32 protein-coding genes and 1 pseudogene are annotated in these 48690 nt (G+C 47.6%); 14 read left to right on the top strand and 19 right to left on the bottom strand.

Annotation, left to right across the window (positions count from 1 at the left end):
• The 3 genes and pseudogenes from ACTHMC_RS02405 to xyl3A all read right to left on the bottom strand — a co-directional run.
• Positions 1 to 314: pseudogene (locus tag ACTHMC_RS02405) on the bottom strand (hypothetical protein); the annotation flags it as partial.
• A gap of 3 nt (positions 315 to 317) precedes the next feature.
• Positions 318 to 2678 (bottom strand): TIM-barrel domain-containing protein, encoded by a 2361-nt coding sequence (locus ACTHMC_RS02400; RefSeq protein WP_440410486.1) that lies wholly within the window; start codon positions 2676 to 2678, stop codon positions 318 to 320.
• A 25-nt stretch (positions 2679 to 2703) separates the two neighbouring features.
• The gene (gene xyl3A, locus ACTHMC_RS02395; protein WP_440410484.1) at positions 2704 to 5316 is read right to left on the bottom strand and encodes a xylan 1,4-beta-xylosidase; all 2613 of its coding nucleotides are present in this window, start codon (positions 5314 to 5316) and stop codon (positions 2704 to 2706) included.
• Positions 5317 to 5623: 307 nt separating this feature from the next.
• Here xyl3A and ACTHMC_RS02390 point away from each other — a divergent pair, with 307 nt between their 5' ends.
• Positions 5624 to 9706: a hybrid sensor histidine kinase/response regulator transcription factor gene (locus ACTHMC_RS02390; RefSeq protein WP_440410482.1), complete on the top strand. Its 4083-nt coding sequence runs from the start codon at positions 5624 to 5626 to the stop codon at positions 9704 to 9706.
• Positions 9707 to 9737: 31 nt separating this feature from the next.
• On the top strand, positions 9738 to 10850 hold the full coding sequence (locus tag ACTHMC_RS02385; protein WP_440410480.1) for an alpha/beta hydrolase-fold protein: 1113 nt from the start codon (positions 9738 to 9740) through the stop codon (positions 10848 to 10850).
• A gap of 38 nt (positions 10851 to 10888) precedes the next feature.
• On the opposite strand, the gene ACTHMC_RS02380 is transcribed toward ACTHMC_RS02385, so the two are convergent.
• From ACTHMC_RS02380 to ACTHMC_RS02355, 6 genes are all read right to left on the bottom strand, one after another.
• Positions 10889 to 11884, bottom strand: a complete 996-nt coding sequence (locus ACTHMC_RS02380; protein WP_440410479.1) for an SMP-30/gluconolactonase/LRE family protein — start codon at positions 11882 to 11884, stop codon at positions 10889 to 10891.
• 49 nt (positions 11885 to 11933) lie between these two features.
• On the bottom strand, positions 11934 to 13208 hold the full coding sequence (locus tag ACTHMC_RS02375; protein ID WP_440410478.1) for a mandelate racemase/muconate lactonizing enzyme family protein: 1275 nt from the start codon (positions 13206 to 13208) through the stop codon (positions 11934 to 11936).
• Between the two features lie 61 nt (positions 13209 to 13269).
• Positions 13270 to 14220, bottom strand: coding sequence for an RraA family protein (locus ACTHMC_RS02370; protein ID WP_440410476.1), 951 nt, complete (start codon positions 14218 to 14220; stop codon positions 13270 to 13272).
• Positions 14221 to 14256: 36 nt separating this feature from the next.
• Positions 14257 to 15363, bottom strand: a complete 1107-nt coding sequence (locus ACTHMC_RS02365; protein WP_440410474.1) for a bile acid:sodium symporter family protein — start codon at positions 15361 to 15363, stop codon at positions 14257 to 14259.
• Between the two features lie 24 nt (positions 15364 to 15387).
• The gene (locus ACTHMC_RS02360) at positions 15388 to 16911 is read right to left on the bottom strand and encodes a gluconokinase (protein WP_440410473.1); all 1524 of its coding nucleotides are present in this window, start codon (positions 16909 to 16911) and stop codon (positions 15388 to 15390) included.
• Positions 16912 to 16921: 10 nt separating this feature from the next.
• Positions 16922 to 17803, bottom strand: a complete 882-nt coding sequence (locus ACTHMC_RS02355; RefSeq protein WP_440410472.1) for an AraC family transcriptional regulator — start codon at positions 17801 to 17803, stop codon at positions 16922 to 16924.
• A 181-nt stretch (positions 17804 to 17984) separates the two neighbouring features.
• On the opposite strand from ACTHMC_RS02355, the gene ACTHMC_RS02350 reads away from it, so the two are divergent.
• The 6 genes from ACTHMC_RS02350 to ACTHMC_RS02325 are packed head-to-tail and all read left to right on the top strand — an operon-like array spanning position 17985 to position 28429.
• Positions 17985 to 21224, top strand: coding sequence for a SusC/RagA family TonB-linked outer membrane protein (locus ACTHMC_RS02350; protein ID WP_440410470.1), 3240 nt, complete (start codon positions 17985 to 17987; stop codon positions 21222 to 21224).
• Positions 21225 to 21228: 4 nt separating this feature from the next.
• Positions 21229 to 22836, top strand: a complete 1608-nt coding sequence (locus tag ACTHMC_RS02345; RefSeq protein ID WP_440410469.1) for a SusD/RagB family nutrient-binding outer membrane lipoprotein — start codon at positions 21229 to 21231, stop codon at positions 22834 to 22836.
• A 53-nt stretch (positions 22837 to 22889) separates the two neighbouring features.
• Positions 22890 to 24476, top strand: a complete 1587-nt coding sequence (locus ACTHMC_RS02340; protein WP_440410468.1) for an aldehyde dehydrogenase (NADP(+)) — start codon at positions 22890 to 22892, stop codon at positions 24474 to 24476.
• Between the two features lie 32 nt (positions 24477 to 24508).
• Positions 24509 to 26224: an IlvD/Edd family dehydratase gene (locus ACTHMC_RS02335; protein ID WP_440410466.1), complete on the top strand. Its 1716-nt coding sequence runs from the start codon at positions 24509 to 24511 to the stop codon at positions 26222 to 26224.
• Between the two features lie 15 nt (positions 26225 to 26239).
• A complete protein-coding gene (locus ACTHMC_RS02330; protein ID WP_440410465.1) occupies positions 26240 to 27073 on the top strand; it encodes a fumarylacetoacetate hydrolase family protein in 834 nt (277 codons plus the stop codon).
• A gap of 42 nt (positions 27074 to 27115) precedes the next feature.
• Positions 27116 to 28429, top strand: coding sequence for a gluconate:H+ symporter (locus ACTHMC_RS02325; protein ID WP_440410464.1), 1314 nt, complete (start codon positions 27116 to 27118; stop codon positions 28427 to 28429).
• Between the two features lie 19 nt (positions 28430 to 28448).
• Here ACTHMC_RS02325 and ACTHMC_RS02320 read toward each other — a convergent pair whose 3' ends face one another.
• The gene (locus ACTHMC_RS02320) at positions 28449 to 30839 is read right to left on the bottom strand and encodes a beta-L-arabinofuranosidase domain-containing protein (protein ID WP_440410463.1); all 2391 of its coding nucleotides are present in this window, start codon (positions 30837 to 30839) and stop codon (positions 28449 to 28451) included.
• Between the two features lie 155 nt (positions 30840 to 30994).
• On the opposite strand from ACTHMC_RS02320, the gene ACTHMC_RS02315 reads away from it, so the two are divergent.
• Positions 30995 to 32944 carry a glycoside hydrolase family 97 catalytic domain-containing protein gene (locus tag ACTHMC_RS02315; protein ID WP_440410490.1) on the top strand — a complete coding sequence of 650 codons (1950 nt, stop codon included), beginning with the start codon at positions 30995 to 30997 and terminating at the stop codon, positions 32942 to 32944.
• Here the strand turns inward: ACTHMC_RS02315 and ACTHMC_RS02310 are convergent.
• The gene (locus ACTHMC_RS02310; protein WP_440410462.1) at positions 32928 to 33422 is read right to left on the bottom strand and encodes a helix-turn-helix domain-containing protein; all 495 of its coding nucleotides are present in this window, start codon (positions 33420 to 33422) and stop codon (positions 32928 to 32930) included. The two genes, ACTHMC_RS02315 and ACTHMC_RS02310, sit on opposite strands and share 17 nt — an antisense overlap.
• Positions 33423 to 33726: 304 nt before the next feature.
• Here ACTHMC_RS02310 and ACTHMC_RS02305 point away from each other — a divergent pair, with 304 nt between their 5' ends.
• A complete protein-coding gene (locus ACTHMC_RS02305) occupies positions 33727 to 35337 on the top strand; it encodes an FMN-binding glutamate synthase family protein (protein ID WP_440410461.1) in 1611 nt (536 codons plus the stop codon).
• Between the two features lie 51 nt (positions 35338 to 35388).
• On the opposite strand, the gene ACTHMC_RS02300 is transcribed toward ACTHMC_RS02305, so the two are convergent.
• Both ACTHMC_RS02300 and ACTHMC_RS02295 read right to left on the bottom strand, forming a co-directional pair.
• Positions 35389 to 36411, bottom strand: coding sequence for an LLM class flavin-dependent oxidoreductase (locus ACTHMC_RS02300; RefSeq protein ID WP_440410460.1), 1023 nt, complete (start codon positions 36409 to 36411; stop codon positions 35389 to 35391).
• 188 nt (positions 36412 to 36599) lie between these two features.
• Complete coding sequence (locus tag ACTHMC_RS02295; RefSeq protein ID WP_440410459.1) at positions 36600 to 37307, bottom strand: Crp/Fnr family transcriptional regulator; 708 nt, start codon at positions 37305 to 37307, stop codon at positions 36600 to 36602.
• A 102-nt stretch (positions 37308 to 37409) separates the two neighbouring features.
• On the opposite strand from ACTHMC_RS02295, the gene ACTHMC_RS02290 reads away from it, so the two are divergent.
• The 4 genes from ACTHMC_RS02290 (at position 37410) to ACTHMC_RS02275 (ending at position 41200) form a co-directional block, all read left to right on the top strand.
• Positions 37410 to 38021, top strand: coding sequence for a class I SAM-dependent methyltransferase (locus tag ACTHMC_RS02290; RefSeq protein ID WP_440410458.1), 612 nt, complete (start codon positions 37410 to 37412; stop codon positions 38019 to 38021).
• Between the two features lie 57 nt (positions 38022 to 38078).
• Complete coding sequence (locus ACTHMC_RS02285; protein WP_440410457.1) at positions 38079 to 38699, top strand: methyltransferase domain-containing protein; 621 nt, start codon at positions 38079 to 38081, stop codon at positions 38697 to 38699.
• A 1-nt stretch (position 38700) separates the two neighbouring features.
• Positions 38701 to 38979 carry a hypothetical protein gene (locus ACTHMC_RS02280; protein ID WP_440410456.1) on the top strand — a complete coding sequence of 93 codons (279 nt, stop codon included), beginning with the start codon at positions 38701 to 38703 and terminating at the stop codon, positions 38977 to 38979.
• 157 nt (positions 38980 to 39136) lie between these two features.
• Positions 39137 to 41200, top strand: a complete 2064-nt coding sequence (locus ACTHMC_RS02275) for an FG-GAP-like repeat-containing protein (RefSeq protein ID WP_440410454.1) — start codon at positions 39137 to 39139, stop codon at positions 41198 to 41200.
• 113 nt (positions 41201 to 41313) lie between these two features.
• On the opposite strand, the gene ACTHMC_RS02270 is transcribed toward ACTHMC_RS02275, so the two are convergent.
• The 6 genes from ACTHMC_RS02270 to ACTHMC_RS02245 form a co-directional block, all read right to left on the bottom strand.
• On the bottom strand, positions 41314 to 42132 hold the full coding sequence (locus ACTHMC_RS02270) for a TlpA family protein disulfide reductase (protein WP_440410453.1): 819 nt from the start codon (positions 42130 to 42132) through the stop codon (positions 41314 to 41316).
• 25 nt (positions 42133 to 42157) lie between these two features.
• A complete protein-coding gene (locus ACTHMC_RS02265; protein WP_440410452.1) occupies positions 42158 to 43534 on the bottom strand; it encodes a RagB/SusD family nutrient uptake outer membrane protein in 1377 nt (458 codons plus the stop codon).
• Positions 43535 to 43551: 17 nt separating this feature from the next.
• Positions 43552 to 45567 (bottom strand): TonB-dependent receptor domain-containing protein, encoded by a 2016-nt coding sequence (locus ACTHMC_RS02260; protein WP_440410451.1) that lies wholly within the window; start codon positions 45565 to 45567, stop codon positions 43552 to 43554.
• 35 nt (positions 45568 to 45602) lie between these two features.
• Positions 45603 to 47039: a carboxypeptidase-like regulatory domain-containing protein gene (locus ACTHMC_RS02255; protein ID WP_440410449.1), complete on the bottom strand. Its 1437-nt coding sequence runs from the start codon at positions 47037 to 47039 to the stop codon at positions 45603 to 45605.
• Positions 47040 to 47295: 256 nt separating this feature from the next.
• Entirely contained in the window at positions 47296 to 48447 is a 1152-nt protein-coding gene (locus tag ACTHMC_RS02250) for a FecR family protein (protein WP_440410448.1), read from the bottom strand.
• Between the two features lie 79 nt (positions 48448 to 48526).
• The gene (locus tag ACTHMC_RS02245) at positions 48527 to 48679 is read right to left on the bottom strand and encodes an RNA polymerase sigma factor (RefSeq protein WP_440410488.1); all 153 of its coding nucleotides are present in this window, start codon (positions 48677 to 48679) and stop codon (positions 48527 to 48529) included.
• Between the last annotated feature and the right edge of the window lie 11 nt (positions 48680 to 48690).

Below are 48690 nucleotides of genomic sequence, written 5' to 3'. Positions count from 1 at the left end.
CCATGTACTGCCTGGTATTGCTCAGTAATGAGAACAGGCTTACCGATCCTGAGTAATTGTAATTCTTTTGCAAATGCCTGGTCATTGCGCACCAGCCCGAGACCGATGGACGGGATCAGCTCCGTGGTTTTTCCCTGCTGCTTTGAGGATACGCTCAGATACCATCCCTCATCCCCATGGTACAGTGAAAGTTCCACTTTACCATTCGGTGACTGTACTTTTACCGTCTGGGCGATAGCAGACAGCAAACTGATGATCATCAGCAATACCACCAGGATCATTTTCTGGCTGTTGCCGTTCTTGTGAGTATTCACCTCTTATAATTTTATGGATAGTTTCTTACCTGTATAATCCACTGTGCTGGTTACTCCCGTGGTTATTCCATTTGCGATGATTGAAGTTCCGTTCATCAGCACCAGCCTGAACTTTCTCTCCAGGAGCATTCCCGGGAAATCCCCGGTCCTGTCACCGATCGTGAGGATCTTTTTCTTATCATTCCACTCAAAACTGATGGAGGAATGGATGCCTTTCTCATAATTGTAATTATCGTTCTCATCTTCATATAGCACAAACTTTCCATCGGCCCCAGGATAAACCCGTATCTCCAGGTCATCCCATTTCTTTTCTTCCGCATACTGAACGGGGGGCCCGATAGGCAGGATACTGCCGGCTTTCACATAAACAGGGATGATATCGATGGGAGTTGTTTTGCTGACCTTTCTGCCGCCTTCAGATCTTTCATTGGTCCAGAGATCATACCAGGAACTACCTGCGGGCAGATAGGTTTCTTTGGATTTTACGGAAGCAGTAACGGGGCTCACCAGTAATGACCTGCCGAACATGAACTGATCATTGATGTCCAACGCATTTTTATCGGATGCAAAATCCATCATCAGTGCACGCATCATACTCGAATGCTGAGCGGTCACTTCCCGGGAGGCGGAATAGATATAGGGCAATAAACTGTAACGAAGCCTGATGAATTTTTCAATGGCATCATATTCATTCCCTCCCTTCTTTCCAAACTGGTAAATTTCACGGGGTGCATCAGCACCGTGTGAACGCATCATCGGACAGAAAGTGCCGAATTCCAGCCATCGCACATATAATTCCCGGTATTCAGGGTCCTGCAGTTTAGCAGGGAATGCATTCAGGAAGAAGCCACCGATATCACTGTTCCAGTACGGAATACCACAGAGTGAAAAATTAAGTCCGGCTGAGATCTGGTTCCTCAGGGCATTCCAGGAGGCGAATACATCGCCTGACCAGGTATTGGCGCCATACCGTTGCTGGCCCGCAAAGGCGGAACGGGTGAGGATGAATACACGCTTGCCGGAAGATACTTCCCGTTGATGCTGGTACACCCCTCCCACCGTCATCAGTGGAAAGGCATTGCGGACTTTCCGGAAAGAACCAAGGTAGGTCTTGTTGTTGAAATCCGAAGGTTTGGATTGCAGGTGATCCGGTTCAGAAGAATCCATCCACCAGCCATCGATGCCAATGGAAAAAAGTCCTGCATTGAGATATTTCCAGAAGATATCTCGTGCTGCCGGATTGTAGGGATCATATACTCTTACACCGGAAGGATATGCCGGATTTGGCGGCCATTTTTCAGAACCGGATTCAGGCCATGTCTTGAAATCCATCAGTGCATGAATCTTTTCCAGTTCCCTGTATTGTTTTGTATGAGGGCCGAAAGAGTTCCAGATGGAAATAATCGCATGTGCATTCAGGTTATGAATGTCTTTTACCATTTTTTCAGGATCATAGAACTCAGGATTCAGGAATTCCATGGCATTCCACAGGTAATTGTTTCCCCAGTACTGCCAGTCCTGGATGATGCCATCCAATGGTACACCCAGTTCCCGGTACTTTTTAACAACACCCACCAGTTCATCCTGGCTTTTATACCGCTCCTTACTCTGCCAGTAACCGAAGGTCCACAAAGGGAACATGGGTGCCTGGCCTGTCAGTTCACGCATGCAGGCGATCACCCCGTCAGCGTTGCCTCCGTACATGAAATAATAGTCGATGCCATCTCCCACAACAGAATTGAAAGAAGTGCTGTCTGCATTATCAATGAACTGAGTGGGTGAATAGTTATCCCAGAACACACCGTATCCTTTTACCGACTGGAAAAAGGGGATATAATCATCTGTGTTGCCCTGCACCATCTGAAGCTGAAGATTGCGCTGGATCATTTTGCCACGCTGCTGTTGTCCCAATCCATAGATGGCTTCATCCCGGTCCAGTACAAAAGCCTGGCGGACACTGAATGTGCTGTTACCGGCATCATCGAATGGCATGAACGCGGAACTGTTTTCTTTTTCTTTCAGCAGCGGCCTTCCTTCTTTGGTAAAGCAGGAGATCGCCCCGCTTGCCAGGTTCAGCTGTAGTTTTATGGTTGCGTTCCTGATGGTCAACAGGTTTTTATCCTGCTTTATGGTCATTGCGATCTGCTGCGGCTTTGCGATCACCGGCAGGCTTTCTTTTATAAACTCTTTTCCCGTGGGGAACTTTATAACCCTTACCACAGACGGATTGTAAAACTGAACTTCAATATTGAGACCAGCAACCACGGTTTTGATCCCATAGTCAGTCTGCTCCCATTTTTGCGCCCTGATGCCTGTGAAAGCCAGGAGCAATATGATCGATGCCAGGAAAGGTTTCTGTGTCATTTCGGGATATTTTATTATCGTTTTTTTACCGGATCAGAATAGTCAGCTTCTTCAGATCATTGTCGGCGGAACTGCTGCCATACAGCAATTCATATTCACCGGGCATCACCGCCAGTTTGCCTTTCGTTGCATCGAAGAACTCAAAGGCTGCAGGCGTAAGGGTGATCGTTGCAACAGCCGTTTTTCCTGCATTCACAGGTAAGCGTTTGAATCCACGGAGGGTTTTCAGAGGACCTTCATTGTCTCCCGCCTTCCGCACATACACCTGGATGATCTCCGTGCCATTCCGTTTACCGGTATTGGTAACTGGAATGGATAGTCGAATACTGTCAGTATTCCGGATCGTGCTGCTGCTGACCGTTGCCTCGCCGGTTCTGAAACTGGTATAACTCAGTCCGAATCCAAACTGGAACAGCGGATCAGACATGAAACGATAGGTCCTCCCCTTCATGGAATAATCTTCAAAATCCGCTAACTGTGTAGTGTCTTTATAAAAAGTGACTGGTAATTTTCCGGATGGATTGTAATCACCGAACAATACATCGGCTACGGCCTGTCCTCCTGATTCTCCGCCATACCATGCCTGCAGGATCGCATCGCAGGTTCCTGTTTCAGGCACCAGCCCGATGGCGGACCCGGAGCAGTTGACAAATACTACCTTCTTGCCGGCAGCTTTCAACGCTTTGAGACAATTTCGTTGCACTTCCGGCAATTGAATATCTGTGCGGTCACCGCCTTTAAAACCCGGGTAAGATACCGGCATCTCCTCCCCTTCCAGTAAAGTGGACAAGCCACCAACAAATACCACCGTTTCTATGCCCTTGAGCTTTTTGATCAGGTTGTCGAAATCAATGTCCAGCTCCCTTCCAAAATCAAATTCCAGTTCAGCCTGCCAGTTATTGAGCTGCACGTACTGTATCTCTATTTTATATTTTTTATCTTTTTCCACTTTAAAAGGGATCCTCGACAATAAGGTCCTCCAGTTATTCGTGTTATGGATCACCTGGCCGTTCACCAGCAATTTCATGGATCCTGTGGCGCCACACTTGAAAACGATCTCTTCGGAGGCCGGTGCCACGAACTCCGTTTCATACAAAGCCGAGAAATTCTGTAACTGTACTCCTGAAGCAAATTCATGCTGGCCGGCTGTGGTCAGCTTCAGGGGATTGACTATTTGTTCCGTAATAACGGGCGATCCTTCACGATTTCGGTTATTCCAATACGTTACCTTGAACCCTTTTTTATCCTGGAATGCGCAATGCGTAAAAAAACTCTGGGTCACCTTGTTCTCTACCAGGTCACAGGCTTTATCGTACAACACGCTGTTGGCAGGTATTTTAGAGCGGACGCCGGCCAGGATATTGATCGTCCGTACAGGTTTACCATTATAATTTCCCCAGAGCATCGGATCATTATCTGCATTGGGGCCGATAACGGCGATCTTTCCGGCCACTTTTTTTAAAGGGAGTACACCATTCTTGTTCTGCAGCAGCGTCATGGATTCACGCGCCATTTCCAGCGCAATGGCCCTGTTTTGCGGGTTGTTCACAACGGTGATAGGTATCCCGGCCCAGGGTACCTGGTCGTCAGGATCCAGGTCACCCAGATCGATGCGTTCCATCAGTACACGCAACAGGCGTTTGTTGATGTCGGCTTCTTTCACCAATCCCTTTGCTACAGCATCCGGGAGTTGCCTGTAGGCATAACCTTCCCATACACATTCCACGTCGGTTCCCGCCAGTATCCCTTTTGCTGCCGCATGTGTTGCATCAGAAGACACTTTATGACTGGTATAAAAATCGGTGATGGCGCCACAGTCGGACACTACTATATGTTTGAATCCCCAGTCTTCCCGCAAAATGGTTTGCAGCAGGCGGCTGTTGCTGCAACAGGGTTCATCATCCAGGCGCTGGTAAGCACACATCACCTGGCGCACGTCCGCATCCATCACCAGCGATTTGAAGGCGGGGAGATAGGTTTCATGCAGGTCGCGTGGATGCACCTGAAAAAGATTGAGGGTATGCCTGCTCCACTCTGGTCCCGAATGCACGGCATAATGCTTGGCGCAGGCCAGTAATTTACGGTACCTGGCACCGGGAGGTCCCTGCAATCCTTTCACTACTGCTACGCCCATGCGGGAAGTGAGATATGGATCCTCTCCATAGGTCTCCTGCCCGCGGCCCCATCGTGGATCACGGAAAATATTGATATTGGGCGTCCACACCGAGAGGCTGAGAAAACGCCTGTTCTCTTTTCCACTGCGGAGAGCGTCATGGTATTTTGCCCGCACTTCATCGGAAGTGGCATTGAACACTTCGAATGCGAGCGAATCATTGAATGAGGCCGCCATGCCGATAGGCTCGGGAAAAACCGTTACATTCTCATTATTGGCCAATCCGTGCAATGCTTCGCTCCACCAGTTGAACTTCCGGATGCCCAACCTGGGGATAGCGGGCGACTGATCGAATAACAGGGAGGCTTTCTCTTCCAGTGTCAGCCTCGCCAACAGATCAGCGGCCCTTTGTTCCGATGACAGGCGCAGATCCTGGTAAGGATGTACCTGGGCCATACAGCGGCCACCCGATAAAATCACCGCCATCACCGCCAATACGGCGGTTATTGATTTAAATGCTTTCATTATTGCAATTCAGGTATTTAATAAATATTTTGAAGCGTTGCGGCAGAGGAGCGCCAGTTACTGCACTGGTAATCAGGAAAGGAGCCTGCAATGTTACAGTACATTCCGGCAGGAAGTTTTTATTACACATGGCAGCAGCGTTTTAAGCAATCAGAAATTTATAGGAAATAATAAATGTCATTCGTACATTTATTAAGTGAAAGTAAAAATAAAAAAGCGATATTCAAGGAGATTGACAAATTGTTCAGGATAGTAGCAGATTTGTTCATTCCGCTACATCCCTTGCCAAACCAAAACGATTGCCGACATGCAAAAAATTGCCTATATCCTTTTTTGCGCTGTATCAGCCATATGCTCCAATACCCTGGCACAGAACAGGGACATCAAATTCACTTCGCTCTGCTCCAGGGATGGATTCCTGTCGAACTCGGTGAACACGATACTTAAAGACAGGTATGGCATCATGTGGTTTGGCACTGATGATGGCCTGAATAAATTCGACGGCACCAATTTTACCGTGTACAGATACAAACCGGGCGACAGTACCAGCTTACCAACCAATGAAGTACTGACGTTACATGAAGACAGAACAGGCAATCTCTGGATCGGCACCAGTGGCGGAGGGCTCAGCATGTACGACAGGAAGAAGGACCGTTTTCTGCATAATCCGGTGAAATCAGACGCTGCCCTGCTCAGCAACAGCGATGTGATCAGGAGCATCTGCAGCGATTACAGGGGTATGGTATGGATCGCTCAGTTCGAAGGGCTGTATATGCTGGACCCTCAATCCCGGTCCATTTCCAGGCAGGAACTGAAGGATGCGATGGGAAAGAAGATCAGGGCAACGCTGACTTCCGTGTATGCAGACAGTAAAAAAGCATTGTGGATCGCCACAGACGAAGGCCTGTTCCGGTATGATATCAAAACAAATTCACAAAGAAGATACGAACATATCACGAATGACCCCGCCAGCTTACCCGATAACAGCATAAGAGCAGTCACGGAAGATAAATGGGGGAATATCTGGGTAGGTACCGCTACAGGTCTGTGCAAACTGAAGCCTGACGGATCCGGGTTCACCCGTTATTCTTTTTTAGACAAAGGAGATATCAGCTGCATCACGGCTGATGACCAGGGACTGTTATGGATAGGTTGCACCAATGGATTATATACTTACAATATTGCAACCGGTACCCATACGGTATTCACGCAGGAGAACCGCAATCACCAGAGCCTGACCAGCAAAGGAGTGCGGTGCGTGTACATCGATCAGCAGGGCATATACTGGCTGGGGACCTTTCAGGGTGGTATCTGCAAGTACGACAAGAACCTCAATCTCTTCGACCTCACCCTGAGCAGCAGTTTCCAGGAGAACAGGGACCATGTGGCGGTCATCACATCACTTGCCGCAACCAAAAACGGCAACGTGTTGCTGGGAACAGACGGCAATGGCCTGTACGAGCTCAACCGGAAAAACGACCAGGTACGTCCTGTGAATATTCCACTGAAAAATACACAGGGCAATAATCTCTCTGTGCTCGCCCTGCTGCCTTCAGGCAACAACAAACTGTATATCGGCACTTACACCCGTGGCCTGATCATTCTAAACCAGCAAACCGGGCAAACCAGGCAACTGGTAAAAGGAAACGGAGCGGACGACCTCACCAGCAATGATATTTTCTGTTTGTTTGAAGACAGCAAAGGAAATATCTGGACCGGCACAAACGGGAACGGGCTCATTGTTGTGCGTGACGAACACGTGACCGCCAGGTATTCCCCACTTCCGCGGAACAACGAAACCCTGTTGCCCATCAATGGCTATATCCGTGCTATCGCAGAAGACCCCGATGGGAATATCTGGATCGGAACCCATGGAGGCGGCATCGCTGTTTTTACACCGGCAACGGGCAAATGGAAAATTTTCACGCAGGAGAACAGCTCCCTGCCGAGCAATAAGATCCAGTGTATCCAGCCAGACAAAAAAGGAAAAATGTGGATAGGCACCTACAGCGGTCTGGCCGCCTTTAACCCGGAAAAACAGCAATTCAGGCTCTACTCGGAGAAGGATGGTTTGCAGAATACCATGATCTATCAGATAGTGGAAGACAATACCGGTAAACTCTGGCTGTCTACCAATACTGGCATCAGCAGGCTGGATACAGGCTCAGATACCTTCTGGAATTTCACCTATATGAATGGGCTGCAGAATTCCAACTTCGTTCGTGCGGCAGGGTTACAACTGCCGGATGGCGAGCTCTTCTTTGGCGGGCTGGAAGGCTTCAACCATTTTTATCCCGGTGAACTGCGGGTGAACAGGAACGTTCCCCGCGTGATACTCACCGATCTCAGGATCTCCAACAAATCAGTACAGGCCGGTAATGAGGCAGCTATCAAGGATCATATTTCGATAGCCAGTGAAATACGGCTCAACTACAAACAGAATTTTGCACTCGGCTTTGTTGCCCTGAATTATACCATGGCCAGGCAGAACCAATATGCGTATAAACTGGATGGGTTCGACAAAGACTGGAACTATACCGGCTCCGGGAATATCGCCTCCTACACCAACCTGGACCCCGGCGAATACATATTCCGGGTGAAGGCTGCCAACAACGACGGCATCTGGAGCGCAAACGATACTACCATCAAAGTGTATGTCAAGCCTCCTTTCTGGCGTACCACCTACGCTTATATCTTTTACATACTGGCCTTTGGAGCCATTATCCTGTACAGCCGTCATAAAGGCATCTCCAGGATCAGGAAAAAATTTGCCCGCGAACAGGAACAACAGGAGATCGAAAGGAAACGGCAACTGGATCAGATGAAGATCAAATTCCTCACCAATCTCAGTCATGATTTCCGCACACCCATTTCCCTGATCATGGGGCCCGTAGACCAGTTGATAGAAGGAGAAGACCGCCCTGAAAAACAGGACAAACTCAATATGATCAGGCGGAATGCGAGAAGGCTGCTCAACCTTGTAAACCAGTTGCTCGATTTCAGAACCATGGAAGAGCAGGAATTGAAACTCCGGTTATCAAAGGGTGAGTTCATTTCCTTCCTGAAGGAAGTGACGGACTCCTTCAGGGACATGTCGGAAAGGAAAAATATCGAGTTCACGCTCAAAACCTGTATTGACCGGCTGGATGCCTGGTTCGACAGGGATAAAATGGAAAGGATATTATTCAACTTATTGTCCAACGCATTTAAGTTCACTTTACCCGGCGGGCATATTGTAGTAGACCTTCAGAAAGCAGAGAGCACGGACGATCCGGAGTATACAATGGTGTCCATCATTGTGACCGATACCGGCATCGGTATCCCCGCAGATAAAAAAGAAATGATCTTCAACCGGTTCTTCCAGAATGAAAACAACGCTATCCTCAACCAGGGATCCGGCATCGGCCTCTCCATCACCAAAGAATTCATTGAGCTGCACAATGGCAGGATACAGGTGGAAAGTGAACCGGGAAAAGGATGCTCCTTCACCATACAATTACCGCTTAAACGCGCTATTGAAGCGGAGAAGGTAATGCCCGTTGTACAACCCAATTTGCCCGCGCCGGATCCGGATCCGCATCCAAAAACCCCGGTATCGGCAGGTGCAGAAAACAATTTACCCGAAGACCTTTCTTTACTGCTGGTGGAAGACAATGAAGATTTCAGGTATTACCTCAAAGACAATCTTCGCAACAATTATAAGATACTGGAAGCGATCAATGGAAAAGAAGGCTGGCAAAAAACATTATCCAATCACCCGCAACTGATCCTTACCGATATCAGCATGCCGGAAATGGATGGGATCGAACTGGTCAACAAACTGAAATCCGACAAAAGGACCAGCCATATACCGGTAATACTGCTCACCGCCATGAACGGCCATGAACAACAATTGAAGGGCCTCGAGGCAGGAGCCAACGACTATATTACCAAGCCATTCAATATTGAAGTTTTAAATGCCAAGATCAGGAACCTGCTACATCTGAAGAATAATATGAAGACCGCCTACTCCAAACAGATCCATGTTGCCATGCCGGAAGTAGAAATGGAATCACCGGATGCAAAGCTGCTGGCAGGCATCGTGAATTATCTCGACAATAACCTGACCAATCCCCAGTTATCGGTAGAGAACCTGAGCAAGCAGATCGGCATGAGCAGGGGAACCCTGTATGCGCGAATGCTGGAAATAACCGGCGAAACACCGGTGGAATACATCCGTTCCTTCCGGCTCAACAAAGCTATCTCCCTGATGGAAAAAAAGGAATTGTCCATTTCGGAAACCGCCTATGAAGTTGGCTTTACAACGCCTAATTATTTTACCAGGTCTTTCAAAGAGAAATTCAGCATGCTCCCTTCCGAATATATCGCGAAGATCAGGAAACAGAAATAACCATTTTACCATACACCTAAAATCGCCTAAGATGAAATCACTGGTATTTGCTTTAGCTGCGGCAATATTACCTGCTGCGGTCATTGCCCAAACAAATCCTGACCAGGTAAAGGAAGACTTCAAGCCTTCTTCCCTGAATCAACCCGGGCAGGAATACCCGCAGGTCAACTCACAGGGCTACGCCCGTTTCAAGATCATCGCTCCTTCTGCGGATAGCGTCCGTGTCAGCCTGGGTCTTGGTGGCAGGGGCGGCACAAAACTGAAACAAATGCCGGACTCCACCTGGATGGGCACTACAGAAGGCCCGCTGGATGAAGGTTTCCATTATTACAACGTCAGGATCGATGGCGGAAAGTTCAATGATCCGGGCGCCCTGAATTATTATGGATCCGTTCGCTGGGAAAGCGGCATCGAGATCCCCGCTCATGACCAGGATTTTTACGCCCTCAAAAATGTACCGCATGGACAGGTGGTGCAGGTGCTTTTCCCCTCCCCCAGCACCAATACATCCCGCAGGGCTTTCGTGTATACCCCACCGGGATATGATGGTCATGCAAAGAAGAATTATCCCGTACTCTACCTTCAACACGGATGGGGCGAAGATGAAACTGCCTGGAGCAACCAGGGACGGGCCAACCTGATCATGGACAATATGATCGCTGAAGGAAAAACACTGCCCTTCATCATTGTAATGACCTATGGAATGACCAATGATGTAAAATTCGGAGGGATAAGAAGCTTTAAGATCGAGCCGTTTCAGACCGTGCTGACGGAGGAACTGATCCCTTATATCGATGCCAACTTCCGTACCATCGCCAAATCCTCTCACCGCGCCATGGCCGGCCTTTCCATGGGTGGCATGGAAACACATACCATCACACTCAACAAGCCGGACGTTTTTTCCTGGTACGCCCTGATGAGCGGTGGTATTTATACACCTGAAGAGATAAAAGACAAATCAAAAGTGAAGCTTATATTCCAGAGCTGCGGCAGTAAGGAACGTCCTGATGCCGTTAAGAATTCCACCGCTGCGCTCAAAGCTGCCGGCATCAACGCCGTATCCTATATTTCAGAGAATACTGCACATGAGTTCCTGACCTGGCGCCGCAGCCTGCGTGAACTGGCGCCGCTGTTATTCAGATAAGCAGACAGCACAGATCTTCTTTGATCAGTGCCTGCACATCATTTCATTTTCACACGCAATAAATATTTCGTTGCAGTTAGATATAAAGTGTTGCCATCTGTTGTTAAAGCACAGTTGGCAACACTTGTTCCATTGATATTAATTTTTCCGATCAGTTTACCTGCCTGAGTGAAGATCCAGATGCCACCAGGCCCTGTAGCAAAAACATTACCCTGAGCATCTATTTTCAACCCATCACATCCTCCTGCTCCCTTTTCATTGCTTACATCATAAAAGATCCGCGCATCCGTCAATGTACCATCAGGTTTGATGGTGTAGGCATACCATCTTTTTTTGAGGTTGTCGGAGTTGGCCACCAGTAAGGTTTTTCCATCCGGAAAAACAGCAATTCCGTTGGGTGCTTCTATCGAATCGATGAGCAAGGTGACCTTGCCTGTCTTATCCATTTTATATACTCCGTGAAAAGGGATCTCGCGCGCAGGATCTTTCGGTCCTTTTTCAAACCCATACCAGGGATCTGTAAAATACAGGTCGCCATTGCCGGCAAAACACAGGTCATTCGGACTGTTGAACCTGCGGCCATCATACCCTGCAGCCACGGTAGTGAACACAGGCTTCGGCGCATGGAGCGGTGCATCCATGGCGGCAATCCTTCTGTCGCCATGCTGGCAAATGAGCAGTTTCCCATCCTCAGAAATCACGAGACCATTGGGCCCCATAAAACCGCCCCGTTTTGCAGAATCAGTATACCCGGCAGGTGACAGGTATATGGTCTTGCCGGTTGCTGCCGTCCACTTGTAAATGCAATTGCCCGGCACATCGGAGAGCAGCAACATCTGCTCTTTTTCCACCCATACCGGCCCTTCTGTGAACTGAAAACCTTCTGCAATGATTTCCACTACTGCATCTTTATTGATCAGCCCGTATAGCTCCGGTTCCAGGAATTCGATGGTGCCTGAGCCTGCTTTTTTCTCCTGTGCGGAAGCAGCATATAACAGGCAAAGCAATAATGAAAGCGTCGTAATTTTCTTCACGGCAAAAAATTTGAAAGTAAAGAAATGAGGTGTTGTACAGGCCACGGGCCTATTCAAAAAACGGGATGCCCGGTATGGCATATTTCTTCAGGCCTTCCAGGTTCAGGTCAACCCCAATGCCGGGTTTGTCGGAAACCGGAAGGAATCCTTTTTCGATAAATGGTTTATCATACACAACGATATCTTTCCATTTTTTCTCCGTATCGAATTGACTTTGCCATTCGAGGATATGAAAATTTGGTACTGAAGCACAAACATGCGCCGTGGCCATTGCACCCAGGAAAGAGCCGACCATATGCGGCGAAAATGGAACATAATAAGCGTTCGCCAGGTTGGCAATACGCTGCCCTTCACCAAGTCCACCACATTTCTGAAGGTCAGGCATGATGAAATCAACGGCGCCTTCGGATAACAAACGGGTGAAACCAAAAGTGAGGTAAAAATTCTCGCCCCCGCAAATAGGAGTACTGGTTTCCTGCGAAATGGTTTTATACACGTCCACATTATCGGCAGGAACGGGTTCTTCCAGCCACATCAGGTTCAATGGCTCCATCACTTTCGCCACCTTCCTTCCGGTTGGCGCATCATAACGCCCGTGCATATCGCAACAGATATCTATATGAGGTCCCACCTCCTTCCGCACAGCTTCAATTGAATTGTACATCCTTTCAATTTCAGCCAGACTGGCCGTCCAGTTCCACCTGTCATATTTATTGGGATCGTTGAATTCATCCAGATCGAATTTAATGGCAGTATAACCTCTGTCAACCGCCACCCGGGCCACTTTCGCATACTCCTCCGGTTTAGGATTACGAACGGAGTACAATTGTGTATCGCAGTATACCCTTACTTTATCCCGGAACTTTCCACCCAGCAACTGGTAAACCGGCAGGCCTAATGCTTTACCACAAAGGTCCCATAATGCAGCATCGAATGCGCTCAATACAGCTACATACATGCCTGATTGAGCACCGCCAAAAAAAGCGCTTTTGCGGAATTGTTCAAAGATCACATTGGGACTTAAAGGGCTTCTTCCTTTTAAGAAACCGCCCAGGCGTTGCACCAGGTGATAGGTTCCTCCAACAGCATCCACCGCTTCTCCATACCCCACTATGTCCTGGTTGGTGGTGATCTGGATGAAGAGGCCACCACCTGAATAACCACATTTCACCTCTTTGATCTTCAGATCGGAAGGCGCCGAAGACCGAGGACTTTTATCCACCGCCTCCGTTAGTCCGTTCCCGAAAACGGATAAGGCGGATACTGGTGCTATGGCCGCTGTCAAGGCTGTTTTTGTTATGAATGATCTTCTCGAATTTGTCATTGTAATAATTTGAAAAGTCTGGAATCGGTTTATTGAAAACAGGCGGGAAATGTATGAAGCATTACCAGGTCCTTTCCTTCAGGAATTCCTGGATCTGCGCTTTCCCTACCGGTAATTCATTAATATGTTCATTCAGCCATCTGGAAAAATCCTTTTCTATTTCATCCGACCAGCGTGTATCGATCTGGCCTGCCGTGTACTTTCCTTCCTTCAAACGCTGATGCCCGAACAGGTCTCTCAGCCGTACTATTTCCGAGGTGATCACCACGCGCTCAGCCAGCTGGGGCGGAATGAATACCACCACACCGAGTTTGCCCAGCACCACATCTCCGGGCATTGCCGTGACCGTGCGGATACGCGTAGGCCGGTTGATGCCTGTGATCATGGTGGTCAGGTCCCTGTTGGGCCCGGTACCCGGGTTATGATACGAAGGATCGTAGCTGGTATAAAAAGAAGTGAACCCGCCAATTTCCTTCAGTCCTTCCACATCCCGCAGGGCGCCGTCATACACAATGCCGTTCCCTGTTTTGGCATAGATGGCGTTTCCGACATTGTCGCCGATGGTAGGCCCGTTACGCTTTGCGCCGAACTGGTCCGCAACATACACATCCCCTTTTTGCAGTATTTCCACGGCCCATACATTCTGGGCCCTTCTTCCTTCCTTTTTTCCGATTGAATCAATAACACTCCATACATCGGGCCGTCCGGGCATGAACGTTACTGTTACTGCCCGGCCTACCAGCACACTATCCGGATTGATGAGCTCCCATCCCTCTGCAATCTGGTAGCGGTACCCGGCATTGCTCATAGTGGCCCAGGCCTCTTCCACACTTACCGATTTCATCCTTCTGAGAATATCATCCGGCACTTTCGGCCTTCCATCGGGAAACCGCTCACCTTTCCATTCACGTGTAAGCGCAATCAGTTCGTCCCTGCTTATCTGCACCTGCCGGGCAGCAGCCGGAAGCACCATACCTGCTATGATGCAAAGGATCAAAAGAGATCTGACCATTGTTGATATTTTAATGATGTAAAATTTATTTCAGGACTATCCTTTTTCCGTTTCTTCATCACGTGGCGGACGGCTATGCCACCAGCTGGCGAGGGAAGAACCGGTCACATTCATCATGGTTCCGAAGATCACGGAAGCCAGCCCGACAGTAGCTATTTTGCCCATTCCTCTTGCCAGTGCGGAAGCAAGCCCCGCATTTTGCATCCCTACTTCCAGGGCGATGGTCCTGCAATCCTTTTCGGGGAACCTGAATACCCGGGCAGACCAGTAACCGAGAAAATAACCGGACACATTATGAATGAAGGTGGCGATGATCAGCAGCCCTCCGATCTTCAGCAGATTATCTCGCCCCGCCGCCGTGATCACCAGCAGCACCAGCGCTATGCCCACCATGGAGATCACCGGCATGATCTTATCCAGCCATTTGACCTTTCCTCTTACCAGGTAATGAAATGCCAGGCCGGCAGCAATCGGCAGGATCACAATTTTTGTGATATCCCATACCATTGCCCAGAGATCGATCTCAACATACCTTCCTCCCAGGAATTTCATCAGCAGCGGGGTCAGGAATGGCGCCAGCAATGTGGAGATGGTAGTAACGGAAACGGATAGGGCAAGATTTGCCTTTGCCAGGTAACACATAACATTGGACGCAAGTCCGCTTGGGCAACAACCAATGAGGATGATACCCGCCGCTATCTCGTTTGGGAAACTGAACAGATGCGCTACTGCAAATCCAACCAGGGGCATGATGATATAATGACAGGCCGTACCAATGAACACCCCTTTAGGCATGCGCATCACCTGTGCAAAATCTTTAAGGCTCAATTCAGTTCCCATTCCAAACATGATCACCTGTAAAAGAATGGGAATGAAGAAGGATGCATTCTTTCCGCCCACCGATAAGAAATATTGCGGATAGTACATGGCAATACTGGCCACAGCAAGGATCACCACACTGTACCAATACCCTTTCAGGGCAAGGCTCGCGCGGAATGCCATAGCCGTGAACACAAAGAACAGGGCCAGCAGGATGCCTGACCAGTTATGCAGTTGCCGGACGGTGGTGTACGAAAAAAGCAGCAGGAAGAGCAATGCAGCGGTATAACAAAAAACAGAATAAGGTTTATTTTTAACTGCCATACATCAGGAGTATTTAAGCTATGCCTATTGCAGGTTGACTACATTTTCAAAATCGGGTTTCAGTTTAGTGCTCAGCATTTCAAAGATTTCAAAATGCTTCCTGTAAATACCGTTGATATTTTTCTTGGGGAAATACTCTTCCGTCAGCTCAATGCTCCTGGCCGCTTCATCCAGGCTTTTAAAGATCCCCATCTCAGTAGCGCTTAACAGGTATGCGCCGGCACCAACACTGTAATTATGCTGGCTGATGCTGACCGGTTTATTGAACATATCGGCAATGATCTGTGCACAGAGAGGAATGGAAGCAAAGCTTCCATTAATGGACAGGCTTTTGATAGTACTGTGTTCTTCGAGTATTTTTCCGATGCTGTATATTTCGAATAAGATCCCTTCTATAACTGCCCTGATAAAATGTTTTCGTTCATGCTTGATATTGATGCCGAAATACACACCTCTTGCATTGGCATCCCAGATAGGGGCCCGTTCGCCAAGCAGGTAAGGCAGGAACAGCAATCCATCGGCACCGGCTTCCACCTTGGTAGCAATGGCAATCAGATCTTTCATGGTATGCTCCAGGTCATATGCATATTTAAAATCCCCGAATTGTTTGGCGAACCATTCGAAGATGATGCCGCCGCTATTGGTAGGCCCACCGGATACATAACAGTTTTCAGTGAGCAGGTAATTGAAGAAACGCTGTTGCGTATCATTCAACACCTTTTTCCCGATCACCCGCACCGCTCCACTGTCTTCAATGGTGATAGTAGCCTTATTTCCATCCCACACACCTGCTCCCAGGGTGGCAAGGCAACCATCGCTGCTGCCAACGATCAGCTGTGTGGCAGCAGTAAGGCCCAATGAATTCTGATATGCCTTTTTCAGCTTGCCACAGGAAGTAAAAACAGGTACGGGGTCTGCAAGCATACTTTTATTGATACCTGCATATGATAAAGCGGCTTCCTCCCATTTGATGGTATGAATATTCAACAATCCGGTTGCCGACGCCAGGCTGTAATCTATCAGGTACTCACCTGTCAGTTGATGGATGATATAAGTTTTCAGCTGTATGAACTTACTGGTATTGCTGAACCTTTCTTTATCATTATTCTTGAGCCATGCGATCTTGAACAATGGGGACATGGGATGCATGGGAGTGCCCGTTGCCATATATATTTGGTTACCATCGGAAGAGCCTTTTAAAAGAGCAACTTCCTTCCTGGCGCGGTTATCAGCCCAGGTAATGGCATTGCCCAGAGGAGTACCGCTTTTGTTGATAGGCAGCACACTGTGCATGGAAGCACTGAAACAAATACTGGTCACCTGAATCTTTTCAGGATGTATATGTTCATTCAGGAGGTTCTTCAAAACATACAGCAACGTAATGAAGATCTGCTCAGGGTCCTGCTCACTGAAATCAGGCTGTGCATGAAACGTGGGATAAGAGCCTTTCATGGACGCGATGGTCTTACCCGAAAGATCAAACGCAACAACCCTTACCGCATTTGTTCCGATCTCAATGGTGATGATGCATTTTTTGTTGGATGTCATGGCAAAGCGTTTAAGTATTGTTTTTCCGGAATTGACTGGGCGTATGTCCGGTTAGCTTTTTGAAGGTGGTGGCAAAATGCTGTGAAGAATAAAATCCTGTATCCAGGGCTATATCCGTTACCTGCACTTCCGGCTTCTTCAATAAGCGGATCGCCTCCGAGATCCTGATATTGATCAGGTAGTTCATAGGGGAAAATCCGGTGAATTTTTTTACCTTATCACTGAACGCCGTAGTTCCCAAACCTACCAGTGCCGCCATCTCTTCTACCGTCCAGGGATGAGACAGGTCTTTCCTCAGCGTTTCTTCCAGTTTTAAAAAAGTCTGGGGAAAATCGCGTTGCGGGTTCTCCTGCTGGGCATACTTTCTTGTCAGCAGGATCAGCAGTTCATCCAGCAGCTGGTTCACCCTGGTAACATAGCCGATCTCCTGGTTGAACAATTCGTTCCGCAGGGAATTGAAGATGGTGCCCGCATCGGGTACACTGGAAAGCACAGGCGTGGCATCCTGGAACAACATTTTTTTCACCGAAACCAGCTCCTGCGCGGAGATCTGGCTCCATGCTCCGGATGAGGTTATATTTGTTCTCTCAGGCATGGGCAATTGCAGATGAAGCCAGTAAAGTGCTCCTATATCCAGGTATCCTTTTTCCGCACAGAGTTGATGGCCCGGAAGTATAACACCAAGATCATTAGGATAAAGCGTATATAATTTTTCATTGATAACCCAATCAAACCTTCCTTCGAGGATATAATAAATGCGGAGATAGCTGGAAGTGGCGTCGGTAAAGGAGTTCAGATGAATAGAACTGTTCTTCTTTTGCGCAAACTCAAGGATATGCACAAAATGCTCAAGTTCAGGGGAATGATCATTTCGTAATAGAAATTGACTCATCAGCAATCGTTGGCAATTAAATATACGTCCATTGACAGAATAAATATCTGCCAAATCAACAAGCATTTTGTACAAAATCCAACAACGGGTTATTTTGGAAGTTTTTGCAGTGTTTATATAACAATATTGTAATGCAAAAGCCGCACTTAGGGCTACTTTAATTACGAAACAACTTGCTTATATGAAGAAAAAAACCTTACCTGCGTTTTCGCCAGGCAAACCCCGACTGTTTTTTCTTTTTTTACTGCTCATGCTGATCACTGCAGGCGCCAATGCCCAGAAGGTGACAGGTAAAGTACTCGATAATGAAAAGAAGCCTGTTGACGGAGCTACGGTAACTGTAAAAGGTACTTCCAGGGCCACGTCAACAAATGCATCAGGAAGCTTCTCCATCAATGCAGGAGCCAATGATATCCTGATCATAAGTTATATAGGATTTGCCACGCTGGAAGTGCCGGTAAGTGGCAGGAACGATATTTCTATAAGCTTGTTCAAAGGCGACGGAACGGATTACAACGAAGTGATCGTAACCGCCCTTGGTGTCAGAAGAGCATCCAAAAAACTGGGCTACGCCACCACCAATGTCAACCCGGATGAGTTGGTCAAAAACAGGACCGCCAATGTGGGAGAAGCACTGGAAGGCAGAGTGGCAGGCCTCAATATCACTCCTCCGGCGGCAGGTGCAGGAGCCAGTAACCAGATCCGCATCCGCGGACAGGTTGGTTTCTCCGGCGCTGACAACTCCCCCCTCCTGGTTATTAACGGCCTACCTATAGACCAGGGAGCCAGGTTTGCCGAAGGCCGCGATCAATCGCGCGACCGCGGAGACAACCTCGCCAATATCAACCCGGATGATATTGAAAGCATGACCGTACTGAAAGGCGCTGCAGCAGCCGCCCTGTATGGATCAAGGGCAGCGCGCGGAGCCATCATCATCACTACCAAATCCGGTCAGAAAAATCAGGGCATCGGCGTGGACTTCACCTCCAGCTATACCGCCTCAAGAGCACTGAACTTCATGGATGAAATTGTTCAGACCGAATATGGTCAGGGACAGGGCGGACAGAAATTCACCACCGCCGAACAGATCCAAGGCAACGGCCAGTTCGGTTGGGGAGCCAAACTCGATGGCGTGCCCACCATCAACTACGATGGCGTATCGAGGCCCTATTCCGCATACCCTCATCAACTGTTCGATTTCCTGCAAACAGGAACCAACTTTACCAATACACTTGGCTTATCAGGCGGTGGTGCCAATGGCAGTTTCAGGGCATCCATCTCCACCACCAACTCCAAAGGTATTGTGCCTTCCAATGAATACAAGAGAAGGATCTTCAACGTTGGCATCAATCAAACGCTAATTGAAAAACTCAAATTTCTGCTGAACATCAACTACGCAGATGAGGATTATATCAACCCGCCGCAGATAGGCACACAGGGAGATGGCGCTGTCAACTTCTTCAACAGGATGCCCATTTCCACACCCATTGAAGCATACAGGGAACATGCCAAAGATCCCGCCACAGGAGCGGAATGGAAAACAAGCGGTTTCCAGGGCACCGTCAACAATCCTTACTTTGCGTTGCAGAACGGACAGAAATATAAAGAAGACAGGAACCGCTTGCTGGGTACTGCTACCTTACGGTATGATGTGGCCAGCTGGTTATATGCACAGGGCAGGTTCAACTACGACCATAGTGAGAGCTTCGCTGAATGGAACTCACTCAACGGCACAGGTGCCAACACCGTGATCGCCACTACCACTCCTACCATCACCTACAGGGGCAATTACAACCTGAATCAAACCACTACCACAGATATCAATGCAGACTTCCTGCTGGGAACCAGCAACCGCATCGGAGATTTCTCCGTTGATGCCGGTTTTGGTGGCAATACCCTGAGATCTGAATGGAAGAACACCGTTCAAACGGCTACCAACTTCACCGTGCCCAATCTTTACTCTTACAGGAATGGTACCGTAAAAGGCACTAACGATGGGTTCAACTACAGCCAGCAACGCGTGAACTCACTGTATGGCACACTCGATATCGGCTTCAGGAATTTCCTGTACCTCAGCGCTACAGGAAGGAATGACTGGTTTTCCATTTTGCACCCGGATAATAACAGCAAATTCTATTCATCTGTATCGGGAAGTTTTGTATTCTCCGAACTGTTGAAGAACCAGACCTGGCTTTCCTACGGTAAATTAAGGGCCTCCTGGGCACAGGTAGGCAGCGTGGCGCTGGTGAACCCATATGATGGTCAGCTGATCTACGGGCTTGGTGCCAACCTGTTCAATGGTCAGACCCTGGCCAGCGTTAACGGAACAGCAGCTCCCAACCCCTTCTTACAACCCTTTACAGTAACCGAAAAAGAAATAGGGCTCGAAACAAGATTGTTCAACAACAGGCTGATGCTGGACATTGCCGTATTTGACAAAGTGACCACCGACCAGATCATAGATGTGAACCTTTCCACGGCTTCGGGTTATGCCACTTCAAAACAGAACGCAGCCTCCCTGAAGAACAGTGGCCTGGAAACACTGATCGAATATAAACCGGTGCAGAATAAAAATTTCACCTGGACCACCTCCTGGAACAACGCTTATCTCAAAACCAAAGTACTCAATGTAGGTAACCCCAGCGGTTCCATTCTCCTGCTCTATTTCAATGGCACGGGTAATGAGTTCCTGGGCGAGATCAGGTATACGGAAGGGCTAGCCATGAACCAGCTGTATACCAGGACGTACAGAAGGAACGACAAAGGTGAGATCCTCGTAAGCGGCAGCGGTGTAACCATCGGCCGGCCACTTCCCTCCAACGGCAATCTGAAAGGTATCACCACCGGCTTCATTCCGGTAGGAAGCTCCATCCCCAAATTCACTGGTGGATGGAACAATAACTTCACTTACAAGAACCTCAGCCTGGGAGTACATATCGATTATAAATTCGGAGGCACCGTATTGTCTTCCACACTGCTTAACATGACCAGGCAGGGACATAGCAAACTGTCTCTGGAAGGCCGCGAAAACGGATATATTTTCCCCGGCATCGATGAAGTTACCGGCACCGCCAACAAAAATGTGGTCACTGTTGCCAATAATGGGTTACAGAATTTCTGGACAGATTACAGGAACAACCAGATCGGTGACCCTTTCACATTCAAATCTGATTTTGTAAAACTCAGGAACATATCCCTGTCATATAATTTTTCAAACCTTGTCAAAAAAGCCGACTGGTTGAAATTCGTGAAAGGCCTTACCGTATCTGCCTCCTGCCGCAATGCGGCCATTCTCTACAAAGACCTGCCAGGCCTGGATCCTGAAGCCATCCAGTCATCAGGTGATACCAGGGCCGGTTATGAAAATTCGGCATTGCCAACCACACGGAATTACAACCTAACCTTAAATGTCAAATTCTAACGATATGCTGAAAATAATAAACCGATTGATCCTTATCAGCCTGGTTACCTGCTTTGCGGCATGCGACAAGGACTTCGAAGAAATAAATAAAAATCCTTACGGTGTGATTTCCGTTGATCCCGCCCTCCTGTTTGCAGGAGCGCAAAGGAACCATATCGGCACCTGGAATGCGGAACATATCATTGTGCAGCAATTTGTGGTGCCATACAATACAGGCGCCAATGCCGGCTTCAGTTTTTATCAGGATATTGACGGAAACAGCAATACCAAATGGGAACAGTCATACGCCAACACGGGCAATGCCACACTGGCCAATGGGAACGCGCCCCCCGTCAAAAACCTTATCCAGGCTTTGAACCTGCTCGGACCGAACAGCCCCCGAGTGAATTTACAAAGCATCATCCGCATCTGGAAAGCACAGGTGTTCATGGGCCTGGTTGACAACTACGGAGATATTCCTTACTCCGAAGCAGGAAAAGCAGTATCGGATGCTAAGTTCTTTCCCAAATATGATGATGATGCTGCCATCTATGAAGACCTGTACAAGGAGCTCAAAGAATCTATAGCCGCTTTGAACCCCTCTGGTGAGTTCATTTCCGCTGATCTGTTTTACGGTACCAATGCCCAGCCTTCCACCAAAACCGGCAATGCAGCGGACCAGGTGGCAAAATGGAAAAAATTAGGCAACTCTTTATTACTACGATTGGGCATGCGCTACTCCAAGATCAACCCCACAAAAGCAGCCAGTATTGTTTCGGAAGCTTTTACAGGAGGCGTAATGACTTCCAATGCAGATAACGCCTTTGTAAAGAATGATGGAACTGTTTTTGCGCAGCAGGATAACCTCGCCTTGCGCAATTTCTCTCAATTCCATTATGCGGCAGAGCCATTTGTGAACCAGTTGAAGTCCACCGCTGATCCGCGTGCCAAATTCATGATCGCTCAGTATGCCGACCCCGGCGCCATCGCCAATAACCTGAGCCCGGATGTAACACTGGCCAATCAGTTTGGCGCACCTATCGGCGTAACCAGCGATCAGATCCTGGCAACAGGCAGTCCCTACCGGGGAGCCCGCGGATCCGGTCTCAACTACTCCCAGTTCAACGTCAATATCATCGCCGCACCAGGCGTTCCTGAATTCTGGGTCACCTATGCTCAAACCTCCCTGTTGCTGGCTGAAGCTGCTAAGAGAGGATGGATACCGGGTGGCGATGCGCAGGCTAAGACCTATTATGAAAATGCCATCATCGCCGACATGGCAACCTATGCCTTATATCCTGGCACCACTCCCATTTCCAACACAGATGTAAATACATATCTCGCCCATCCTGATGTGGCTTATTCATCTGCTGAGGCACTCGATCTCATCAATACCCAATACTGGATCGTTAATATCAGGAACGGCACAGAAGCTTTCGCCAATTTCAGAAGGACCGGCCTGCCTGCATTAACCCCCAATCCTGTTCCTGGTGCATTGGGCGCGCCCGGATTTGCAAGAAGGCTTTCCTATCCCGACCTGGAAGCGTCCGCCAATACCGCTAATTACAACGAAGCGGCAGCAGCTATAGGTGGCGACAAATTAAGTTCAAGGGTCTTCTGGGACACGCCATAAACAAGTACTGTCAAAAGAGGATATAACGGCATACAATAAACGAAAGAACATCCATGATAAAAGGCGAGCAAATTATAGGGTTCGGATACTCAGCCAGGGGAAAAGAAACTTTTTATTCTTTCGATCCTGCTGAGCAACGTAATACAGAATATCTTTTCCATAAGGCCACACCGGAAGAGATCAACCTGGCAGCAGACAGGGCTGCTGCTGCCTTTCAGGTATACCGGAAAATGGATGGCGCGGAAAAAGCCGTTTTCCTGTCTGCGCTGGCAGAAGCAATTGCAAACAGCGGAGAAGAGCTGATAAAAGTATGCTGTCGCGAAACAGGCCTTCCTCCCGCCAGGATCGAAGGAGAAAGAATGCGAACGGTGAACCAGATAAAAATGTTCGCAACACTGCTGCGGGAAGGGTCCTGGGTAAATGCAAGGATCGATACGGGAGATCCGGACAGAACACCCTTGCCAAAACCCGATATACGTTCCTTACATATTCCCCTTGGTCCGGTAGTGGTGTTTGGCGCCAGCAATTTTCCGCTGGCCTTTTCAGTCGCCGGCGGTGATACCATCTCTGCTTTTGCAGCAGGTTGCACGGTTGTGGTGAAAGCCCATCCCGCCCACCCTGCCACCTCAGCGATAGTGGGTGAACTCATTCAGACCGCCGCGAAAAGTACGGGCATGCCTGATGGAATTTTTTCCTTACTCTTTGATGATGGTATAGAGTCTGGCATTCAACTGGTAAAACATCCGCTCATAAAAGCTGTCGGTTTCACGGGATCCTTCAAAGCCGGCAAGGCATTGTTCGATATTGCAGCAGGCAGACCTGAACCCATTCCTGTTTACGCGGAAATGGGAAGCACCAATCCTGTTTTCATATTACCCGGGGCAGCCAGAGAGAGAGCAGCCGAAATAGCTGCGGCTTATGCTGCTTCAGTAACCGTGGGCGTTGGCCAGTTCTGCACCAATCCTGGATTGATGATCCATCAAAAACAGGAAGATGATCTGCTGCAACTCCTCCGGTCAGCCTTTGAAAGAACCAGCGGTGGCGTGATGCTGACACCCCGGATACTGAACAGCTACAATGCAGGTGTTCAACATCACCTGGCCACCGGCGGTGTTGAACAACTCGCTGTGTCCGCAACCATATCCGGCAATAGTGCAAACCAGGCCGTACCGGTGCTGATGAACACCAGCAGCCAGGTACTGAAAAACAATCCTGCATTAACGGAAGAAGTGTTTGGACCAACCGGCATCGTGGTATCAGCCAGTTCAAAAAATGAAATGCTGAACATTGCCCGCGATCTTGCAGGCCATATCACGGCCACTGTTCATGGCACCGTTGAAGAATTAATTGAATACAAAGAACTGCTTGACCTCCTGGAACAGAAGGCCGGACGGGTTGTTATCAATGGCTTCCCCACCGGTGTGGAAGTAGGCAATGCAATGGTGCACGGAGGTCCGTGGCCTTCCACTACAGACAGCAAAACAACCTCTGTTGGCACAGCAGCCATTTACCGTTTCACCAGACCGGTCTGTTATCAGAATCTGCCTCAACAGCTATTGCCACCGGCATTACAGGATAAAAACACACTAAACATCCACCGCCTGATCAATGGTAACTGGTCTACCGGAGACATCGAATAAATGAAGAAAATGAAACCCTAAAACTATAAGAGATGAGCAGAAAACTAAGAAGCCTCGACTGGTTTGGCAAAGATGATAAGATGGGATTCGTGCACCGCTCATGGTTACGTAACCAGGGTTACCCGGACGACTATTTCCGGGGCCGCCCGGTAATAGGTATCTGCAATACCTGGAGCGAGCTGACCCCCTGCAATGGCCATCTCAGGGATTTCGCGGAAATAGTGAAGCGTGGAGTGATTGAGGCAGGTGGGTTCCCCCTCGAATTCCCCGTAATGTCTTTAGGAGAAACCATCATGAAACCCACCACCATGTTGTTCCGCAACCTGGTGAGCATGGATACGGAAGAAAGCATCCGCGCCAACCCCCTGGATGGCGTGGTGCTGCTGACAGGCTGCGATAAAACCACCCCCAGTACTGTAATGGGAGCCTGCAGCGTGGACCTGCCAACCATTGTTGTTCCGGGAGGTCCTATGTTGAATGGAAGGTTCAAAGGAGAATGCCTTGGCTCGGGTACATTCAACTGGATGGTAAAAGAAAAAAAACTGAATGAGAACTATACTCCGGAAGATATCCTCGAAGCAGAGATCGGTACCGCCAGAAGCCAGGGACATTGCATGAGCATGGGAACCGCCTCCACCATGGCCTGCATGGTGGAAGCACTGGGCCTCACACTGCCAGGCGCAGCATCAATACCAGCAGTGGACGCCAGAAAAAAAGTGATGGCGCAGCTGAGTGGAAGAAGGATCGTGGAAATGGTGAAAGAAGATCTGAAACTCTCGAAGATCCTTACCCGCAAAGCTTTTGAAAATTCTATCGTTATCAATGCCGCCATCGGCGGCTCCACCAATTTCCTCATTCATTTGCAGGCCATCGCCGGAAGGATCGGAGTAACATTGAACCTGGAGGATTTCGATCATATCGGCAGCAGGATTCCTTTACTGGCCAATCTGAAACCTTCCGGTGAATACCTGATGGAAGATTTCTATTATGCCGGCGGATTACCTGTAATTATGAATGAGATGAAAGAATACCTGCACAATGAAATGATAACGGCCAACGGGAGAACGATCGGCGAGAACTACGCCAAAACCGTCTGTTATAACCGGGATGTCATTGCCTCCGTTGACAAGCCCCTGCAGCACAATGCAGGGATCGCTGTGCTGAAAGGGAACTTATGTGAAGATGGGGCCATCATCAAATTATCAGCCGCCTCAAAAGAATTGATCAGGCATCGCGGAAGAGCCGTAGTCTTTGAAACCATGGAAGACTACCATGCACGTATAGACGATCCGGATCTGGATATCGATGAGCATTGTGTGATCGTTCTGAAAACCGTTGGTCCGGTTGGTTATCCGGGCATGCCCGAAGTTGGCAATGTTGACCTGCCGGAAAAATTATTACGCAAAGGCATCACAGATATGATCCGCATCTCAGATGGCAGAATGAGTGGCACCGCCGCTGGCACCGTGATATTGCATGTATCACCCGAGTCGGCCATCGGTGGCACACTGGCGTTTGTACAGAACGGAGATATGATTGAACTGGATGTGGAGCAAAGAAGATTGCACCTGGACGTCAGTGAGGATGAATTACAGGCCAGAAGGGCAGCCTGGGTTCCACCCGCCCCCATGGCTCACAGAGGGTACGTGAAAATTTACATTGATCATGTGCAGCAAGCGCACCTGGGCGCCGACCTGGATATTTTACAGGGTAAATCAGGAGATAGCGTATCGCGGGATTTACACTAAAAACCCCAAAAACAAATGAAACTATATAAAACAAGAAATGGTGTTATAATAGAAAACGAAGACGGATTTTTTGAATTCCAGGTACAGGACTGGGATAATTTCATCAATGACGACAACCTGCTGAAAACAGTTCATGCCTTACTGGCCTCCGGTCATGGTGCCAAAAAAACATCCCTGACCGATTCGGTGATCCTGGCTCCTGTTGGCAGACAGGAACTGTGGGCATGCGGCGTTACTTACCTCCGCAGTAAAGTCGGGCGGCAGGAAGAATCGAAATTATCCGGCGGAGCGGATTTTTATGCAAAGGTCTATGAAGCAGAAAGGCCTGAAGTTTTTTTCAAGGCAACCCCCAACCGCATTGTGGGCACCGGAGATAAAGTGAAGATCCGGAAAGATTCCACCTGGGATGTGCCGGAACCCGAACTGACCCTGGTAGTAACCACATCTGGAAAGATAATCGGATATACCATTGGCAATGATATGAGCAGCAGGAGCATCGAAGGAGAAAACCCACTGTACCTGCCACAGGCTAAAACCTACGATGCCTGTGCAGCCATAGGCCCCTGCATCTATCTTACCGAAGAACCGCTCAATGGCAACACTATGATCCAGCTCGAGATCAACAGGGATAACACGCTTGCCTTCACTGACAGGATCGCCATCAGCCAGATGAAACGGTCCCTGCAGGAACTGGTGGGATATGTGTTCCGTGAATGCACATTTCCCCATGGCTGCCTGATCATGACAGGAACCGGTATCGTTCCGGGAAATGACTTCACCCTGAAATCCGGAGATGAAATTAAAATAACAATTGACTATATTGGTACACTGGTAAATACAGTAGGCTGATAAATACCAATTGTTCATCTTCAGAACGAACCTTGCATCACTATGGAGCTTCTTGTTGTATTTCTTGCCATTTGCCTTCAGATCTTCCTCACTTATAAAAAAGTAAGCCCTTTCCTGTCCCTGCTTTTTGTTGCGATACTATCCGGACTTTTCCTGGGCATGGAACCCATGAAGATCATTGCATCCATGGAGAAAGGCGTTGGTAATACTTTAGGCGGGCTTGCCCTGATCATTTGCCTGGGAGCCATCCTGGGAAAAATACTGGAGATCAGCGGTGCCGCAGAAAGGATTTCGGTTACACTGATCCGTGTGTTCGGACAAAAGAATATCCAGTGGGCCGTTCTGCTCACCGGTTTTCTGATAGGTCTGCCATTGTACTATAATGCAGGATTTGTGATACTGGTACCCCTGGTGTTTTCCATCGCCAGAAAAGCAGGATTACCCCTGTTGTATGTTGCCATCCCCATGGCAGCATCCTTATCCACTACACACTGCTTCCTGCCTCCCCACCCCAGCCCGGTATTCCTGGTGAGATCATTTCAGGCAGACGTTGGAAAAACGCTGGTATATGGACTGATGATCACCATACCGGTAGTGATCGTGGCAGGGCCATTATTGGGCGGACTCATGAAACGCATCAAAGTAAATATTCAAACCTTCTTTTTATCGGAAGAAAAAAATACAGCAAAAGCATTACCGGCGGCAATTCCCAGCTTTCTCATTGGACTGCTGCCCGTTATCCTCATCACCGTTGCAGTGATAGCGGCGGGTTGTATGCCCGACACCATCCTGAGAAAGATCATATTGTTTGCCGGTGATCCTACCATTGCGTTGCTGCTGGCAACTTCCGTTGCGATCTGGTATTTCGGGATCAGGAATGGCAAAACAATGGAAACAGTCATGAAGTGGCTGAATGAAGCTATTGCAGGCATTGCTGTTATATTATTGATCATAACTGCAGGCGGGATCTTTAAACAGGTATTGCAGGACAGTGGCACAGACAGGTACATTGCATCTTTCAGTGAGAAATGGCAAATGCCTCCCCTGGTATTCGCCTGGGTGATCACCGCATTACTGAGAGTAGCCATCGGATCCGCAACCGTTGCAGGTATCACAGCAGCTGGCGTGGTTACGCCACTGGTGGCAGCCGGAGGTGTATCTCCGGAACTGATGGTGCTGGCAGTGGGCGCCGGCAGCGTGTTCGGTTCGCATATCAATGATTCCGGTTTCTGGATGTTCAAAGAATTCTTCAACCTTTCGCTGAAACAGACATTCCTGTCGTGGACCATCATGGAAACCACTATTTCCATCACCGGACTGGCAGGAGTGCTCCTGTTGAACCTGATCATCCGGTAGCCCAGTAGCCTGGCGCTGCTCAGCGTTTCAGCAATCTGACATAATAGATCCTGCCAGCCGTTGAACCCGGTAAGGATTGGAATTTCACCCGCACAAACTCTTTTCCTTTCACCATTGCGGTGGGAATGGGATACTCAATATCGAAGAAGGCCGACTGATTCCACCGGCCGGTATTGTTCTCGGTCGCCAGCCGCTGGTCATCGATCAAAATCTCAAAGCTCCTGTTGCCCCATTCGCTGCCCCAATAGCGCAGCCTCAGCGTCAGTTCCTCCTCTTTTTTTGTTTCCATCTGGTAACTGAAGTAGCCGCCATTGGAAGCCTCACGCCAGAAAGCATCCATGCTATTGCCGGACCGGGAACCTTCCTGCCGGAGTATATGATCCGCTTCCGGTTGCTGCTCACCGGGAGCAATGAAATCAATGGTCCGTTTTTCCAGGGCCAAACGCGCCTGCTCCACGGATGCCAGCGAATCGAGATACCCCTTGTACTGGTCTTTGCTCAATGCCATCCAGTAGATCATATACCGTGAATCGTGAATTCCGTAAAACGGCTCCAGCTCTATCTTTGCAGGGTTGATCATGTTAAGCTCCGGGAATGTGAAATGCAGGGGACGCCCACTTACCGGACGCAATCCGTTTATCACCCGGGCCAGGCTGTCCGTTACCAGGATCGGGGCTTTATCAACCGGTAATTTCTCTCCCCCGGCAATATGCGACCAGCGGCCATCATCGGCTACCAGTCCACTCAGCTTTTCCGTACCTGTTCTGGCCCCCAGTAAAATGGGGCCATGCAGGATGGCCATATACTCGGGAACATTGGGCAACTGCTCTATCGAATTGTGCATGGGCAGGAATACCTGAACAATATCCCCTTTTTTCCATGTTCTGCTGATGGCTACATAAGAAGCAGGATGCTGCGTGAAGCTTACAGACCTTCCGTTTACAAGGATTTTTAACGCCCCCTCCTTCACCCATCCGGGATAACGCACCATCATTGTGAACCGGCCAGAGCCGGAGCGGACCGATAGTCTTGTCTGTTCTGCCGCCGGAAAATCCGTTTCCTGCCTGATCACGATCTTTTTGGCTTTCCAATCCAGTTCCGAAGCCGCAAAAAGATTTACGTACAGGGAATCATGCAGGTGCGTATATATAAGCCTGTTATATTGGCCGTGATTTTCCATGCCGGTACCTACACAGCACCACATCGCCTGGTTGGGAGCGGAATACACCCGGTAATGCCTTGGGCGAAGCGGTGTAAAATAAACATATCCGCCATGAACGGGATGTTGTGTAGAAAGTATATGGTTGTACAGGGTTCTTTCGTAATAATCCATATAAGCTGCGGAAGGAGAAGCGCGAAACAGGTCCTCCGTCAGTTTGAGCATATTGTTGGAATTACAGGACTCCGGTCCTTCCACATCCGTAACCATATCCATACTGGCAGACCTTGCCGGGAAGAATTCCCTCCTGCTGTTGCCACCAAAAGCAACAGTTCGGTTATGCGTGACCGTTTTCCAGAAGAAACTTCCTGCTCTTTTGTAAATACTGTCCTGCGACAATTCACCTATTCGCTGGAACCCCACCGCTTTCGGCACCTGGGTGTTGGCATGTTTGTTATCCAGGTTGTCTGTACCCGCCGCCATCGGGTTCAGCAGCATCTGGTGCGAAAACCGCTTGGCGGCCTTCAGGTATTTTTCATCACCGGTCATCTGGTAAGCATCAGCCATCACTTCATTCATTCCACCATGTTCCGTATCAAGCATCGATTGCATCTGAGCTTCCGTCAATCCGGAAACGATGCCGGTACCCCAATCGCAAAAGGAAAGGAACAACGCTTTGGCTTGCTGGTTGCCGGTGTATAACCAGGCATCACGGAGCCCGGCATAGAGCTTATGCAGGTTATACCAGGGTACCCAGGCGGCCCTGTAAGCCTGGAACTGTCCTTTTTTCAAGGCAGACCAGATGCTGTCGCTGTTTGGTACGCCCCCCACATAACCATAGCCCCAGTCAGGATGACGCCTGTTGTTTTCCTGCTGGCAGGCTTGCAGTTCCGAGATCATATATTCCATGCGCTTTCTGCATGCTGCATCCCCCGTAGCGGAATAGTGCATGGCAAGTGCGGATAAATAATGTCCTCCCACATGCCCATCCAATCCCTCCCAGTTCGGATAACCGGTAGCCCGGGCGGGCAGTCCTGCTTCTTTTCTGAATGGTGCCAGCAGCCTGTCTGTATCATATTCCATCAATACGCGGAGATTAAGGTCCCTGGCTCGTTTGAAAGGTCCATCCAGCAACCGGACATCCTGTAACGGAAAACTGTTCTGATACAAACTATCCTGTGCATGAATACTATGTCCGGCCAGCGGGAACAGGATCAGAAAAAAAAATCTTACACGATTGCAGATATTCATCCTCTTCAATTAAGTGGAGTTGAAACAATTGATCGATGGCAATATAAGTTTACAAAGAATACTCAGCATACAAATACCAAACTTTGAGACAACAGGACCAATCAACCATTCATGAAATCCATCAGGTACAAAACATGATCATTATTTTTGACCTCATGCAACACCAATACCTGAATAGATGCCTGTGCCTTATACGGCTTCAACTGACCGGCATTGTTATTTTGCTGGCAACGATGGCTTCCCATGCACAATCCTCCGGCATTAGCAGTCCTGACAAAAAAATATCAGTGGCTGTTCAACTGGCTGATGGTAAAATAACCTGGCAGGCCACGTATGGTAACCAGCCTGTCATCCTCCCTTCCTCGCTTGGCCTGAGCACTTCTCCGGATGGAGCGTCAACGCCATGGCGGTTCGACAGCAGCTCGGCAATAACCGCCGTCAACGAAAAATATGAATTGTTCACAGGAAAGAAAAGCCGGATAAACTATCAGGCAAACAGGAGGACCTTCTATTTCCGCAACGCTGCAGGCCAACGGGTTCAGCTCATCTACCAGGTGTCCAATGATGGCATCGGCTTCCGCTATTTTATACCTGCCAGGGACACAGTAAGGATATACAATGAACAGACAACATTCACTTTTGATACCGCCACCCGCGCATTCCTGCAACCAATGCAGGTAGCCAAGACCGGCTTTGAAAGCACCAACCCCGCTTACGAAGAGAACTACCGCCAGCGTATTCCGGTGACCACCGCCTCACCATCAGGATGGGCCTATCCGGCACTTTTTCAACTACCTGGAAACACCTGGGCCCTGATCACCGAGGCGGGGCTCGATGGAACATACTGCGCTACTCGCTTGAAAAATGAACAGCTGTCGCCTGCATTCAGGGTTGCCTTTCCGGATCCGCGCGAAACCATGGAAGCGGATGGATTATTGCCACGCGCTATAGACTCTATGTATACTCCCTGGCGTGTGATCAACATCGGCAGTATCAAAAAAATCATGGAATCAACACTGGGAACAGACCTGGCGCCATCATCCGTACTGCGTGATCCCCGTTTTGTTATTCCGGGCAAAGCCTCCTGGAGCTGGATCATGTCAAAGGATGACTCCATCGTTTACTCTGAACAGAAAAGATATATTGATTTCGCAGCTGACATGCGATGGAAATATTGTCTGATAGATGCCAACTGGGACAGGAATATCGGGTACGACCGCATCAGGGAACTGGCAACCTATGCTGGAAATAAAAAAGTAGGACTGTTGTTATGGTACAACTCAGCCGGCAACTGGAACACGGTGAAAATGACGCCCAAAGACAAGCTATTGACACATCAAAGCAGGCAACAGGAATTTGCCTTGCTGAAAGACATGGGAATCAAAGGCATTAAAGTTGATTTCTTTGGAGGCGATGGACGCTCCGTGATCCAATATTACCTTGATATCCTGCACGATGCTGCCGAAGCCGGACTGCTGGTGAATTTTCACGGCGCAACCCTGCCACGTGGATGGAGCCGGACCTATCCGCACCTGGTAACTACCGAAGGGGTCAAAGGATTTGAGATGATCACCTTTAACCAGCGTGATGCGGACAATGAGGCCAATCATGCCACGATGCTTCCATTCACCAGGAACGTTTTCGACCCGATGGATTTTACGCCTACCAACCTGTACAAAATCCAATCCAGGGTGCAACGGAAAACCACCGGCGCATTTGAACTGGCAACTGCCGTCATCTATTTATCAGGTATCCAGCACATCGCTGAGTCGCCAGCCGGCATGAGTCAGGTGCCGCCTTATGTAAAACAATTCCTGCAGCAGCTTCCTGACCGGTGGGATGATGTTCAGTTCATGGAAGGTTATCCGGGTAAATACATCGTTATAGCGCGAAGGGCCGGAAAGAAATGGTATATCGCCGGCATTAATGGAGAAAATACGGCGCGCCGGGTCCAGCTCAACCTGTCTTCTTTCAGATCATCAAAAGCAACCTGCATCAGAGATGGTGAGGCAACATTGGGTTTTGCCACCGAAACGGGGAAACCGGCTGCAATAAAAAATATTGAAATGAAAGCAGCGGGAGGTTTTGTTATGGTGCTGGAATAGTTCCCGGTGTTCCGATGAAAGCTTGTTGGGATCCTGCTTCTATCCGCTGAAAAGTGGCGGGTGTTACCTTAAACTGCTTCAGGAACATTTTTCCGAAGCTGCTTTGAGAAGCAAATCCCAACTGGCGCGCAACCTGAGAGGCACGGTACCTCCCTTCTGCCAATAACTCCGCTGCTCTTGTCATCCTGGCTTCATTGATCCATTCGTTGGGGGTGAGATCGGTCAGTCCTTTCAGTTTCCTGTAAAGCGTTGGCCGGCTCATATGCATCAGCGTTGCCAGTTGTCTGACATCGATCTTCTTTTGGAGGAGCAGGGCATTTCTGCACTGGTTCAGTTTCATCAAAAGCTCAGATTGTTCAGATAAAGACTTTTTCCCTTGCGGCGTGTTGATGCCAACCAGGTGACAACCGGCGTATTTTCCGGATACAACCTGCAAATTACCGCGTGAGGGAATTGTGTTCACAACATGAATACCCATATGACATATCGTTTTGAGAGAGCCCTGGGGCCTGTTCAGTCTCAAAACTAGGAGCTGTCCTTTGCCTGGTATGGTTCATTTGTAAAAATTACTGTCACAAATGTTTACCTTCGTTACATCGGAACCATCTCGTTCCTGATTATCAATCACCGATTTGACTCATACATACAATATGCGCAATTCCAACAGCTGCGTCTTTGCCAGGTAGGTCCTTCTGTTAAACTCTTATTTTACCAGAAACAGAAGGAAAATACTCCTGGTAAAACGTCCATTTTTCAATTGGCTGAACTTAAATAATATCACTATGCGGCGGAGTTTTATTCTCATTTCAACATTGCTGATCCTTGTAACACTGTCTCTTTCCATATATCTGAATCCCAACTGGTATGTAGTTTTGGTTATAGTAATTACCCTCACCTGTTTAGGATATTACGATATACTTCAGACCAAACACTCCATCATGCGGATCTACCCGGTTTTCGGCAGGCTAAGATTTTTAATGGAAGATCTCCGTCCTAAAATCTATCAATATTTCATCGAGTCGGATATTGATGGCAGACCTATTAACCGGATCGACCGCTCTACAGTTTATCAACGGGCAAAAAAGGAAAATGACACCATGCCTTTCGGCACACAACTGGATGTATATTCAGAAGGATACGAATGGATGTGTCATTCCATGGCGCCCAAGGATTTCAATCTGCTCGATCACAATCCAAGAATAATGGTTGGCAATAAAGACTGCACGCAGCCTTATTCCTGCAGTATTTATAATATATCAGCGATGAGCTATGGAGCGCTTAGTTCCAACGCAGTTGAAGCCATGAATGCCGGAGCCAAAATCGGAGGTTTCGCTCATAATACAGGAGAAGGTGGATTAGCTCCATTTCATTTGAAGCACGGTGGAGATATAATCTGGCAGATCGGTACCGGTTATTTCGGATGCAGAACAGCTGATGGTAATTTTAGTGAAGACCTGTTCCGCGAGAAGGCACAATTACCACAGGTGAAAATGATCGAAATAAAAATATCACAGGGAGCTAAACCAGGACATGGCGGTATACTTCCCGCCACCAAGAACACGCCTGAAATTGCAGCCATCCGGCATATAGAACCCAATACGCTGGTTGCTTCCCCTCCCTACCACAAAGCATTCGGCACACCCAGGGAACTGGTATTTTTTATACAAAAACTCAGAGAACTTTCAGGTGGCAAACCTATCGGGTTTAAGTTGTGCATCGGCCATAAAAGTGAATTCATCAGCATCTGCAAAGCGATGATAGAACAGGATGCTTATCCTGATTTCATTACCGTCGATGGGGCTGAAGGAGGCACTGGCGCTGCGCCACAGGAGTTCTCCAATTACGTAGGTGCACCATTACTGGATGGATTGGATTTTGTGCATAATATTCTCAACGGCCTGAACATCCGCAGGCATATTAAAATACTGGCATCCGGCAAAATCATCACTGGCTTTCATATCATCCGGGCTATGGCGCTTGGTGCTGATGCCTGTTATTCCGCAAGAGCCATGATGATGGCTGTGGGTTGTATCCAGGCATTGTTGTGCAATACAAATAAATGTCCGGTAGGTGTAGCTACACAGGACCCCAGGTTAACCGTTGGATTGGTTGTAGAAGATAAAAAAACCAGGATCGCCAACTTTCACAGGAATACTGTTGAAAGCGTTGTAGAATTATTAGGGGCATCAGGTCTCGAACGAAAAGAAAATATCACGCGTTCGCATATTTACAGACGTATTTCTTTTCAGACCATGTCCACTTATGAAGAGATCTTCCCATCCTATCCTACCGGTTCTTTCCTGGAAACAATTCCCGAACGTTATAAATCAGATTTCAAATCTGCTAACCCTGATCAATGGGGAGTATCGAATATTGGTAGCTGGAGTCATTAGAAACCCATCATTGCAGCAACCAGGGAAAAAGAACATTCCATATCCATATAACTATCGCCAACCCAATCCCGGTGCAACATGCTCCAGGATTGAAGACAGTACATGAACATTATAATCCACCCCTAAAGTATTCGGTATGGTCAATAAAATAGTATCTGCTTCCTGGATAGCTTCGTCAGCCGCCAGTTCTTTGATGAGTTGATCGGGTTCTGCCGCATAACTTCTGCCGAAGATGGCGTTCCTGCCTGGTTCTATCTGACCTATCTGATCGCCCCTGCTGGCTTCCTGCCCGAAGTAGCGGCGGTCCTGTTCGTTGACAATGGCGAAGATAGACCGGCTTACTGATACCCTCGGCTCCCGCTGGTGTCCCGCTTTCTTCCACGCATCTTTGTACAACCTGATCTGTTCGGCTTGCTGGATATGAAATGGCTTCCCGCTCTCATCGAACTTCAGGGTTGAACTTTGAAGATGCATGCCGTTTTCGGCTGCCCAGACAGCGGTGGCATTGGAAGCAGCCCCCCACCAGATCCGTTCGCGGAGACCTTCAGAGTGAGGCTCCAGCCGCAGCAGGCCGGGAGGATTGGGAAACATGGGATTTGGATTTGGCTGTGCAAACCCTACCCCTTTTAGTTTTTCCAGGAACTCGAGCGCTTTACGGCGTCCCATCTCTGCATCGGATTCTCCTTCGGCTGGTTCATATCCAAAATAGCGCCATCCCTCGATTACCTGCTCGGGCGAACCTCTGCTGATCCCCAATTGCAGGCGTCCTTCAGAAATCAAGTCTGCGGCACCCGCATCTTCCACCATATACAGCGGGTTTTCATAGCGCATATCTATTACCCCTGTTCCGATTTCTATTTTAGTGGTTTTGGCGCCGATAGCGGATAGCAAGGGAAATGGAGATGCCAGCTGGGCCGCAAAATGGTGTACCCGGAAATAGGCTCCATCCACGCCAATGGCTTCTGCAGCAACCGCCAGGTCGATAGACTGCAGCAAGGTATCACTGGCGGTACGGGCTTTATAAGCAGGATGGTTAGCCCAATGTCCAAACGACAGAAATCCTATCTTCTTCATATTATAATATTCAGGTTAATACTCCGTTGACCGGTTTGCAGGTCCGGCCATTTCAAAGTTACCCATATTCTTTATATGAAAATGTGGACTATACTAAAGGATAGTGCTGTCAGTTAATTGAGGATCAGGTCAAGTATACCCTCATTCCGGATGATCATCATACCCTGTCTGTCTTAGGTGATGAATTATTATTTGTAGTCCGCTATTTTAATAAGAGCAACCACATCCTTCACAATGATCTTTCGTCCCCGGGTTTCCACAATTCCTTCTGCTTTGAACTCGCTTAATGTGCGGACGATATTTTCCCGCGCCGTTCCTACTAAATTGGCCAGGTCTTCACGTGAAAGATTTATTTCAACAGGCATACCCGGTGTAAAATCTATTTTATATTTTTCGCGCAGCACCACCAATTGCAGGGCCAGCCGCTCACGCACAGAATGTTGGGAAAACAATGCGAGACTATTGACCACTACAGCAAATTCATGGCTAAGGGTTTTTAATAGTCTCTTGCTTAATTCAGATGACTGCTCCAGTACTTTCAGGAAATCTTCTTTTGGAATAAAAGCGATGAGGCTTTCTTCCAGCGCAGCCGCTGAATCCGGATAACGGTCTCCTTCCAGTACGGCATGAAAACCCAGCAACTCGCCTGCATTGGCCACATAAATGATCTGTTCACCACCTTCCCTGGCTACTTTGTATTTTTTGGCTTTCCCCTTTTTAATATAAAAGATACCAGAGGGATATCCACCCTCGCGGAATATGATCTCCCCTTTACTATAGATATTCTCCGTCTGATGTGCAGTCAATACCTGCAATTCATCTTCCGGCAGACCAGTCAGGACCGATTGACTTTTGAAATCCCATTTGTCTATAGGAAAAATTTCTCTGATACTCATATTGGTCCTCAAAGTTACCAATTCTAAAAATGATAAAAATCACTTTTTGGAGTGATAAACTGCCATTACATCCACGCTTCAAAGCATATAATTTTGTGTTACATGACAAAGCAGGAAACTTCTTCCTTGGAGAGCAGAAATAAATGGTTAAGCTCGGATGAACACTTCAACAATCTGTATCCCCTGCCCATAAAACAACTGGCTGACCGGCACTGGACCTCCCTCGCGATTGTCCGGAAAGTTGCCCGGTTTCTTGCGCCCTCCCCTGATGCCAGGGTGCTGGATATAGGCAGCGGTGTGGGAAAATTCTGTATTGCAGCTGCCTGTCATCGGCCTGCCGCCCATTTCTTTGGAATAGAACAACGGAAAGACCTGGTTGAGCATGCCAATATCGCCGGCAGTATCCTGCAGATGGAAAATGTAACTTTCATGCATGGAAATTTCACATCCCTCGACTTCACTGAATTCGACCACTTTTATTTTTTCAACTCATTCTATGAGCACCTGACTGATACCGAAAAAATAGATACTAATATCAGCTTCTCTTCCTCTTTATATGATTATTACAACCGTCAACTTTATAAAAAGCTCAATAACATGCCGGCCGGCACCAGGATCGCAACTTTTCATTCTTTGGAAAACGAGCTGCCTCCTGAATATTGCCTCTCCGAATCGCATGCAGGCACTTTGCTGAAGTTCTGGGTAAAAAGCTGACAACTCGCCAGTATGAAACCTGTAAAAAACAATTCAATAAAAGTGTAACCAAAAGATATGTTTTCCAATCGCAGCGAAGATGCATTGAACAGATACTTCGAAGATGAATCACTGTTCCGGAGCCTGCTCCCCCCACCTATGCAACAATTGGACGATCTGCATTGGTCACCTTTACAGGTGGTCAGAAAATCGGTTCAGTATTTAGTGCAGGGTGAAAACGTGAATATTCTGGATATAGGGAGTGGCATCGGAAAGTTTTGCATGGCCGCTGCTTACCATTACCCCACTGCTCATTTTTATGGTGTAGAACAACGCGAAGAACTGGTACTGCTGGGGGAAAACATCAGAGACAGGCTGGGACTGCAAAATGTTCATTTCTTTAATAAAAACTTTACGCAACTGAACCTGAAGCAGTATCATCATTTTTATTTCTATAATTCATTTTTCGAGAATATTTCCGCTAACGGAAGAATAGACAATAGCCTCGATTACTCGAAAGAACTCTATAATTACTACACTCATTACCTGTATAAGCAACTGGAAGAAATGCCTGTCGGAACACGTTTCGTTTCATACTGCAGCTGGGATGATGAAATACCCAATGGCTACTCCTTGACAGAAATGTATTGTGACAACCTGCTGAAGTGTTGGATAAAAACAGGAAATAAAGAAAATTAAAATGACCAGAATGCTCCCTGATCCGGATAATTATTCCCAAAAGCTAATCAGCAAGCTGCTGCTTGCTTCATCACAGGATGAGGTGAAAAGATTCATACTCACGGCCATTAAAAGCATGCAGATGCATAATATTCATGCTCATATTATAGCAAGGTTTGTGGACAGGTCGCTGCTGCATTTAAGAGCCTTCAGTCCATTAGATTTCAATCCGGAGCAATGGACCAATATAAAGATGGCAATCCTGCAATTCAACCAGCTTAAAACAACGCATCAGCAATGATTGCGGGCAGTTTTACTTAATTCACCGGCTTATTTAAACACTTGACAATAGTCAACATTTTTTTTACAGATTCGTTGAACGACACTTACTTAAATCAGTATTCTTATATTTAGGCCTCCAATTTCAGTAGTATTCATTATCGATGAAACCCGTGCATATGAAAAAAAATCTACCCTATCGCCAGGGCCTCTGGCAATTTGTTCAATCCTTATTTCGCCATGTACATTTTAAGTTACTTCCTGCAGTTTCCTGTGTTGCAGCAATTCTTTTTCTATTGGTTGGCTCAGCTCATGCGCAGGTAACTTTCAGCACAACTACCTTACCCTCCGGAATGGACTACACAGGATCTTTCAGCGCAGCTGTGGTAGTAGCAGATTTCAACAACGATGGACGCCCCGACATCATTTATAACAACGGGAGCGGTACTGGCATTACTTATCTTCAAAACAATAGCGATGGCAGCTTCAGCACGCCTGCCACCAATCCGTTTTCCAATTTCACTGCCAGTTCACCAACAGGTACTACTTTCAACGTTGCTTGTGCAGTGGCGGATTATGATGGAGATGGAGACCTGGATATTTGGGTCCGGGTCAATGGAGGCAGTGCAATAGCTCCCAATGATGTATACCTGGTTAATGACAACGGTACTTATATTAAATCCGACCCGATCGCCGGTATGGAATATACCGGTACACAGTTCGCCAACGCAAAAGTAGCAGATATCAATGGAGATGGATTCCCGGACATTATTTACAATAATGGCGCGGGAACAGCGGTGACCTATCTTCAGAACAATAACGGCAATTCTTTCAGCACACCTTCCCCCAACCCTTTTGCCACCATCTTAACCTCCGTTCCTTCAGCCCTGGTATTTAACCTGAATACTGATATCGCCGATTTTGATGGTGATGGCGACCTTGACATATGGGTAAGGGTGAGCGGAGGAACTGCGTTATCACCCAATGATGTGTACCTGCTGAATAATAATGGAACTTATGAAAATTCTACTGTTCTTCCCGGTCTGGAATTTACCAGTTCAGCTACCAGCAGTGTAAAGGTGGGGGATCTGGACGGTGACGGACTTGCAGATATCGTTTATAATACGGCCGCCTCTCAACCGCTTATCTTTCTCAGGAACTTTGGTGGCTCTTTCGCTACACCAACTCCCAACCCTTTGGCAGCATATGCTTCCGGGGCTCCAACCGGTGTATATGTAGCCAACTTCTCCAGTGTAGCAGATTTTGATGGTGATGGAGACCTGGACCTGTGGATTCGTCTGCCCAACACAAATGATGACTTTTACACTACAGCCTCTGGTGCTGCTCCGGGTTTAGCGTCTGCCACGCCTGCACACCAGGCTTCCAACGTGCCTGTTAACAGCAATATTACTCTAGAATTTAACGAGAATGTCTTTACGAAGACCGGCGGCTTCTTCCAAATACGACTTTTATCTGACAGCAGTGTGGTGGAAACCATACCTGCAGATGCACCCAATGTAACCGGGTCCGGTACTACAACAATAACGATCGATCCTGCAACTGACCTGGCCCACGGAACAAGCTATTTCCTTACTTTCAACCGGCTGGCCCTGGCAGATGTGGATGGCGTGATTGCCGGCAGGTTGAACCAGGAATTAAGGATAAGGGTACCCGAAACCACTCCTGATTTCCTTACGTTCTCCACTGCAGGTACCTTACCTGTTACGTTGACGGATTTTATCGCAATTCCGCAGGGAGACGGGGTTTCGCTCTCCTGGGAGACTTCGTTTGAATGGAATGCCCGCGACTTTGCTGTTCAGCATAGCACAGATGCAGCTACGTGGAATACCATTGCAACGGTTACTGCTGCGGGTTACAGCAATACCAGCCAGCAATATTCCTTCCTGCACAGATCACCGGCACCCGGTATCAATTATTATCGCCTGTTACAGACGGATCTCGATGGCGCCACCCAGCTCTCCCGTATCCGTTCAGTAAAGCATAACAGCAAAAAGTATTTCAAATTGTTCCCTAATCCGGCAACAAAAGCTATCCGTATTGAAACTGACCTGCCCGGAACAAAACATGTACGTATGTATAATGCCGCAGGCGTGCTTGTTCATAAGGGTATGTACCAGTCTACCATATTACAGCTTCCGGTCAGCCAACTACCAAACGGGATATACCATGTGCTGGTAGACAACGGTAATGACTCCGTAGAACAAATCCTGATCAAACAATAAAACGATCGGGGGGAAGACAGCAAATATTGTTCAAGATTAAAACCGGAACGCCTTCAAAAATCCGGCTGCTGCATGCTGCAGCAGCCGGATACAATCATTATCATAGTTAACAACTATTTCTCTTGCCTTGGTATATAAGCCAAAGCTTCATCGATTAAAGACATGAAGGAGGCTCTGTTGCGGGCGTTTTGAACATGGGGTCTGGGTGCATTACTACTGATCAGTTTTCCATTTTTATCAAAGATCATCAAATGCGGATGCCCTGCGTACCGGTAAGTATCCATGAAATCCTGTTCATTCAATACTTTAAAATGCTGAGATGAAGGCGAATAGAACTTTCCTCTTTCACTGATGGCGCCTTTCCATTCCAATAGACTGTCTTGTGCATTTAAACTAATAAATACAATATCTCTCCTGAGCCTGGTCAAACTGTCTGCGATAGGCTTTATTGTTTTGGATAAAGCTTCACAAGGGGGACAACCAATGAACCAGGTTTCAACAACTACAACTTTTCCTATGAAATCATTCATGGTAAATTGCTTACCTGATGTATCCACCAATTGCATTTCAATAGCTTTTTGACCTGGTTTCCTGGCAATTATCAGCCTGTTGAGCACCCTTCGGTTTTCCGGCTCGTTTATATAATTGTATGTAATACCAAGCCAGTTCCTATAATTGAACGATTCAACATCCTGGAGCAGAAAATGCATGAGCAATTCCTCCCGCAAAGGGCCTGAATAATTCTTGTAAAGATTATTGAAAACAGTATCCGCAAGTCCCACATCGGATCTTAGCGAATTTGCTTGCGGATTAAAGGATAATGCTTTTCTAATTTCCATGTTTACGATGGAATCTACTTTTTGAGCAATGCAAATATTAACGGAGAACTGCTGGATAATTAAGAGAAATACAATTCTATTGATAAGTTTCATGATCATTTATTTTTTTAGATTTACTTTATCTGGGTGTTTGTTCAATGCCACTGGCCTCGATCTCCAATAGTGGAATCGGCATGATCGCCCTGCGGTCATTGGGCGGAAGTGTGAATTCCTGTCCATTGATCACTCTTTTCAGGGTGATATTAGCTCCTTCCAGGTTGAGCCGTTTGATATCCGGCAGACGTTGCCCGCGGAATACCAGCTCCTTCCTCCTTTCATCCAGCACAATATTCAGTGCTTCTGTACTGTTTGTGGCAGTTAATGGAGTGAACACGGCATTCTTGTTCCATCTTTTAAGGAGCAGGGCATTCACGGTATCCATTGCGGCCGTTACTTCTCCCCTTCTGGCCAGGCATTCAGCTTTGTTGAGATACACTTCATCCGTGGCCAGGCCGGAAAAAGGCGTGGCCTGTGTACCCCAATATCCGCGTTTGATATACGGTAAACTGTTGCTGGTTCTGAAGAAGATCTGCTTGCGCAGGTCGGCATCGTCATAGCTGTTATAGAGGTTGCTATCTATGATCCCAACATCACTTGTGCTGAAGTTGGCGCTATAGCCATTAACCGCCTTGTAAGCGATGATATTTTCCGCATTGTCCCTCGGAAAAGGAGTGGCTGAGGTGGTTGAGATGGTATTGTAATCAATCAGCTGGTGATACAATGAAAGACAACTATCGGCGTACGCTTCCGCCTTTTCATAATTTCTCATGTTAAGATAAACCCGGCTCAGTGCAGCAAATACTGCGGGCTTGCTGGGTCTTGTGCGCACCATTGGGATGGCTGGCGCCAGCAAGGGTATAGCCTCATGAAAATCCTGCAAAAAGAATTGATAGGTTGCCTGCAGGCTGGCCCTTGGTTGCAGGTCATCGATATCCGGATTGCTGCGTAACGGCAGGCCCGGTTCAGTAGCGGCTTTGCCTTCATCATATGCAGCGCAAAAAGTCTGGGTCATATCGAAATATGCATAAGCCCTCATGAACAGTGCAGCTCCTTTTATATAATCCCATTTCAGCTGGTTGGTGGCAGTTCGCTCTACCTTTTTAAGATTTTCCAAAGCAACATTGCTGTAGAATATTGTCCGAAAAGGCATCTCCCAGGATTCAATGCTGTATGGCCCCAGTTTTTCATTGAAATCCTTTTCCCAGGTATAAGAGAGCTGCTCCAACATATTACTGGCCTGAAAAACATCGTCTTTTATGTAATATTCATCAGCAGCTATATTGCCAAAGCATGTAGTCAGATTCAGGTACTGGTAATTATCCAGGATCATTTGCAGGTCATCCAGTGTTTGAGGCAACAGAATGCCTGTGCTGGGCTTCTTGTCGAGGAATTTCTTCTCACAGGAAGTTCCCATTATCATGATCAGGAAAAGTAACCCCAGGTTATATGATTTCATTTCTGATGATTTGTGGTTTAGAATGTTGCTACCAGGTTCAATGAATACGATATGGGATCAGGGTAGCTGCGGGGATTATCCGGATCAAGGCCTTTATTATTAGCTCGCCAGAGAATGCCCAGGTTATTGGCCATACCGGATACAACCAGTGATCTCATTAATTTCGCAACACTTCCTTTTAGCCGGGGATTGAATTGCAGCCTTATATTCTGCAACCTGATATGATCTCCCTTTTCAACAGTAACAGAAGAATAATCATAGAAGCTCTCCCAATTGGTGGTAACCGGGTAAATAGCTGCAGGTACATCTGTAATGAGTTCGTCACCGGGTTTTTGCCACCTTTTTGCATAATCGGGCGACTTATACACTACGCCTGTGGTAGAAAAAAGATAGCTATTCTTCAATACCGGTCTTCTGAAATAATATCCCATTTTATAAATGATACTGGTAGAAAGTTCCCATGCGCCATAGCTGATTGTATTCCGGAAACCGCCTGAAATGGTTGGCCTTCCGCTGCCATGATATATTAGTTGGCTGAAGTCTTTATTGGATGTGATGGCACTATAATCTTTGGTGATCTTTCCATCCAGCCATCCTTGCGGCATTCCTTCATTGTCCAGGCCAGCCCAGGGATAGCTGAAGAGTGCATTCACTGGCTTTCCTTCCATAGGACTTTGCTGATTGTTGGAGACGTAGATCCTTGGACTGGTCTGCCGCAGCAGGTATTTGGTAACTTTGTCTTTAGCCAGGTTGAAGAAAAAATTAGTGTTCCAGCTAAAAGCACCTTCGATATTTTTGGTGTTCAAAACTATATCGATGCCCTGTCCAACAAAGTTTGCCGTGTTACCCCTGAATGTCAACAATCCCGTTTGTGGTGCAATGGGAGATGAACCTATTTGATCCACGCCATTTTTATGGAACCATTCAATAGTACCAGCAATTATTTTATTGCGTGTAGAGAATTCAAGGCCAATATTCCAGGTGTTCATTTTTTCCCACCTGAGTGCCGGGTTCGGAGGATTTTGAATGATTACAAAGGGCACTCCATCACTGCCAACCAGCGGAGCGGAAGCCGCTGTTACAGCTGATACAGTTTTGTCTACATTACCCAGGTATCCATTGGTGATGCGGAGCTCAAGGGTGGGTAACCACGAAATATTATAGAAGCGCTCCTTGTGGATCATCCACCCTGCACCAACAGACCAGAGGGGAACTTTCTTTTGATTGCTCTTTACACCAAAAATATTGGAAGCGTCTGACCTGGCGCTGGCATTGAAGATATATCTTCCTTTGAAATCATAGCCAAAGGTGGAGAAGTAAGACAAATACCGGTTGCTGGTACCATCCTGAAAGGAATTGATGGGAATATTCCTGGTGGATCCTGTAACAAACTGCGGGTAATCTACCAGGTGATTTACCGGGATATCGGAAGCGGTGGATGCATTATAACCGTACAGGGTTTTGCTGTTATTCCAATATTCTGTACTTCGCATCTCATAACCTAATTCCGCTGAAATGCCGTGCCAGCCTGTATTATGATGGAAGCTAAGTTGAGTACGGCCAAAATGCCCGGTAGTATTGATATCCGATGTGCTGAGGATGGCACCCAATGGGAATGGACGATATACTGTACCGGTAGTGTGGTTCAGCTGGGAAAATTCATTGATTACTTTGCGCGTCGAATACCTGTCTACTCCCCTTTCGCTGTAGATCTGCTGCACATTCCTGGTGTACTGGTAATTGATACTCCATTTCAGGAAGGAATTGATCTTGTAACTGAGGCCCAGGTTCAACTGATAATCTGTGTATGCATTTTTTCTGTTGGGCTTTCTTTCGTCCAGAGGGTAATAATTCCAATCGAGCAGATATCCGGCACCGGCAGTATCTTTATAGGATTGCGCATAATCACGGGCTACCGGCAAAGCATTGCCCTGAGCATCGGCAACACGTTCATAAGGATATTTTGAATCATATTTGTCTTCGGTAGTCCTGTCGGCAGAACTGGCAAATCTCAGGTTGGTTGAAAGTTCCAATTTCCTGTTGGTAGTAAAGATATTGTTGCTCGCATTCAGGTGAAGCGTTGATAGGTCCTGAACTTTTCAGACCGGAGATTATGATCGAATCCACCGGATACCATATAGGTATTGTTGCTGCCCCCGCCACTGAAGTTAAGACTGTATTGCTGGTTAACAGGATATTCATAAAAGTATTTCAGCAGATCATTCCTGTTATCGTATTGGCGGAGCTGGTTCAGTTGCGCAACTGCTTCTTCAGCGGTAAGGTGGTTATTGCGCTTTCTTAGCATGATACCAACAGCCGGAGATATGACCGGATACCTGTTGTTAATCTGTGAATTGTACCTGCCCTTATCGAACAGGAATTGCTCCAGATCAACTGTTTCAGCAGAGCTGAGTTGCTGTTCAGCAAAAAGATTTGGCTTCATGCCTACAGTTATACTAGAATTAAAAGTGATGGTTGTTTTCTGATTGAGTTTCCCTTTTTTGGTGGTGATTACTATCACCCCATTACCCGCACGAACACCCCAGATGGAAGCAGCAGCAGCGTCTTTCAGAATAGTAACAGACGCTACGTCATTGGGATTGATATTCTCAATATTGCCTTCATAGGGGAAATTATCAAGTACAATCAGTGGCTCCTGATCTGCATGAATGGTGCTTCTTCCCCTGATAGTTAATCTGACATTCTCAATGCTGCGGCTTTTAGTAACAAGCAGGCCCGATGTAACACCTTCCAGCCTGTCGATCAGCGAAGAAGAAACCTGCCTGCTCAGCAGTGCACTGTCAATCAGTGTGAATGAGCCTGTAGCCCTGTCACGCGGCAACACCTGGTAACCGGTTGACACCACACCTACTTCCGACAACCGGGTTTCAGACAGCGCAAGCCGGATGAAGCAAATATTGTCCCTGAAGAAAATGGTTCCGCCATTACTATTATTTCCGGCAGGCGTCAGTTTGCCTTTTTCCACCTGGGCGGATAAACTGTTGTAACCAATATAACTGATAACAATCTGGTTTCCTTCTTTTGCATCGATACTGAACCTGCCATCAGCGTCTGTGCTCACCCCCTGCGCTGTACCGCTTATTCTTACTGAAGCTCCTGGTAAGGGTTTGCCCGATGCATCAAACACCTGCCCGGAAATGGTAATGCGGGGAACTACCAACAAAAGAGAGATAGGCTTTTCCGGTATGTCTTGTGATTTACTGAAGAATATCGTCTCGTTCCTGATTGAATACCTGAGTTGCCTGCCCGCTATCAGCTGATCCAGGAACTGATACAGCGGTACCGATCTCGCTTTCATCGTAACCGGTGCAGCATTTTCCAGCACATCATAATCAAAAAACACAGCATAGCCGGTTTGTTGTTTAATACTGGCGAAAACATTTTCCAGCGGTACCGCTTTGCCGGAAAAGCTGATGGTCTGTGCCTTTGAGCCAGCTGCCACCTGTAAGCAGCCTGCAAGGAGCAGGATAGCCGTTAACCTCATAATCCTGAGAGTTTGGTTGAGGGGCCGGGAATAAAAGATAGAACTGTGCGGAGATGGTATGCGCACGATCCTCCTTATCCCAAAGCCGCAATGATCCTTAATTAGCATACATTTGCTTTGTTTGGGTTGATGAAGTCAATGATGAGTCAAGAATTGTTATTGAACTGATCACCCGGATATTTGCCGGATCACGTTGCAACCGTGATCCGGTTTTTTATTTCCGGAAATCAATTTCATGGCTAAATCAAGGATGAGGTCAGGGAAATATTGTGAGTGTTCTATTTTCCAGTTTAAATTTCAGTCCGGATTCTTTCAAGAACTCCAATACATCAGACAGGTTCAACTTTCTTTGTAACTCACCGCCAAAGCGGCGCTTGGGAATATCACCTGCATAAACGATATCGATATCATACCAGCGTGCCAGTTGCTTCATCACTGTTTGCAGATCAGCTTTGTTGAAATTGAATAGCCCATTTTTCCAGGCAACAGCCTGTTCTGTGTTTACATTTTTTTCCAGAACGAAAGCTCCCGAAGTAGTGATGCTGACAGTTTCTCCGGGCTGTAATTCCTTTTTATTTTTATCCGACCTTACCTGTACTGCTCCCTGCAACAAAGTTGTTCGTATGGCAGGTTCATCGGTATAGGCATTGATGTTGAATTGTGTGCCGAGCACCAGCACATCCGTATGATCATTTACAGAAACGATGAAAGGATGATTTGCATTGGCGGCGATCTCAAAGTAGGCTTCGCCTGTTATTCTCACTTTTCTCTCACCTACAAAACTTACAGGATACTCGATGCTGGAAGATGCGTTGAGCCACACTTTGGTCCCATCGGCCAGTTTCAGCCTGAACTGGCCGCCACGCGGAACAGTCAATTTATTCCACCAGATTTCTTCTGTTTTTACATTGCTGGGCGTATACTCCAGTTCACCTGACCGCTGGGTTACATTGCTGCTGCCCTGGTTGAATTGTTGCTGCTGAATTGAATCAAGACTGATCACTGTTCCGTCTGCTCGGGTGAGTGTGGCTTTATCAGTGCCCGGAAGCACAGGGTTTTGCTGAAAAATTGCGATGGGAGAAGATGTAGGCCGTAGCATCCACCAACCGGCGCCGGCAACAGTCAGCAACAAGATGGCCGCCGCCACCCATTTCCATTTTGTGGAGATACTTCGCAGCAATCCTGGCATAACGCCGGGCGAGTCCGACTCCATGATTTTCCGGAACAGTTGCCGTGTCTGCATTTCCGGAACAGGCTCAGGATACTCACTTTCGGTTTCCAGTAAATCATTTACAATATCTGCGGTCTCCTGATTTGTCAGAAGTCCTTCCAGTACATCAAGCTCTTTATCGTTGATAGAGCCTTCAGCCTGTCGTTTCAGTAAGTATATAATAGATGCTTTTTCCATTATTCCGGCATGGATTGGTCTGTTCCATTAACTAGACACAGCAACAGATTAAACGTCACGGCGATAAGGAAAAATATTTTTAAGGGAGCTGAACTATAAGGAAGATAAGGATCAGCGGATCATGACCAGCTGCTTCAAGTCCTTTCCTGATCTCTTTGAGTGCGGCAGAAAGATTATTTTTTACAGTGCCAACCGGTATGCCGAGTTTATCTGCAATCTCAACGGGCTTCAGGCCAGCTTCCC

This window comes from Pseudobacter sp. (assembly GCF_051955275.1).
Taxonomy (GTDB): domain Bacteria; phylum Bacteroidota; class Bacteroidia; order Chitinophagales; family Chitinophagaceae; genus Pseudobacter.
Note: the sequence above shows the minus strand (reverse complement) of the source record. Positions and strands in the feature narration are given on the sequence as shown.

Excerpts from the sequence above, each read along its gene's own strand:
- ACTHMC_RS02310 (WP_440410462.1), bottom strand. The coding sequence starts at position 33,422 with ATGGGTATTCATGTTGTGAACACAATTCCCTCACGCGGTAATTTGCAG.
- ACTHMC_RS02400 (WP_440410486.1), bottom strand. The coding sequence starts at position 2,678 with ATGACACAGAAACCTTTCCTGGCATCGATCATATTGCTCCTGGCTTTC.
- ACTHMC_RS02355 (WP_440410472.1), bottom strand. The coding sequence starts at position 17,803 with ATGAGTCAATTTCTATTACGAAATGATCATTCCCCTGAACTTGAGCAT.
- ACTHMC_RS02330 (WP_440410465.1), top strand. The coding sequence starts at position 26,240 with ATGAAACTATATAAAACAAGAAATGGTGTTATAATAGAAAACGAAGAC.
- ACTHMC_RS02345 (WP_440410469.1), top strand. The coding sequence starts at position 21,229 with ATGCTGAAAATAATAAACCGATTGATCCTTATCAGCCTGGTTACCTGC.
- ACTHMC_RS02340 (WP_440410468.1), top strand. The coding sequence starts at position 22,890 with ATGATAAAAGGCGAGCAAATTATAGGGTTCGGATACTCAGCCAGGGGA.
- ACTHMC_RS02335 (WP_440410466.1), top strand. The coding sequence starts at position 24,509 with ATGAGCAGAAAACTAAGAAGCCTCGACTGGTTTGGCAAAGATGATAAG.
- xyl3A (WP_440410484.1), bottom strand. The coding sequence starts at position 5,316 with ATGAAAGCATTTAAATCAATAACCGCCGTATTGGCGGTGATGGCGGTG.
- ACTHMC_RS02250 (WP_440410448.1), bottom strand. The coding sequence starts at position 48,447 with ATGGAAAAAGCATCTATTATATACTTACTGAAACGACAGGCTGAAGGC.
- ACTHMC_RS02290 (WP_440410458.1), top strand. The coding sequence starts at position 37,410 with ATGACAAAGCAGGAAACTTCTTCCTTGGAGAGCAGAAATAAATGGTTA.
- ACTHMC_RS02390 (WP_440410482.1), top strand. The coding sequence starts at position 5,624 with ATGCAAAAAATTGCCTATATCCTTTTTTGCGCTGTATCAGCCATATGC.
- ACTHMC_RS02275 (WP_440410454.1), top strand. The coding sequence starts at position 39,137 with ATGAAAAAAAATCTACCCTATCGCCAGGGCCTCTGGCAATTTGTTCAA.
- ACTHMC_RS02305 (WP_440410461.1), top strand. The coding sequence starts at position 33,727 with ATGCGGCGGAGTTTTATTCTCATTTCAACATTGCTGATCCTTGTAACA.
- ACTHMC_RS02325 (WP_440410464.1), top strand. The coding sequence starts at position 27,116 with ATGGAGCTTCTTGTTGTATTTCTTGCCATTTGCCTTCAGATCTTCCTC.
- ACTHMC_RS02370 (WP_440410476.1), bottom strand. The coding sequence starts at position 14,220 with ATGGTCAGATCTCTTTTGATCCTTTGCATCATAGCAGGTATGGTGCTT.
- ACTHMC_RS02360 (WP_440410473.1), bottom strand. The coding sequence starts at position 16,911 with ATGACATCCAACAAAAAATGCATCATCACCATTGAGATCGGAACAAAT.
- ACTHMC_RS02270 (WP_440410453.1), bottom strand. The coding sequence starts at position 42,132 with ATGAAACTTATCAATAGAATTGTATTTCTCTTAATTATCCAGCAGTTC.
- ACTHMC_RS02255 (WP_440410449.1), bottom strand. The coding sequence starts at position 47,039 with ATGAGGTTAACGGCTATCCTGCTCCTTGCAGGCTGCTTACAGGTGGCA.
- ACTHMC_RS02350 (WP_440410470.1), top strand. The coding sequence starts at position 17,985 with ATGAAGAAAAAAACCTTACCTGCGTTTTCGCCAGGCAAACCCCGACTG.
- ACTHMC_RS02315 (WP_440410490.1), top strand. The coding sequence starts at position 30,995 with ATGCAACACCAATACCTGAATAGATGCCTGTGCCTTATACGGCTTCAA.
- ACTHMC_RS02285 (WP_440410457.1), top strand. The coding sequence starts at position 38,079 with ATGTTTTCCAATCGCAGCGAAGATGCATTGAACAGATACTTCGAAGAT.
- ACTHMC_RS02300 (WP_440410460.1), bottom strand. The coding sequence starts at position 36,411 with ATGAAGAAGATAGGATTTCTGTCGTTTGGACATTGGGCTAACCATCCT.
- ACTHMC_RS02265 (WP_440410452.1), bottom strand. The coding sequence starts at position 43,534 with ATGAAATCATATAACCTGGGGTTACTTTTCCTGATCATGATAATGGGA.
- ACTHMC_RS02295 (WP_440410459.1), bottom strand. The coding sequence starts at position 37,307 with ATGAGTATCAGAGAAATTTTTCCTATAGACAAATGGGATTTCAAAAGT.
- ACTHMC_RS02320 (WP_440410463.1), bottom strand. The coding sequence starts at position 30,839 with ATGAATATCTGCAATCGTGTAAGATTTTTTTTTCTGATCCTGTTCCCG.
- ACTHMC_RS02375 (WP_440410478.1), bottom strand. The coding sequence starts at position 13,208 with ATGACAAATTCGAGAAGATCATTCATAACAAAAACAGCCTTGACAGCG.
- ACTHMC_RS02280 (WP_440410456.1), top strand. The coding sequence starts at position 38,701 with ATGACCAGAATGCTCCCTGATCCGGATAATTATTCCCAAAAGCTAATC.
- ACTHMC_RS02385 (WP_440410480.1), top strand. The coding sequence starts at position 9,738 with ATGAAATCACTGGTATTTGCTTTAGCTGCGGCAATATTACCTGCTGCG.
- ACTHMC_RS02365 (WP_440410474.1), bottom strand. The coding sequence starts at position 15,363 with ATGGCAGTTAAAAATAAACCTTATTCTGTTTTTTGTTATACCGCTGCA.